Origin of the sequence: Pseudarthrobacter phenanthrenivorans (assembly GCF_036455295.1) — a bacterium.
In the GTDB taxonomy this organism is placed as follows: Bacteria; Actinomycetota; Actinomycetes; order Actinomycetales; family Micrococcaceae; genus Arthrobacter; species Arthrobacter phenanthrenivorans_C.
This window is the reverse complement of sequence record NZ_JAYXNX010000003.1, coordinates 283,802-340,741: the sequence shown is the minus strand read 5'-3', so window position 1 is coordinate 340,741 and position 56,940 is coordinate 283,802. Positions and strand designations below refer to the sequence as shown.

51 protein-coding genes (1 of these 51 running past the window's edge) are annotated in these 56,940 nt (G+C 66.7%); 22 read left to right on the top strand and 29 right to left on the bottom strand.

Annotation, left to right across the window (positions count from 1 at the left end; genetic code table 11):
• The 5 genes from VXJ37_RS05790 to VXJ37_RS05770 all read right to left on the bottom strand — a co-directional run.
• A protein-coding gene (locus tag VXJ37_RS05790; protein WP_331322105.1) for an ABC-F family ATP-binding cassette domain-containing protein crosses the window boundary here: on the bottom strand, positions 1 to 530 show its start. Its footprint begins 1,303 nt before the window's first position; the window shows 530 of its 1,833 coding nt (coding positions 1–530); it begins with the start codon at positions 528 to 530; its stop codon lies off the left edge, out of view.
• Positions 531 to 563: 33 nt separating this feature from the next.
• Positions 564 to 1,541: a 4-(cytidine 5'-diphospho)-2-C-methyl-D-erythritol kinase gene (locus VXJ37_RS05785; protein WP_331322104.1), complete on the bottom strand. Its 978-nt coding sequence runs from the start codon at positions 1,539 to 1,541 to the stop codon at positions 564 to 566.
• Positions 1,538 to 2,410: a 16S rRNA (adenine(1518)-N(6)/adenine(1519)-N(6))-dimethyltransferase RsmA gene (rsmA, locus tag VXJ37_RS05780; protein WP_331322103.1), complete on the bottom strand. Its 873-nt coding sequence runs from the start codon at positions 2,408 to 2,410 to the stop codon at positions 1,538 to 1,540. The genes VXJ37_RS05785 and rsmA overlap by 4 nt, the downstream gene beginning before the upstream one ends.
• Before the next feature lie 112 nt (positions 2,411 to 2,522).
• Positions 2,523 to 3,716, bottom strand: a complete 1,194-nt coding sequence (locus VXJ37_RS05775) for a ubiquitin-like domain-containing protein (protein WP_331322102.1) — start codon at positions 3,714 to 3,716, stop codon at positions 2,523 to 2,525.
• Between the two features lie 258 nt (positions 3,717 to 3,974).
• On the bottom strand, positions 3,975 to 4,880 hold the full coding sequence (locus VXJ37_RS05770; RefSeq protein ID WP_331322101.1) for a TatD family hydrolase: 906 nt from the start codon (positions 4,878 to 4,880) through the stop codon (positions 3,975 to 3,977).
• 162 nt (positions 4,881 to 5,042) lie between these two features.
• Between VXJ37_RS05770 and VXJ37_RS05765 the strand changes: the two genes are divergently transcribed.
• Genes VXJ37_RS05765 through VXJ37_RS05755 form a run of 3 tightly spaced genes read left to right on the top strand, consistent with a single transcriptional unit; the run spans position 5,043 to position 10,093 of the window.
• A complete protein-coding gene (locus VXJ37_RS05765) occupies positions 5,043 to 6,134 on the top strand; it encodes an AAA family ATPase (RefSeq protein ID WP_331322100.1) in 1,092 nt (363 codons plus the stop codon).
• A gap of 9 nt (positions 6,135 to 6,143) precedes the next feature.
• Entirely contained in the window at positions 6,144 to 7,607 is a 1,464-nt protein-coding gene (locus VXJ37_RS05760) for a DUF58 domain-containing protein (protein WP_331322099.1), read from the top strand.
• On the top strand, positions 7,604 to 10,093 hold the full coding sequence (locus VXJ37_RS05755; protein ID WP_331322098.1) for a DUF3488 and transglutaminase-like domain-containing protein: 2,490 nt from the start codon (positions 7,604 to 7,606) through the stop codon (positions 10,091 to 10,093). Before VXJ37_RS05760 ends, VXJ37_RS05755 begins: the two co-directional genes overlap by 4 nt.
• A 67-nt stretch (positions 10,094 to 10,160) precedes the next feature.
• Here VXJ37_RS05755 and VXJ37_RS05750 read toward each other — a convergent pair whose 3' ends face one another.
• Both VXJ37_RS05750 and rsmI read right to left on the bottom strand, forming a co-directional pair.
• Entirely contained in the window at positions 10,161 to 11,660 is a 1,500-nt protein-coding gene (locus tag VXJ37_RS05750; RefSeq protein WP_331322097.1) for an NAD-dependent succinate-semialdehyde dehydrogenase, read from the bottom strand.
• 179 nt (positions 11,661 to 11,839) lie between these two features.
• Positions 11,840 to 12,715 carry a 16S rRNA (cytidine(1402)-2'-O)-methyltransferase gene (gene rsmI, locus VXJ37_RS05745; RefSeq protein ID WP_331322096.1) on the bottom strand — a complete coding sequence of 292 codons (876 nt, stop codon included), beginning with the start codon at positions 12,713 to 12,715 and terminating at the stop codon, positions 11,840 to 11,842.
• 45 nt (positions 12,716 to 12,760) lie between these two features.
• Between rsmI and VXJ37_RS05740 the strand changes: the two genes are divergently transcribed.
• A complete protein-coding gene (locus tag VXJ37_RS05740; RefSeq protein ID WP_331322095.1) occupies positions 12,761 to 14,482 on the top strand; it encodes a dolichyl-phosphate-mannose--protein mannosyltransferase in 1,722 nt (573 codons plus the stop codon).
• Positions 14,483 to 14,549: 67 nt separating this feature from the next.
• Complete coding sequence (locus tag VXJ37_RS05735; protein WP_331322094.1) at positions 14,550 to 16,379, top strand: AMP-dependent synthetase/ligase; 1,830 nt, start codon at positions 14,550 to 14,552, stop codon at positions 16,377 to 16,379.
• Here the strand turns inward: VXJ37_RS05735 and VXJ37_RS05730 are convergent.
• Together VXJ37_RS05730 and VXJ37_RS05725 are read right to left on the bottom strand one after the other, a co-directional pair.
• The gene (locus VXJ37_RS05730) at positions 16,370 to 17,542 is read right to left on the bottom strand and encodes a TIGR01906 family membrane protein (protein ID WP_331322093.1); all 1,173 of its coding nucleotides are present in this window, start codon (positions 17,540 to 17,542) and stop codon (positions 16,370 to 16,372) included. The genes VXJ37_RS05735 and VXJ37_RS05730 overlap by 10 nt on opposite strands.
• Before the next feature lie 123 nt (positions 17,543 to 17,665).
• On the bottom strand, positions 17,666 to 18,658 hold the full coding sequence (locus tag VXJ37_RS05725; protein WP_331322092.1) for a stage II sporulation protein M: 993 nt from the start codon (positions 18,656 to 18,658) through the stop codon (positions 17,666 to 17,668).
• An 88-nt stretch (positions 18,659 to 18,746) separates the two neighbouring features.
• On the opposite strand from VXJ37_RS05725, the gene VXJ37_RS05720 reads away from it, so the two are divergent.
• Complete coding sequence (locus tag VXJ37_RS05720; RefSeq protein WP_331322156.1) at positions 18,747 to 19,547, top strand: RDD family protein; 801 nt, start codon at positions 18,747 to 18,749, stop codon at positions 19,545 to 19,547.
• A gap of 1 nt (position 19,548) precedes the next feature.
• On the opposite strand, the gene VXJ37_RS05715 is transcribed toward VXJ37_RS05720, so the two are convergent.
• The 4 genes from VXJ37_RS05715 to VXJ37_RS05700 all read right to left on the bottom strand — a co-directional run bounded on the left by VXJ37_RS05715 (position 19,549) and on the right by VXJ37_RS05700 (position 23,083).
• Positions 19,549 to 20,787 (bottom strand): L,D-transpeptidase, encoded by a 1,239-nt coding sequence (locus tag VXJ37_RS05715; RefSeq protein ID WP_331322091.1) that lies wholly within the window; start codon positions 20,785 to 20,787, stop codon positions 19,549 to 19,551.
• A 64-nt stretch (positions 20,788 to 20,851) separates the two neighbouring features.
• Positions 20,852 to 22,318, bottom strand: a complete 1,467-nt coding sequence (gene ahcY / locus VXJ37_RS05710) for an adenosylhomocysteinase (protein ID WP_331322090.1) — start codon at positions 22,316 to 22,318, stop codon at positions 20,852 to 20,854.
• A gap of 72 nt (positions 22,319 to 22,390) precedes the next feature.
• Positions 22,391 to 22,618: a Trm112 family protein gene (locus VXJ37_RS05705; protein WP_331322089.1), complete on the bottom strand. Its 228-nt coding sequence runs from the start codon at positions 22,616 to 22,618 to the stop codon at positions 22,391 to 22,393.
• A gap of 78 nt (positions 22,619 to 22,696) precedes the next feature.
• On the bottom strand, positions 22,697 to 23,083 hold the full coding sequence (locus VXJ37_RS05700; RefSeq protein WP_331322088.1) for a DUF3499 domain-containing protein: 387 nt from the start codon (positions 23,081 to 23,083) through the stop codon (positions 22,697 to 22,699).
• A 118-nt stretch (positions 23,084 to 23,201) separates the two neighbouring features.
• On the opposite strand from VXJ37_RS05700, the gene VXJ37_RS05695 reads away from it, so the two are divergent.
• Positions 23,202 to 23,714: a metallopeptidase family protein gene (locus tag VXJ37_RS05695; protein WP_331322087.1), complete on the top strand. Its 513-nt coding sequence runs from the start codon at positions 23,202 to 23,204 to the stop codon at positions 23,712 to 23,714.
• A 27-nt stretch (positions 23,715 to 23,741) separates the two neighbouring features.
• Here VXJ37_RS05695 and VXJ37_RS05690 read toward each other — a convergent pair whose 3' ends face one another.
• The 3 genes from VXJ37_RS05690 to VXJ37_RS05680 are packed head-to-tail and all read right to left on the bottom strand — an operon-like array spanning position 23,742 to position 29,375.
• Entirely contained in the window at positions 23,742 to 25,445 is a 1,704-nt protein-coding gene (locus tag VXJ37_RS05690; protein WP_440589776.1) for a DUF5719 family protein, read from the bottom strand.
• Positions 25,438 to 28,812 carry a glycosyltransferase gene (locus VXJ37_RS05685; RefSeq protein WP_440589779.1) on the bottom strand — a complete coding sequence of 1,125 codons (3,375 nt, stop codon included), beginning with the start codon at positions 28,810 to 28,812 and terminating at the stop codon, positions 25,438 to 25,440. Before VXJ37_RS05685 ends, VXJ37_RS05690 begins: the two co-directional genes overlap by 8 nt.
• A 29-nt stretch (positions 28,813 to 28,841) precedes the next feature.
• A complete protein-coding gene (locus tag VXJ37_RS05680) occupies positions 28,842 to 29,375 on the bottom strand; it encodes a WhiB family transcriptional regulator (protein ID WP_331322085.1) in 534 nt (177 codons plus the stop codon).
• A gap of 388 nt (positions 29,376 to 29,763) precedes the next feature.
• On the opposite strand from VXJ37_RS05680, the gene VXJ37_RS05675 reads away from it, so the two are divergent.
• A complete protein-coding gene (locus tag VXJ37_RS05675) occupies positions 29,764 to 30,465 on the top strand; it encodes a TIGR03089 family protein (RefSeq protein ID WP_331322084.1) in 702 nt (233 codons plus the stop codon).
• Positions 30,466 to 30,476: 11 nt separating this feature from the next.
• Here the strand turns inward: VXJ37_RS05675 and VXJ37_RS05670 are convergent, their stop codons facing one another.
• Positions 30,477 to 31,046 (bottom strand): GtrA family protein, encoded by a 570-nt coding sequence (locus VXJ37_RS05670; RefSeq protein ID WP_331322083.1) that lies wholly within the window; start codon positions 31,044 to 31,046, stop codon positions 30,477 to 30,479.
• Positions 31,047 to 31,221: 175 nt separating this feature from the next.
• On the opposite strand from VXJ37_RS05670, the gene VXJ37_RS05665 reads away from it, so the two are divergent.
• The 4 genes from VXJ37_RS05665 to manA are packed head-to-tail and all read left to right on the top strand — an operon-like array spanning position 31,222 to position 35,967.
• Positions 31,222 to 32,418: a 5-(carboxyamino)imidazole ribonucleotide synthase gene (locus tag VXJ37_RS05665; RefSeq protein WP_331322082.1), complete on the top strand. Its 1,197-nt coding sequence runs from the start codon at positions 31,222 to 31,224 to the stop codon at positions 32,416 to 32,418.
• A complete protein-coding gene (gene purE, locus VXJ37_RS05660) occupies positions 32,415 to 32,999 on the top strand; it encodes a 5-(carboxyamino)imidazole ribonucleotide mutase (RefSeq protein ID WP_331322081.1) in 585 nt (194 codons plus the stop codon). The genes VXJ37_RS05665 and purE overlap by 4 nt, the downstream gene beginning before the upstream one ends.
• 10 nt (positions 33,000 to 33,009) lie before the next feature.
• On the top strand, positions 33,010 to 34,662 hold the full coding sequence (locus VXJ37_RS05655; RefSeq protein WP_331322080.1) for an LCP family protein: 1,653 nt from the start codon (positions 33,010 to 33,012) through the stop codon (positions 34,660 to 34,662).
• A 60-nt stretch (positions 34,663 to 34,722) separates the two neighbouring features.
• Entirely contained in the window at positions 34,723 to 35,967 is a 1,245-nt protein-coding gene (gene manA / locus VXJ37_RS05650) for a mannose-6-phosphate isomerase, class I (RefSeq protein ID WP_331322079.1), read from the top strand.
• A 78-nt stretch (positions 35,968 to 36,045) separates the two neighbouring features.
• Here manA and VXJ37_RS05645 read toward each other — a convergent pair whose 3' ends face one another.
• Both VXJ37_RS05645 and glpX read right to left on the bottom strand, forming a co-directional pair.
• Positions 36,046 to 37,101, bottom strand: coding sequence for a lipid II:glycine glycyltransferase FemX (locus VXJ37_RS05645; RefSeq protein WP_331322078.1), 1,056 nt, complete (start codon positions 37,099 to 37,101; stop codon positions 36,046 to 36,048).
• Between the two features lie 87 nt (positions 37,102 to 37,188).
• Complete coding sequence (gene glpX, locus VXJ37_RS05640) at positions 37,189 to 38,211, bottom strand: class II fructose-bisphosphatase (RefSeq protein WP_331322154.1); 1,023 nt, start codon at positions 38,209 to 38,211, stop codon at positions 37,189 to 37,191.
• A 199-nt stretch (positions 38,212 to 38,410) separates the two neighbouring features.
• On the opposite strand from glpX, the gene VXJ37_RS05635 reads away from it, so the two are divergent.
• The 3 genes from VXJ37_RS05635 to VXJ37_RS05625 all read left to right on the top strand — a co-directional run bounded on the left by VXJ37_RS05635 (position 38,411) and on the right by VXJ37_RS05625 (position 41,257).
• Positions 38,411 to 39,118, top strand: a complete 708-nt coding sequence (locus VXJ37_RS05635; protein WP_331322077.1) for a DUF4245 domain-containing protein — start codon at positions 38,411 to 38,413, stop codon at positions 39,116 to 39,118.
• 10 nt (positions 39,119 to 39,128) lie between these two features.
• Positions 39,129 to 39,743 (top strand): carbonic anhydrase, encoded by a 615-nt coding sequence (locus VXJ37_RS05630; RefSeq protein WP_331322076.1) that lies wholly within the window; start codon positions 39,129 to 39,131, stop codon positions 39,741 to 39,743.
• A gap of 86 nt (positions 39,744 to 39,829) precedes the next feature.
• Positions 39,830 to 41,257, top strand: coding sequence for a class II fumarate hydratase (locus VXJ37_RS05625; protein WP_141940587.1), 1,428 nt, complete (start codon positions 39,830 to 39,832; stop codon positions 41,255 to 41,257).
• 112 nt (positions 41,258 to 41,369) lie between these two features.
• On the opposite strand, the gene VXJ37_RS05620 is transcribed toward VXJ37_RS05625, so the two are convergent.
• Positions 41,370 to 41,840 (bottom strand): NUDIX hydrolase, encoded by a 471-nt coding sequence (locus tag VXJ37_RS05620; RefSeq protein ID WP_331322075.1) that lies wholly within the window; start codon positions 41,838 to 41,840, stop codon positions 41,370 to 41,372.
• 50 nt (positions 41,841 to 41,890) lie between these two features.
• Positions 41,891 to 42,436 carry an A24 family peptidase gene (locus VXJ37_RS05615; RefSeq protein WP_331322074.1) on the bottom strand — a complete coding sequence of 182 codons (546 nt, stop codon included), beginning with the start codon at positions 42,434 to 42,436 and terminating at the stop codon, positions 41,891 to 41,893.
• 60 nt (positions 42,437 to 42,496) lie between these two features.
• Here VXJ37_RS05615 and VXJ37_RS05610 point away from each other — a divergent pair, with 60 nt between their 5' ends.
• The gene (locus tag VXJ37_RS05610; protein ID WP_331322073.1) at positions 42,497 to 43,291 is read left to right on the top strand and encodes a hypothetical protein; all 795 of its coding nucleotides are present in this window, start codon (positions 42,497 to 42,499) and stop codon (positions 43,289 to 43,291) included.
• 41 nt (positions 43,292 to 43,332) lie between these two features.
• Positions 43,333 to 43,980, top strand: coding sequence for a GNAT family N-acetyltransferase (locus VXJ37_RS05605; RefSeq protein WP_331322072.1), 648 nt, complete (start codon positions 43,333 to 43,335; stop codon positions 43,978 to 43,980).
• A 226-nt stretch (positions 43,981 to 44,206) separates the two neighbouring features.
• On the opposite strand, the gene VXJ37_RS05600 is transcribed toward VXJ37_RS05605, so the two are convergent.
• Positions 44,207 to 45,625: a PhoH family protein gene (locus VXJ37_RS05600; protein ID WP_331322071.1), complete on the bottom strand. Its 1,419-nt coding sequence runs from the start codon at positions 45,623 to 45,625 to the stop codon at positions 44,207 to 44,209.
• A 239-nt stretch (positions 45,626 to 45,864) separates the two neighbouring features.
• Positions 45,865 to 46,626 carry an isoprenyl transferase gene (locus tag VXJ37_RS05595; RefSeq protein WP_141946184.1) on the bottom strand — a complete coding sequence of 254 codons (762 nt, stop codon included), beginning with the start codon at positions 46,624 to 46,626 and terminating at the stop codon, positions 45,865 to 45,867.
• 146 nt (positions 46,627 to 46,772) lie between these two features.
• On the opposite strand from VXJ37_RS05595, the gene trhA reads away from it, so the two are divergent.
• Positions 46,773 to 47,516 (top strand): PAQR family membrane homeostasis protein TrhA, encoded by a 744-nt coding sequence (trhA, locus tag VXJ37_RS05590; protein ID WP_440589775.1) that lies wholly within the window; start codon positions 46,773 to 46,775, stop codon positions 47,514 to 47,516.
• Between the two features lie 37 nt (positions 47,517 to 47,553).
• On the opposite strand, the gene VXJ37_RS05585 is transcribed toward trhA, so the two are convergent.
• Together VXJ37_RS05585 and mca are read right to left on the bottom strand one after the other, a co-directional pair.
• A complete protein-coding gene (locus tag VXJ37_RS05585) occupies positions 47,554 to 47,895 on the bottom strand; it encodes a hypothetical protein (RefSeq protein WP_331322070.1) in 342 nt (113 codons plus the stop codon).
• A 93-nt stretch (positions 47,896 to 47,988) separates the two neighbouring features.
• A complete protein-coding gene (gene mca / locus VXJ37_RS05580; RefSeq protein ID WP_331322069.1) occupies positions 47,989 to 48,894 on the bottom strand; it encodes a mycothiol conjugate amidase Mca in 906 nt (301 codons plus the stop codon).
• 127 nt (positions 48,895 to 49,021) lie between these two features.
• Between mca and VXJ37_RS05575 the strand changes: the two genes are divergently transcribed.
• Positions 49,022 to 49,480 carry a DUF4307 domain-containing protein gene (locus VXJ37_RS05575; protein WP_331322068.1) on the top strand — a complete coding sequence of 153 codons (459 nt, stop codon included), beginning with the start codon at positions 49,022 to 49,024 and terminating at the stop codon, positions 49,478 to 49,480.
• A gap of 151 nt (positions 49,481 to 49,631) precedes the next feature.
• Positions 49,632 to 50,126 (top strand): transcription elongation factor GreA, encoded by a 495-nt coding sequence (greA, locus tag VXJ37_RS05570; RefSeq protein WP_141940578.1) that lies wholly within the window; start codon positions 49,632 to 49,634, stop codon positions 50,124 to 50,126.
• A 106-nt stretch (positions 50,127 to 50,232) separates the two neighbouring features.
• On the opposite strand, the gene VXJ37_RS05565 is transcribed toward greA, so the two are convergent.
• The 4 genes from VXJ37_RS05565 to VXJ37_RS05550 are packed head-to-tail and all read right to left on the bottom strand — an operon-like array spanning position 50,233 to position 54,457.
• Positions 50,233 to 50,862 carry a rhomboid family intramembrane serine protease gene (locus VXJ37_RS05565; RefSeq protein WP_331322067.1) on the bottom strand — a complete coding sequence of 210 codons (630 nt, stop codon included), beginning with the start codon at positions 50,860 to 50,862 and terminating at the stop codon, positions 50,233 to 50,235.
• A gap of 8 nt (positions 50,863 to 50,870) precedes the next feature.
• Complete coding sequence (gene ilvA / locus VXJ37_RS05560; RefSeq protein WP_331322066.1) at positions 50,871 to 52,109, bottom strand: threonine ammonia-lyase; 1,239 nt, start codon at positions 52,107 to 52,109, stop codon at positions 50,871 to 50,873.
• Positions 52,110 to 52,112: 3 nt separating this feature from the next.
• A complete protein-coding gene (locus tag VXJ37_RS05555) occupies positions 52,113 to 53,459 on the bottom strand; it encodes an AI-2E family transporter (RefSeq protein ID WP_331322065.1) in 1,347 nt (448 codons plus the stop codon).
• Between the two features lie 35 nt (positions 53,460 to 53,494).
• Positions 53,495 to 54,457: an aldose 1-epimerase family protein gene (locus VXJ37_RS05550; protein ID WP_331322064.1), complete on the bottom strand. Its 963-nt coding sequence runs from the start codon at positions 54,455 to 54,457 to the stop codon at positions 53,495 to 53,497.
• A gap of 101 nt (positions 54,458 to 54,558) precedes the next feature.
• Between VXJ37_RS05550 and galT the strand changes: the two genes are divergently transcribed.
• Positions 54,559 to 55,713 (top strand): galactose-1-phosphate uridylyltransferase, encoded by a 1,155-nt coding sequence (gene galT, locus VXJ37_RS05545; RefSeq protein WP_331322063.1) that lies wholly within the window; start codon positions 54,559 to 54,561, stop codon positions 55,711 to 55,713.
• Positions 55,714 to 55,739: 26 nt separating this feature from the next.
• Positions 55,740 to 56,897 carry a galactokinase gene (gene galK / locus VXJ37_RS05540; RefSeq protein ID WP_331322152.1) on the top strand — a complete coding sequence of 386 codons (1,158 nt, stop codon included), beginning with the start codon at positions 55,740 to 55,742 and terminating at the stop codon, positions 56,895 to 56,897.
• Positions 56,898 to 56,940: the final 43 nt, after the last annotated feature.

Sequence of the window (56,940 nt, the reverse complement as noted above, 5' to 3'; positions counted from 1 at the left end):
AGGAAGGCGCCCTGGTTGGCCCGCCAGCGCGTCTTCAGGTGCCGGGCGAGCCACGCCACGCCCTCGACGTCCAGGTGGTTGGTGGGCTCGTCCAGCATGATGACGTCGTGGTCCTCGATGAGGAGCTTGGCCAGCGCCACCCGCCGCTTCTGCCCGCCGGAGAGCGCATGGACGTTGGCGTGCCAATCGACGTCGGACACCAGGCCGCCCATGATCTCGCGGATGCGGGGGTTCCGCGCCCATTCGTAATCGGCTTGGTCCCCCACGATCGCGGCACCCACCGTCAGGTCGCCGTCGAGCACGTCGCTCTGGTCCAGGTATCCCACGTTGACGTCGCCGCGTTTGGTGACGCGTCCGGAATCCGGGGTGGAGCGCAGCGCCAGCAGGCGCATCAGGGTGGACTTGCCGTCACCGTTGCGGCCCACCATGCCAATGCGGTCCCCCTCCTCCAAACCCAGGGTGATGCCGTCAAGGACGGTACGGGTCGCGTAGGAAACCGTGAGGTTCTCGCCGCCAAGAAGGTGTGCCAAAGGGAACTGCTTTCTGCTGCCGGACTGGAAGTACTAAAGGAGGGTGTCGGAGATGATGCGCGCACCCGGGACGGGCCCGTGGACCGGGAGGGCTGTCAGGCCATGGTGCCGAAGATCCTCAGCCAGCGCCTCCGCCGCAACGGAATCATCGGCCAGTAGAGCCACGGTGGGGCCGGAGCCGGAAACCAGCCCGGCGATGGCGCCGTGGGACTCTCCGATGCCCAGCGTATCGCGCAGTGACGGGGCCAGTTCAATGGACGCCCGCTGCAGGTCGTTGACCAGGACCCGGCCCAGCGATTCGGCATCGCCGCCGCGCAGCGCCGCCAAAACCTGCGGATCAACGCCAGTGGGTTCAGGGGCGTCTACCCCCTCCGCACCGCGCAAGCGGTCAAGTGTCCGGTACACCTCGGGCGTGGACAGGCCGTAGTCGGCCACCACCAGGACCCAGTGGGTCTGCGCCTTCGCCAGTGCAGGCGACAGTTTGTCGCCAAGGCCAAGACCGACGGCGGTGCCGCCCAGCAGCGAGAAGGGGACGTCGGCGCCCAATTCGGCTGCAAGATGGGCCAGTTCCTCGCGGGACAGTCCGCTGTTCCACAGAGCGTCGCAGGCCAGGAGCGTGGCGGCGGCATCGGCCGATCCCCCGCCCATTCCACCGGCCACCGGGACCCGCTTGGTGATTTCCAGGTGCACGCCGGTGGCGTGCTCGGACACATCGGCCATGATGGCGGCGGCCTTGTAGGCCAGGTTGCTGCTGTCCAGGGGGATGTCGACGTCGTCCAGGTCCAGGGTGCTCTCCGGACTGAGGCTGATGGTGATGCCCGGCGCTGCCGTGCTGGTGGCTGCCACCTCCTCGTAGAGGGACACCGCAAGGTAGACGCTGGCCACGGAGTGGTACCCGTCCGGCCGGAGCGGACCCACGGCCAGGGAGACGTTGACCTTTCCGGGCGCCTTGACCCGCACCGTCCTGGCGGCGAACCGCCCTGTGCCCGCCCTCTCAAGTCCCGCGCTCACGGGCGGTTTTCCCTGGCTTCGGCAATCCTGGCGAACGCGGCAATGTCAATGACCTCGCCACGCGCCGTGGGGTCCACACCTGCAGCCAGCAGGCAGCGTTCCGCTTCCGGGGCTCCGCCGGCCCAGCCGGCAAGCGCGGCACGAAGTGTTTTCCTGCGCTGGGCGAACGCAGCGTCCACCACTGCGAACACCTGTTCGCGTGAGGCGGTAGTGGCAGGCGGTTCGCGCCGGGTGAAGGCCACAAGCCCGGAGTGGATTTTGGGTGCTGGCCAGAAGACGTTCATGCCGATGACACCGGCCTTGCGCATCTGGCTGTACCAGGCGGCCTTGACGGACGGTACGCCGTAGGTTTTGGAGCCGGGGCCGGCCGCCAGCCGGTCCGCGACCTCATCCTGCACCATCACCAGCCCGTGCTGCAGGCTGGGAAAGTGCTGCAGGAGGTGCAGCACAACGGGGACCGCCACGTTGTACGGCAGGTTGGCCACCAGGGCCGTGGGTTCCACCGGCAGTTCGGTCACCTTCATGGCGTCGGCCTGGACCAGGTGGAAGGATCCTGCCGCGGAGGGCCGCCATTCCTTCACCGTTTCCGGCAGCTTTGCGGCAAGGACAGGATCGATCTCGACGGCGACAACCGCCGCGGCCGCATCCAGCAGGCCCAGGGTGAGCGACCCGAGCCCCGGCCCAACTTCGAGCACTGTCTCTTCGGGTCCCACCCCTGCTGCGGCGACGATCCGGCGGATGGTGTTTCCATCGATGACGAAGTTCTGGCCCAGGGTCTTGGTGGGCCTGACCCCGATTTCCTCTGCCATCCGGCGTATGTCGGAGGCACCGAACAACGGTGCGGGCGCGGCGGGAGTCGGTTCAGTCACCTAGGTATCCTATCCCGCCCCGCGGATTGGCCCTGCCCGGGTTAACGGCAGTGGCCGGGCCCGGAGTACCCGGCCCGGCCACGATGTTTCCTGTGCTTTCAGGAACTGGGGATCAGCTGCTGGCAGCCCAACCGCAGCCCCAGGGCGACAGGCCACGCTGCGCGTATACGCGGTTGGCGATGTCGATCTGCTGCGCTTTGGTGGCCAGGCTCGCGTTGGGGGCGTAGGCGCCGCCGCCGGAGCCGATCCAGGTGCGGATGTCGAACTGGAGGCCGCCGTAGTAGCCGTTGCCGCTGTTGATGCTCCAGTTGCCGCTGGACTCACACTGGGCAATCTTGTCCCACATGGCCTCGTTCATCATGGCCGGTGCGGCTGCGCCGGTGTTGGCGCCCGCGGCGGGGGCCGGGGCGGCCTGGGCTACCGGCTTGTCCTTTGTACCCACGGTGACCTGTTCGTTTACAGGCTGGACTGCGACGTTCTCCGACACGAGCGTGCGGGAGGCTTCCCGTCCGTCCACGAGGACCAGCTTGAAGGTGCGCTCCAGCTTTCCGGCCACGCCGGCCTGGGTTACCTGCTTCTCACCCTTCAGCATGTCCGCGCTTTCGGCGGTGACAGTCTGGAACGGCACGTCCTCGCTCGTGGTTGTGGTCTGGCCGGTGTCCACGCGGGAGACCTTGATGACCATGTTGTTCACCACATTGGCGTTGGCAGGCTGGGAGGTACGGTCATTGGCGCCAAGGGTCACGCCGGAGTCCTTGAGGACCTTGCCGACGGTGGGGGCGGTGGTAGTGGTGGTGTTCACCTTGCCATCGGCCACGATGCTGACGGTCTTGGGGGTGGAGATGGAGACATAGGAGCCAGCCAGCGAGAGGGTGGCGTCCTTGGGCGCCGAAACCTCGGATGCACTGGCAACGCCAAGCTCGGTCACCAGGTCTTCAACGTCCTGGGCCGTGGTGTTCACGGTCTTCTCGGCACCGTCAAGGCTGACCTTGACTTCCTTTGCCTGGTTGATGTTGATGACCGTGCCGTTCTGCACGGTTGCATCAACCGAAGGCGAAACGCGGTCGCCGGGCTTCAGTTCCAGGTTGGCGCTCCTGACCACCTGGGCGACTGTTCCACCAAAGGACTGCACGGACGACGTCTTGCCGTCCACGTTGAGCGTGATTGTTTTGTTATTGCCCACGAAGGCTACGAGGCCTGCGACCAGGCCGCAAAGCACCAGCAGCTGGGCGCCAACCTTTATAAAGCTGAACTTGCCGTCCGATGTGAAGAACTTGATCACGATTGCCCGTAACTCTCGGTCCATCCGGGCACGGGGAAACGCGCAGAAAAATGCCCGGAACAGACCAGAAAAGGACAGTCCGGGCAACGATGCGCCGCCACACTCCACGCAGAGGCAAGGCTGGCTCAAGTCCAGGCCGGGCCGGCTGCGTAAGGAGTGAAATTACCCGTTGGCCTTCCCCGACCCCGGCTAATAGTTTCCCACTGTAACCGTAGCGTTATAAAGCAACCAACATTTTTGCATACCAGATATGCATTTACCATCAGGAGGAGGATCCCCGGATCAGGCCCAGGATCCGTATGCCCGCACGGTATTTTCGCTGATTGCGGCGCACAGGCCGGAGAGGTCGGAGCCTGTCAATTCTGCCATGGCGCGCACGGTGTACGGGACCATGTAACTGGCATTGGGACGCCCCCGGTGCGGGTGCGGGGTGAGGAACGGGGCGTCGGTCTCCACCATGATCAGATCCCGCTCTGCCACTGCGAGCGCGGCCCGCAGGTTTGCGGCGTTCCGGAAGGTCAGTGTGCCGGCAAACGACATCCACCAGCCATGTTCGTTGCAGGTCCGGGCCAGTTCCTCGTCACCGGAGAAGCAGTGGAAAACCACCCTGTCCGGCGCCCCTTCTTCATTCAGCACACGCACAACATCGGCGTGCGCGTCGCGATCGTGGATCTGGAGCGTAAGGTCCAGCCGTTTGGCGATGTCAATGTGCCGGCGGAACGAGTATTCCTGGTGGCGCAGTCCCTCGCCTTCCGTGCGGAAGAAGTCCAGGCCCGTTTCGCCGATGGCCCGGATCCGGGGATGCGCGGCCAGGTGCTCGATCTCGGCGAGCGCGGCTTCAAGTTCATCGCGGGCAGCATAGTGCGGAGCATCGTTGGGATGCAGGGCCACCGCTCCCAGGAGCCGCGGGTCCTGGTCCACCGCAGCCACCGTGAACCGTGAGGATTCGAGGTCGCAACCCACCTGCACGGCCCCCTGGACGCCCACCGCCTCTGCTGCGTCGAGGGCGGCCTTGATTCCCACAGGACCCTCCCCTTCCGGAAAGTCCAGGTGGGTGTGGTTGTCCATGACCGGTACGGGCAGGGGTTGCGGCGCAGGCGGGAAGTTCTTCCGGCGGGCGGCTTCCGGCCCGGTGGTCCCGTCAGCGGCAGGCGCCCTGTAGGCAGCAGGGATCGACGAATCGCACATGTGCCCAGCCTATCGGCCGCGGGCCTCCCCAAATTTGCCGGAACTCTCTGTCAGGCATGGCAGTTGTGTTAGTAGTCTGGAACGAGTACACGCGCACGCCCAACGCGGGGCGAAGGCAGGCTCGCTGTCCCGTCCACGTGAACCCGGGCTGAAAGGTTGCCGATGGAACCCCACCGACGCACTGCCGCCAATGGAAGCGCGCCCAACCTCAACCTGGCAGGCGTCTCCGACCCCGTCAGCCACCTGAACGGACACCGTCCGGTGGCTATGGACCCTGGGGCTTTCCATGCGGCGGCGCAGCGCATCCTCAGCACTGTCAACACCGTCATCGACGGCAAATCCGACGCGGCCAAGCTGGCGCTCACTGTCCTCCTCGCCCAGGGCCACCTGTTGGTTGAGGACGTGCCCGGCGTCGGGAAAACCCTGTTGGCGAAAACCCTTGCCCGGACCATTGACTGCACTGTCAACCGCATCCAGTTCACCCCGGACCTCCTGCCCTCCGACGTCACCGGGGTGTCGATCTACAACCAGGCCTCCAGGCTCTTTGAATTCCGTCCGGGCGCGGTGTTCGCAAACATCGTCATTGGCGATGAGATCAACCGTGCTTCGGCCAAGACGCAGTCTGCCCTCCTGGAATGCATGGAGGAGCACCAGGTCACGGTGGACGGCAACACCTACAGGCTCGATGAACCATTCATGGTGGTGGCCACGCAGAACCCCATCGAAATGGAGGGGACCTATCCCCTGCCCGAGGCCCAGAGGGACCGCTTCATGGCCCGGATTTCGATGGGATACCCGGATATGGATGCCGAAATCGAGATGTTGGAAACGCACCAGGCCGTCTCCCCGCTGGCCAACGTCTCCCCCGTTGTCACAGCAGCGGATGTCGCCGCCATGACCGCCACTGTGCAGAAGGTCTTTGTCTCCGGGCCCGTCAAGGAATACACGGTCTCGGTAGGCAGGGCCACCCGGGAAAGCCCCATGCTGCGCCTGGGCGCCAGCCCCCGCTCCATGCTCCAGCTGCTGCGCGCCGCCAAGGCCACTGCCGCCCTGGACGGACGCGACTTCGTCCTGCCGGACGACGTGGCGGACGTGGCCCAGGCGGTCCTGGCGCACCGAATCATCCTGGACCGCAAGGCCGCGGGTGCAGGTGAAACGCCGCACAGCGTCCTGCGGAACATCCTGTCCCGGCTGCCCGTGCCCCAGGCCCAGCCCGGCCGGGCTGCTGCCGGCACACCCGGCAGGAACCGCTAGGCAGGCAGCATGGGCCTGCTGGAAAAGCTTCCTCGCCACCTTTTTACCAGGCGCGGCTGGGGCATGCTTGCAGCCGGTGCCTTCACGCTTGCGGCGGCCCAGGTGATGGGACGCCGGGACCTCCTGACGCTGGCCCTGCTGCTGCTGGTACTTCCCGTCAGTTCCCTTGCCGGCATCCGCCTGGTCAAGCCCCGGTTCCGGGTCTACCGTGAGTTCAATCCTGCCCCCGTGGAAACCTCGGCCCCTGCCGCCGTGCATCTGGCAGTAGCCAGAACGGACCCCGGGAGCGGCCGGGTGGCCATGGAGGAACGGCTGCCCCCGCAGTTCGGGCACGCTCCGGCATTCCGGTTTCCGTCCCGGTCCGCAACCGGCGGAGTCAGCCGCTACGAGTACCGCCTCACCTCCAGGCACCGGGGCCAGTTCAGGATCGGGCCCGTGACCGCCGAGTTCACCGACCCCTTTGGCCTGTCGCTGCACCGCCAGGCGATCGACGACGGCGACGTCCTCACGGTGACGCCTGCCGCCGTCGTCCTCCCTGCCACCGGACTGGCTGGAGCGCGCGGCCATGACGGTGTCACCGCCACCCGGGTGCGGGCAAACCCGAGTGATGACGACGTCATGACCCGCGAGTACCGCCACGGCGATCCCATGCGGAGGGTGCACTGGGCGGCCACGGCCAGGCACGGGGCACTGATGGTGCGGCAGGAGGAATCCGTCACCACGCCCGAAGCAACCATCATCCTCGACCACCGCCCGGGTGCTTTTGGCGGCCCCGGAGCGGCAACGGCCGGGATGCTGGGCCAGGACGGCCACGCAAGGGCCACCAGCGAAACTTTTGAATGGTGCGTTGTTGCCGTGATGTCCATCAGCGCGCACCTGGCTGAGCGCAATTACAGCCTCCGCCTGCTGGATACCGGCGGGGATCCGGCATTCCTGCACTCCCCTTCCTCGCCGGAACCGGCAGCTGAAGAGTACGCCGGGACGTCCGGCCTGCAGTCCATCGCGGAAAGCCTCGCTGCAATCCAGCTGTCCGGAAGCCCGCATCCGCGCCGCGACGGTGCGCGACGGAGCGCTGCCGGCAGAGCGTCCCAGTCCCACGGAGCCACGGCCATCCGCATTCCAGCAGATACCACCCATGAGCCAGCGGCATTCGATGACCGTCTGATGGACAAGCTGTCCGCGCACCGGATGCGGGGGCCTGTGATAGCCGTCCTGGGCCGCATTACCGCTGAGGAAGCCGTGGCCCTGGCACCGGCTGCCGCATACGCCACCAATGCGCTCGCCATCGTGGCGGTGGAGCGGCCGGCTGAGTCCCGGAGCGTCCTGGAAGTGCTGCGCCAGGGCGGCTGGCAGGCCGTGGCCGTGGATCCAAAAACTCAGCTTGCCGGGGCCTGGGCCCAGTTCGACCAGGATCCCGCCCTGCCGTCGGCTCCGGCGTCAGAGGTCCGGCGGGGAGCGGGGTTGACCAGATGACTGTGGCACCGGCCCGGCCAACAGGCGGGGAGCAAAAGGCGGCACGCCAACCGGACCGGCCGGGCCGGACGCGCGCGGGCGCCTACCCCTGGGCCATGGCGGCCGCCGTCATGGTGGCTGTCTCCGGGGCGGCACTGTCCCTCAACGGCGTCCTGCGCGGCTGGAACTGGTATTGGCCGGCCATCACCACGGTCCTGGTGGTGGGGTTCACCCTCGCCGCGTTGCGTTCGCTCCGAGCCCAGCCCCTCCTGGTCACCGCAGGAGGATTCATCGCGCTGGGTGGCGTGCTGACGCTGACCTTCTTCCGCAGTTCCAGCTTCCTCTGGGTCGTTCCCACCGCTGGCACCCTGCCGGACCTGGACCGGCTTATCGGGCGGGCCAGCGAAACGGTCCTGGGCGAAACAGCCCCCGTGGCGCCCAACGCCGGGATCGTGCTGGTCTCCTGCGCCGTGCTCGGCCTGGCCGTCATCCTCGTTGACGCGCTGGCCGTACCCCTGGCCATGCCGGCCGCCTCCGGGATAGGCCTGCTGGCTTTGCTGGTGGTTCCCGCCATGATCAAGCCTCAAAGCGTGGGCGCCTGGAGTTTCCTTGCCACCGCGGCGGGCTACCTGCTGATCCTTGCCTGCAGCCAGTGGTTTGCGCCGGACGGCAGGGTGGAGCCCGGGCCGGGCCGGAGTCCGGGGGTGGTGCGGCGCGCAGCGCTGACCGGCGCCGTGGCCCTGGCTGCAACCCTGGTACTGCCACTGGCCATCCCCGGCTTCGACAGGGGTACTTTTCCCCAAGGATCCCGGCTCAATCCGTGGGGCGCCTCCAACAGCCTAAACCCGATGATCACACTGGGTAACAGCCTTCGCGCTCCTGATGGCAGCGGCAGGATCACCTATGCCACCAATTCCACGGCACCGCTCTACCTGCGCTCGGTAACCGTTGACAACTTCGACGGCGATTCCTGGGGACCGGATGACCGCTCCGCTTCCCGGGTACCCCTGGATGGCCGGATCGACCCCGGCTATGCAATCCTGGCGGACGAGCAGGTACAGCAGGTGACCGCCATCGACGCCGGATCCTTCAACAGCCCCTACCTGCCTGTCCCCTATGCCCCCGAAACCATCAGCGGCCTCGGCGGCCAGTGGACGTGGGACCCGGCCACGCTGACCATCAAGGGGACGGACACCACCACACGAAGGCAGGAGTACCTGGTCACGTCCGCAGTACCCAAACTCTCCGCAGCACTGCTGGCCCAGTCGTCGGGGCAGGCGCGGGACATTCCGGACGTCTTCACCCGGATACCGGCCAACGTTCCGCAGATCGTCAAAACCACGGCCCAAACCGTCGCGGGAGCCGCGGGGGCCCCGTACCAGAAGGCCATGGCCATCCAGAAGTACCTGCGGTCGTCTGAGTTCACGTATTCGCTGCAGTCTCCCGTGCAGGGCGGTTACGACGGCAACGGCCTCTCCGTCCTGGCGGACTTCCTGCAACAGAAGAGCGGTTACTGCATCCATTTCGCCTCCGCCATGGCGGTAATGGCCAGGCTGGAAGGCATTCCAAGCAGGATTGCCGTGGGCTATGCGCCCGGCAGGCTGACCGGTGCAACGGTCACCGTGGCCGGGCAGGGCGCCCTCCCGGAGTACGAAGCCGATGCGCGCGACGCCCACGCGTGGCCGGAGCTCTACTTCCAGGGCCTGGGATGGGTCCCGTTCGAACCGACGCCGTCCCGGGGAGTGGTACCGGACTACGCCGTTGACGGACCAGCCCCATCGGCCCCGGATACCCTGGGGAACAATGACGGGCTGGTCCCCGACGCCGCCCCCGTTCCCACCACACAGCCCAGTGCCACAGCCCAGGCCACACTGGGCGCCGGGAGCGGCAGCACCGGCGGCACGGAGCTCATGCCGTGGCTCCTCGGTGGTGGTGCTGTGGCAGGCTTTGTCCTCCTGGCCGCCGCCCCGCACCTTGTCCGCGCTGGAACACGGTCGCGGCGGCTGCAGCCCAAGCGGGCGGACCGCGCCGTCCCGCTGGCATGGAGCGAGGTCATGGACCTTGGCACCGATTACGGCCTTCCTGCGGAGCGAAGCGAAACACCGCGGGCTTATTCGGCGCGCTTCCGGGAGGCACTGCTGGGTGAGCCGGGGGGCATGGACCGGGACGCGCATGCCGCCATGGCCACCCTCACCTCGGCCATTGAGCATTACCGCTACGGCCGCCCGGATCAGGGCGGTTCTCCTGACAGCGGCCTTGTGAACGGCAGTGCAGCAGAGGAGATCGCCGCCGTCGCAGCGTCCCTGCGGGCGAACGCCACGCTGCCCAGGCGATTGGGCGCGGCATGGCTGCCGCGGTCCGTCACCAGACGCCTGGGTCAGCTTGCCGGGGCTCCGTTCAGCGCGGCCAGCAGGGCATTCCGCGCCGCAGCTGCTGCCATGGCCCGCCTGTGGCACGGAAGCCCGGGCCGTGCGCACGACGCCGGGCGCAGGGCCGGCGGAGGCTGAACCGAAAGTGCCGGCCGGGCTAGCCCGGCCGGCACTTGTTTTGTTTCAGGCGGCGGGCCGCCTGCTACTAGCCCGCGTAGGGGTCGGCGATGCCGATGTACTGGGTGTAGAGGTATTCCTCGATGCCCTCCAGGCCACCTTCGCGGCCCAGGCCGGACTGCTTGACGCCGCCGAAAGGTGCGGCGGCGTTGGAAATGACGCCGGCGTTCAGGCCGAGCATGCCGGTTTCGAGCTTTTCGCCCATCCGGATACCGCGGTTGATGTCCTTGGTGAATACGTACGCCACCAGCCCGTACTCGGTGTTGTTGGCCAGCCGCACAGCCTCGTCCTCACTGCTGAAGGTGATGATCGGGGCAACAGGACCGAAGATCTCCTCGGACAGGATGCGGCTTCCCTCGGAGACGCCGGACAGGATCGTGGGCTGGTAGAAGTACCCCGGCCCCTCCACGGGTGCGCCGCCCAAGACCGCCTTGGCACCCGATGCAACAGCGTCGGACACCAGCTCGTGGACTTTGTCACGGCTCTTTGCATCGATCAGCGGGCCAACCTTGGACTCCGGCTCGGTACCGCGGGCCGTAGTCATTTCCTTCATCTTCGCGGCGAACTTCTCCGCGAACTCACCGGCCACGGACTCGTGGACGATGAACCGGTTGGCAGCGGTGCAGGCCTCTCCCATGTTCCGCAGCTTGGCGGCCATGGCGCCGGTGACTGCGGCGTCGAGGTCCGCATCCTCGAACACCAGGAAGGGGGCATTGCCGCCCAGCTCCATGGAGGTCCGGAGTACGTTTTCGGACGCATCGGCGAGCAGTCGGCGTCCCACTTCGGTGGAGCCGGTGAAGGACAGCTTGCGCAGCCGGGAGTCCTTGACCAGGGGTCCGGTGGTGGCGCCTGCCGTTGAGGTGGGAATGACGTTGAGGACGCCGGCGGGCAGCCCTGCTTCCTGCATGACGGCTGCGAACAGCTGGGACGTCAGGGGTGTCAGGTTTGCCGACTTCAGGACCATGGTGCAGCCGGCGGCTACGGCCGGGGCGATCTTGCGGGTGGCCATGGCCAGCGGGAAGTTCCAGGGGGTGATCAGCAGGCAGGGGCCCACCGGCTTCTTGGTCACGAGGAGGCGGGACTTGCCGTCCGGCGAGACGGAGTAGCGGCCGAAGGCCCGGACTGCTTCCTCCGAGAACCAGCGCAGGAATTCGGCGCCGTACGTCACTTCGCCGCGGGCTTCGGCCAGCGGCTTGCCCATTTCCAGGGTCATCAGCAGGGCGAAGTCTTCCGCCCGTTCGGTCACCAGGTCGAAGGCGCGGCGGAGGATCTCCCCGCGTTCGCGCGGCGGCACCTTAGCCCAGGAGTCCTGGGCAGCGGCGGCAGCGTCCAGGGCTGCCGCGCCGTCCTCGGGGCCGGCGTCGGCAATGCTCAGCAGCACCTTCCCGGTGGCGGGATCCTCGACGTCGAACGTCTTGCCGGAGGTGGCATCGCGCCACTCACCATTGATGAGCAGCCCGGTGGGAACGGAGGCCAAAAGCCGGGTTTCGCGCTCGGCGGTAACGGCCGGCTGTGCAGTGACAGTCACGATGACTCCCTCGTCAGTAGGGTTGTGGCAGCCCGTGGCCGCGGCCGGAGTGACCGGGATCATGGGGCTGATTAACAGCCAGACTACTGCGGGCCACCCGCACGGTCTACGCCGTTGCGCACTGCGGAATTGCAGCTTCGCTGTGCAGCTGCACTAAAGCCCGAGGCGTGGCCTGCGGCTTAGCGGGCGGCGAGGACTGCCGAGTACAGCTCCCGCTTGCTGACCCGCGCATCGTCGGCGACGGCGGCAACTGCCTCCTTCAGTCGGATGCCCTGTGCCACCAGCTCGTTGACCGCCGCAACGTGGTCTTCCGGCGTTCCGGCTGCCTGCTCGGGAGCACCCCCGACCACCACGGCGATCTCGCCGCGGACCTCGTTGTCCTCGGCCCATGTGAGGAGTTCGCCCACAGTGCCACGGATCACTTCCTCATAGGTCTTGGTCAGTTCCCGGCATACGGCGATGGGGCGGTCCGGGCCGAACCTCTCGCGCAGGGCGCGCAGCATGGCTTCCAGCCGGTGCGGCGCCTCGAAGAACACCATGGTGCGCCGCTCCCCCGCGAGGTCGGCCAGGCGCGAGGCCCTTTCACCGGCCTTGCGCGGAAGGAATCCCTCGAAGCAAAACCGGTCTGTGGGCAGTCCGGACAGGGCCAGCGCGGTGAGGACGGCGGAGGGGCCGGGAACCGCCGTCACGGGAAGTCCGGCGGCGATGGCCCCTTCCACCAGCCGGAAACCGGGGTCCGAGACTGCAGGCATTCCTGCGTCCGTGACCATCAGGAGCGTGCTGCCGGCACGCACCTGGTCCAGGAGCTCTGCCGTCCGGGTGGCCTCGTTGTGTTCGTGGTAACTGATGATGCGGCCGGCCACGGCCACGCCCAGGCTCTGCACCAGGCGGTGGAGGCGGCGCGTGTCTTCGGCGGCCACAATGTCCGCCGTGGCCAGCAGTTCCACGAGCCGGGCGGAGGCGTCTCCGGTGTTCCCGATGGGAGTGGCGGCAAGGACGATACGTCCCGCCGCCGAGGGGCCGGGCTCGGGAAGGGTGCTGGGGTTCGGGTCCACCCACCCAGCCTACTGCTGCCGGGGTCACCAGCCGCAAAAGGTAGCATGGGGCTCGTGACGCACACCTCGACGCGGCCCGCCGGGGCCTGGAAAAACAGCCCGGAGTCCCCCTCAGGAGCCGGCGCCACAACCGCGCCAGGCAGGAAGGCCGGGCGGGGCTGGATCAGCCGCCCGGACCAGGCGTATACCGCAGAGGCACTCCGGGAACGGCTTATCGGCGCCGGCCTGCGGTGGCGGGACTATCCGCCGTCGCTGCGGCTTTGGTTCATCCTGGTTCCGGTCCTGACGGCCGTCATTGGCGGGATCCTCCGTTTCGTCCGCCTCGAGGTGCCCCACAAGCTGGTGTTCGATGAGACGTATTACGTCAAGGATGCCTACTCCTACCTCATCAGCGGCTATGAACGCAGCTGGCCTGACAAGGCCAATGATTCCTTCAACGCAGGGAATCCCGACGTCCTGCTGAACACGCCCGAGTATGTGGTCCACCCGCCGGTGGGCAAGTGGATGATCGCGGCCGGCATGTGGCTGTTCGGGCCGGAAAATCCTTTCGGCTGGCGCTTTGCCGCCGCCCTCACCGGCACCCTTACCGTCCTGCTCATCTCCCTGATCGCACTGAAACTGTTCCGCTCGCTTCCGCTGGCGGGCGCCGCCGGGCTGCTCCTCGCCATCGACGGCCACCACCTGGTCATGTCCCGCACGTCACTGCTGGACATCTTCCTGACGTTTTGGGTCCTTGCCGCCTTTGGCGCCCTGCTGATGGACCGCGACGACGGGCGCCGCCGGCTGGCGGACCGTCTGGCCCGTGCCGCTGCGGCCAACGGTGGACAGCCTCCGGCGGGGGTGCTGCTGTCCGGGCCGTGGCTGGGCGTGCGGTGGTGGCGTGTTGCCGCCGGAGTGTGCATGGGCCTGGCCGTGGGGACAAAGTGGTCCGGGCTCTTCTTCCTCGCCGGCTTTGGCCTCCTCACGGTGCTGTGGGACCTCAGCGCACGGCGCGTGGCAGGCATCCGTGGCTGGATCAGCGGTGGCCTGATCCGGGACGGGATTCCCGCGTTCCTCGGCATGGTCCCCGTGGCAGCAATCGTCTACTCCGCCACCTGGACAGGCTGGTTCCTCTCGGACAACGCGTACTTCCGCCACTGGGCGGAAAGCAACCCCTCGGCGGAATGGGGCTGGCTTCCCGACGCCGTCCGCTCCCTGGTCCACTACCACCTGGAAGCCTACAACTTCCACCAGGGCCTCAGTTCCGAGCACCCGTACCAGGCCAGTGCCTGGAGCTGGCTGGTGATGGGACGGCCAACATCCTTCTTTTATGAGTCCCCGCCCCAGGGGACGCCCGGCTGCGACGTGGAGAAATGCACCTCCGCCATCCTGTCCGTCGGAAATCCGCTGATCTGGTGGGCGGCCGCCATTTCCCTGGTGGTCCTGCTGTTCTGGTGGGCGGGGCGCCGGGACTGGCGGGCCGGGGCCGTCCTGGCCGGCGTTGCCGCGGGCTACCTGCCGTGGTTCATGTACCCGCAGCGCACCATGTTCTACTTCTATGCGGTGTCGTTCGAGCCGTTCCTGGTCCTGGCGCTGGTGTACTGCATGGGGCTGGTCCTGGGCAAGGCGACGGACCCGCCGCAGCGCCGCCGCGCCGGGCTGTACCTGGTAGTCCTGTTCCTTGTGGCCGCCCTCATGCTGTCCGCGTTCTTCTACCCCATTTGGACTGGAGAGGTCATCCCGTACGTCGACTGGAGGGCCCGGATGTGGATGCCGTCCTGGATCTAGGGCAGGATGGCAAGAAAGCCCTGAAGGAGCCGCTGCCGCGGCGTGCCAGCGGAAACGGAGACCTGCTGTGAGAGAAGCGAGCACGGAACTGCTGGTTGAGCTGGACGCCAACAGCAACGTGACGGACCTGCTGCTGGAGCAGCACGCCGACAACCCGGCGCGTGCCCTGTACCGGCGGAAGGGCCCCAACGGCTGGGCGGACGTTCCCGTGCAGAAGTTTCTCCAGGACGTTATTGCCCTGGCCAAGGGCCTTATCGCCGGGGGCCTGGAACCCGGGGACACCGTGGCCGTCATGTCCCGCACCTCGTACGAGTGGACGCTGGTGGACTTCGCCATCTGGTTCGCAGGCGGCGTCACCGTGCCCATCTACGAAACATCCTCGGCCAGCCAGGTGGAGTGGATCATCCGTGATGCAGGGGTCCGGCGGGTCTTTGCCGGCGACCGCGCCATGGTGCAGCTGGTCACCGGCGTGGTGGCAGGTTCGGCCGAGCTCAGCGACCGCCTGGTCAACGTAGTGCGGATGGATTACGACGGCGAGGCACCGGACCTCGCCAGCCTCGCCGCTGCCGGCACCGGAGTCAGCGACTCCGAGCTGGAGCGGCAACGCAGCCACGCCGGGCTGGCAGACCTCGCGTCGCTGGTCTACACGTCCGGCACCACGGGCAAGCCCAAAGGATGCGAGATCACCCACGGGAACTTCGCCCTGGTTGCCAAGAACATCGTTGCGTTCCTGCCGGAAATCCTGCTGAATGACCAGGCCCGCACCCTGATGTTCCTGCCGTTGGCGCACGTCCTGGCGCGGGCCGTCCAGGTGGTCTGCGTGAGTGCCGGTGCCACCGTGGGCCACACGCCGGGGGCCGCGCAGCTGCTGGATGATCTGGGGACGTTCCGGCCCACCTTCCTCCTGGTGGTGCCGCGCATCTTCGAAAAGGTCAGGGCAACGGCCGCGCACAAAGCGGCCCTGGCAGGCAAAGGCAGGCTCTTCGATGCCGCCTCAGCGGCTGCCATCCAATACTCGCGTGAACAGGACCGGCAGAGCCGGGGTGAAGGACCGGGGCCCGGGCTGCTGAGCCGGGTCCGGCACGCAGTGTACGACCGTATCGTCTATCCCCGGCTGCGCCAGGCACTGGGCGGGGACGTGGGGTACACCGTCTCCGGCGCCAGTCCGCTGGCCTCGGAGGACGCCCATTTCTTCCGGGGTGCGGGAATTCCCGTACTCGAGGGCTACGGGCTGACGGAGACCACGGCGCCCTGCACCGCCAACACTCCGTCCCGCACCAAGGTGGGAACCGTAGGCATCCCCATACCGGGGACAACCATCCGCGTGGCCGAAGACGGCGAGATCCTGGTCAAGGGAATCGGTGTCTTCAGGGGCTACCACGCCAACCCTGCCGCGAATGCCGAAGCGTTCGTGGACGGCTTCTTCCGCACCGGTGACCTCGGTGAGCTGGACAAGGACGGCTTCCTCACCGTCACGGGCCGGAAAAAGGACCTCCTGGTCACGGCGGGCGGGAAGAACGTGGCGCCCGGCCCGCTGGAGGAGAAGATCCGCACCCACCAGTTGGTGGGCCACGCCGTGGTGGTGGGTGACGGCAAGCCTTTCATCTCAGCCCTGCTGACCCTGGATCCTGAGGGCCTTGCCTACTGGTGCGCCGAGCGTGGTTTACCTGCGCTTCCCCTCAGCGAGGCGGCAACGGACCCCCAGGTCCTGGCCGCCCTCCAGGAGGCAGTCGACCTGGCCAACCAGACGGTGTCCAAGGCCGAATCGGTGCGCACCTTCCGGCTGATCGACGCCGACTTCTCGGTGGAATCCGGTCACCTGACGCCGTCCCTGAAGCTGAAACGGTCCGCCGTCGTCAAGGAATTCCAGGCGGAGATCGCCAAGATCTACGGCTGAACGGTTTTTTCCTGCCCGCCGCCGGCAGGCTTGTCCTCCCGGGGAACACCCCGGCGCCTGCGCGTGGGCCAGGTGAGCACCAGTGTCACGATCGATGCCAGAAGCACCATGGCCCCGATGGCGATGCCGGCGTCCATCCAGAACTGGCTGGGGAACAGCCGGATCAGGGTGTCGTCCAGGCTGAAGGTCCACGAGCCGTCGGCAAAGAAGATCCGGTGGAAGTCGGTGAAGAACTGCTGCCAGCCCAGCGCCGCCAGTGTGCCAAGGCCAAGGATCAGGACCAGCGTGATGATGGACCCGGCGAAGAGCCCGCGCCGTACCCCGCCGGTGCTGCGCCGGCGCAGGTACAGAATGGCAATCAACGCAAGGAGGAGCAACCCGGCGCCAGCGCCAAAGGTGGACAGGATGACGGTCTTGACGTCAGCCATATGGCTTACTTCGCCGTCCTTGAAGAGCTTGTCGCCTCCGCGTTGCACCAGGTCACCCAGGTAGCGGGGCCCGGCCCAGTTACTGAGGTAGTCCACGGCGTAGGAACCGTAGGTCATCCTGTCGTCGGTGTTGAACCCGTACCCATCGCCCGGGAAGCCGGGACGGTTGTACTCCACCCAGAGAAACAGCGGACTGGCCACGGCCCTGACGGCCAGGATCAGGAGGATGAAGGGGTAAATGATGGCCAGCAGGACCTGCATGACGCGCGGCGCCACGGGCTTGGCGTTAGCAGCGCTCTCACGCTGGGCATTCCGGCGCTCCACTTCCTCCTGGGGCGGCCGGACGTGCAGTGCCGAGGTGGGAAGGGGTTCCTTGAAGACCGGCGAACCGTCGCTGCCGGCCGGCTCCCTTTCCGGGGATCCGGCCGCATGGTTTCCAGGCGCGGAAGATCCGACGGCGGCTTCGGCCGCTTTGCGGTCGGCCCGGCTTTCGGGCTGCACGGCTTTGTCAGCGTCGGCTGGTGCGTTCCGGACGGGTTCTTCCTTGCCGGGGCCTGCCCCGGCGGATTCGTCCCGGTCAGCCGCGCTCCCGCTCCCTTTCCGCCCGGTGGATGCGTCCCCTCCGTCGGCTGTCATCCAGGAGAACGCGGGCTCGTCGGAATCCCCGGACGTGTCCAGGAAAGGTTCCGGCTGCGGCACGGCGCTTTTGGCGCGGACCGGTGTTTCGTCATTCACAGCAGCGTCACTTCCGTTGGGTTCCGTGCCGGGCCCAGTCAGCCGGCGCGATTATTCTGCTGACGAGCCTACCGTCCGGAACTTCGACTGGGCGAGGAACCACCCCGGCAGGATTACAACGATTCAGGCAGCGATTTCCGTGTAGCCGGCATCTTCGCCGCGGAGGTCGCCGCGTTCGCCGGCCAGGAAGGCCCGCCTGCCCAGCACCAGGACGTACGTCCAGTACGCTGCGAGGACAGCGGCCCCGATACCGATCCGGGCCCAGGCCGGCAGCGGGCTCGGCGTAACGAAGCCTTCCACCAGACCCGAGACGAACAGGACGAGGACGAGTCCCAGCGCCACCGTTATCAGTGACCGGCCTTCCCGGGCCACTGCCCGGGCACGGGTGCGTGGCCCGGGTGAGACCATGGCCCAAAAGATACGCAGGCCGGCGGCCGAGGCAACAAAGACCGCCGTGAGTTCCATCAGTCCGTGCGGCAGGATGTAGCTGTAAAAGACGTCGGATTTGCCGGCCGATGCGAAGATCCCGGCGGCGATGCCCACTCCCTGGGCATTGCCGAACAGGATCATGGGCACCCACACACCGGTAATTCCCAAGGCTACGGCCTGTGCACTGATCCAGGCGTTGTTGGTCCAGACAGCGCCGGCAAAGGACGCCGCCGGATTCTCGGAGTAGTAATTGACGAAATCCTCGTTCACGTACTGGGCTGCAGCCGTCTCGGACGCGACGGCCTTCAGCGCTTCAGGGGACGTCCCGATCCATACCGCATAGGCAGCAGCAATGAGGACGAACGCGGTGCCGCACGCGAGGGTGAGCCGGGTCAGCCGGTACAGCGCCGCGGGCAGGGCCACCACGAAAAACCTTGCGAGGTCGGCCATGGCGTTGGACCTGGCGCCGGTGAAGCGCGTCCTCGCCAGGGCCAGCGTCGCGGAGAGGGAGGACGACAGCGCGCTTTCCGGCGCCACGGAACGCACGAGGGAAAGGTGGCCGGACGTGGACTGGTAGAGCGTCAGCAGCTCGTCAGCCTCGGCGCCGCCCAGCCGGCCTTTGCCGGCCAGCTCCTGCAGCCGCGCCCATGTGTCTGCGTTAACGGCGGCGAAGGCATCCATGTCCACGGCAACAGCCTAGCGCCCGGCATTAGACTTTGAGCGTCCGCACCAACCGATCATGCGCAACATCAGCTGCGAAGGGCAGGGACGCAGTGTGAGTCCGATCATCACCGGCGAGGCAGTGGTCCTGGAGCTTCGGCCCGCCAGCTTTGCCGCCCGGGCCCTGGGCCTGGCCATCGACATCGTCGTCCACTTGGTACTGCTTGTGCTGATCATGATTGGCCTGGCAGCTGCCGGCTCGGACCTGGATGGCGCCGCCGCCCGGGCCCTTGCACTGGCCGCCGTCGTCTTTTGCCTCGTGGTGGTGCCGGTGGCCGTGGAGACCCTGAGCCGCGGCAAGTCGCTGGGAAAGCTCGCCACGGGCCTGCGGGTGGTGCGCGAGGACGGCGGCGCCATCCGGTTCCGGCACGCCGTGATCCGGGGGCTGACCGGATTCCTCGAGATTTACCTGACGTTTGGCGGCGTTGCCCTTGCCGTGGCGCTCTTCAACGACAAATCCCGCCGGCTGGGCGACCTGCTCGCCGGCACCTACGCCGTACGAAGCCGGGTACCGGCCGAGCAGGTGATCAGGGTTTTCGTGCCGCCGCACCTGCAATCGTGGGCTGCAGCGGCGGACATCGGGCGCATCCCCGACGCCACCGGACGCCGGGCGGCACAGTTCATCCGCCAGGCGGGCCGGATGGCGCCGCTTTCCCAAGCAGGTATGGCGGCCACGATCGCGGCCGAGTTGTCGGCCCACGTGGCACCGGCCCCGCCGCCGGGGACCGTCCCTGCCGACTATCTGGCCGCCGTCGTCGCTGAACGGCGCAACAGGGAGTTCGGCAGGCTGTCGCAGTCACGCCGCCGGTACATGCAGACGGGGCAACGGCTGCAGCGCCTGCCGTTCGGCGACTGACTCAGTTGGCGTACTCGCTCCAGGGGATGTTCCAGTCCCCGAACCCGTCGGTGTTCGCAGCGTAGTCGCCCTCGGTATTGATGATCTGGACCACGTCGCCGGTGCCCATGTTGTCGAACACCCAGGCTGCACCGTCCGGCAGGAAACCGATGCAGCCATGGGACACGTTGGTGTTCCCGATATAGGGGAATGCGGAATCGAGTGCCTGGTGGATGTAGGCGCCGCTCAGCGTAAGGCGGATGGTGTATTCCACGTCCGCTTCACCGTAATAGGCGGGGTCACCGGGCTTCAAGCCGATGCTTGCCGCCCTGAAGTGGTCAAAACGGTTCTTTTCCATCAGCACCGCATACCCCTTCGCGGAGGGGAAGCGCTTGTCCCCCATGCTGACGGGCAGGGTCTTCACGGGCTGGTCGTTGACGCTCAGAGTAAAGGTGTGTGCCGTGGCATCTGCGACGGCCACCTTTTTGTCTCCGATCGATACGTTGACCTTCTTGTTGAAGTTGGCAATCTGGCCGTTGCCCAGGTCAACGCCGAAGAGCTGCATGTCCATGGTGACGGTCGAGTTGGCTGCCCAAAAGTTCTCCGGGCGGTAGCGCACCATGGTGTCGCTGTACCAGTGGAACGCCCCCGTCTGCCCTGCCGAGGTGCTGATCTTGATGGCCTTTTCCACCGCCGCACGGTTGGTCACGGGCTCGCTGAAGATGACTTGCAGTGGCTGGCCTACGCCAACCTTCATACCGTTCAGCGGATAGACGGCGGCGTCGGCCTCGTGCGAGCTGGACACGGTGTTAAAGGACTGCGTGGTGCTGGTCTCGCGTCCAGCTGAGTCCTTGACCACATAGGTGTAGCTGTACTCGGTGTTGAACTCGAGGGGCGCCGTGGCGGACCATGACGTCCCGCCCGGGTCGATGCTGCCGTCAATGGTCTTCCCGGCAGTGCTGGCCAGGGTGACACGCTGGATGATCCCGTTGCCCACTTTCAAGGACACCGGGGCGGCTGGATTCACCTGCTTGGCACCGTTGGCGGGCACTGCGTCAAGCTTGACCGGCGGCACAACAGGCGCTGCAATACCCGGCGACGTCCGCAGCGCGGAGCCTGCTTCCGATTCGAGGGGTCCGCCCGCAAGGCCTGGAGCGACGGCGGCGAAAACCCCGCCCACGGCGGCCAGGATACAGACGGCGGCCACGGCAAGGACTTTCTTGGCGGTCCCCCTGCGACGGGGCTTTACATCAGGCTCCATGTTTTTGATCCTACGTGCAGGACATAACGGCCCGGGCGCTTGGCTGCGCCCGGGCCCTCACGTCTCAGTAACGATAGTGCTCCGGCTTGTAGGGGCCGGCAACATCAATGTCCAGGTATTCCGCCTGGTCCTTGGTCAGTTCGGTGAGCTCGACGCCCAGTGCGTCCAGGTGCAGCCGGGCCACCTTCTCGTCCAGGACCTTGGGCAGGACGTAGACCTTGTTGTCGTATTCGTCCTGGTCCCGCTTGGTCCACAGCTCGATCTGCGCAATGGTCTGGTTGGCGAACGAGTTGCTCATGACGAAGGACGGGTGGCCGGTCGCGTTGCCGAGGTTGAGCAGCCGGCCCTCGGACAGGACGATAATCGAGCGTTCCCCATCGGTGCCTTCATCGAAAACCCACTCGTGGACCTGGGGCTTGATTTCAACCTTCTTGACACCGGGAACCCGGGCCAGGCCGGCAATGTCGATCTCGTTGTCGAAATGGCCAATGTTGCCGACGATGGCCTTGTTCTTCATCCCGGCCATGTGCTCGGCCATGATGACGTCTTTGTTGCCGGTGGTGGTGATGAAGATGTCGCCCTGCGGCAGGACCGACTCCAGCTTGGCTACCTGGTAGCCGTCCATGGCGGCCTGCAGGGCACAGATGGGGTCGATTTCCGTGACGATGACACGCGAGCCCTGTCCGCGCAGGGCCTCGGCCGCGCCCTTTCCGACGTCGCCGTAACCGCAGACCACGGCAACCTTGCCGCCCATCAGGACGTCCGTGGCCCGGTTGATGCCGTCGGGGAGGGAGTGGCGGATGCCGTACTTGTTGTCGAACTTGCTCTTGGTCACGGAGTCGTTGACGTTGATGGCCGGGAAGAGCAGCTTGCCCTGGTCCGCGAGCTGGTACAGGCGGTGGACTCCGGTGGTGGTTTCCTCGCTGACGCCCTTGATCGTGGCGGCCGTCCGGGTCCACTTCTGCGGGTCTGCGGCAAGGGAGCGGCGGAGCACCTCGAGGAAAATGCCGTATTCCTCGGAATCCTCCGGCGCGGCGGAGGGGACGGTGCCCACGGCTTCGAACTCGACGCCCTTGTGGACCAGCATGGTGGCGTCGCCGCCGTCGTCGAGGATCATGTTGGGGCCCAGCTCGGGGTTGGTGTCGGCACCGGGCCAGGTGAGGATCTGCTCGGCGGTCCACCAGTACTCTTCAAGCGTCTCGCCCTTCCAGGCGAAAACGGGCACGCCCTGGGGGTCTTCGACGGTGCCCTTGCCAACCACGACGGCTGCAGCGGCCTCGTCCTGCGTGGAGAAGATGTTGCAGGAGGCCCAGCGGACCTCGGCGCCCAGTGCAGTGAGGGTCTCGATCAGCACGGCCGTCTGCACCGTCATGTGCAGCGATCCGGCGATCCGTGCGCCCTTGAGGGGCTGGTCGGGGCCGAACTCCTTGCGGAGCGACATCAGGCCGGGCATCTCGTGCTCCGCAAGGCGGATCTGGTGGCGGCCGGCCTCCGCCAGGGAGATGTCGGCAACTTTGTACTCAAAAGTCATGGGTGGTCCTTTGCTTGGTCCGGGTACTGGTCCAGTCCCGTTCTGCTCTGTCTGTGCTGGCGATGGGGCGTACTAGTGGCCGGCCGTGGCGGGATCGTGCTGATCTGAACCCGCCGATGCTGCTGCGGCAAGCAGTTCCGGAGGCAGCAGCAAAGGGATCCCGTCCTCGATGGCGTACCGGTTCCTCACCCCGGTTTCCCCTGCGGCGGTGGCGACCAGCTCCTCCCCCTCCTGAATCAGGGGAGAGCCGGTGACGGGGCAACGCAGGACGGACAACAGCTCGGGGCTGATCTTTGGCATTTGGTCATGCTCCCTGGCGGGCGCGCTCGCGCCGGTAGCGGAAAAGATGTGCAGCTCCAGCGTACCGCCAGATAGTGGTCAGGAAGGTTCCCGGAGGACACGCAGGTGTCCCCGGCGTGCCCCTTCGGTAGCCGCGGGTGCTTCCAAGGCGGAATGGTGGCTCCGCTGCGCGGGAGCCTGGGCTTCCGCGGGAAGCGCCGCCGCGTCCCGCACGGCGTTGGCCAGCGCCAACAGGTCATCGGGTCCGGGCTGCTGGGGGGTGGAAGGCATTGCCAGCCGAAGCACTTCCCAGCCGCGGGGAACCGTCAGCGAATCGGCGTGCTGCTCGCAGAGGTCGTAGCAGTGGGGCTCCGCGTAGGTGGCGAGCGGGCCCAGGACAGCAGTGGAGTCTGCGTAAACGTACGTCAGGGTGGCTACCGCCGACTGGCGGCAGGCAGACCTTGAACATTGACGTATAGCTCCCACGACATCACAGACTACCCCTTCGGGGACCAAAAGCCGCGCATTGCGGCCACTGTCCGGCGCGCGCGGGAAGCCAGGGTGATGTATCGCGTAAATGCTCCCCCGGGTTTAGAGTCGATATATGCAGTCATCGAACCATGAATCAGGTTTTTCGGTCCGGTTGGCTGACCCTGATGCTCACGTGGCTCAGGGTGGGGATACCAACGGCAGAAGCTTCTTCAGGCGGCGCCGGAACCGCCATGGCCGCGGCCTTCGCGGCGAGGTGATGTTGCCCACCCACCCCGGATACCGGACCCGCGGCGACCGGTTCGACGACATGGTGCTGGATTCCGCGCAGCGGCTGCACGACATCTGGGGCAAAACGCTGGACGGCGTCAGATTCGGGGTGGACGAGATCCCCCCGGACCTTGAGCAGCTGGCCGCGACTGGATCCCCGGCACCCATGGGCGCCTACATTCCCGCCGCCGGTGACGACGGACCCACCATTACCGTGTACCGGCGGGTGGTTGAGCAGGCATGCTCCAGCGCGGACGAACTGCAGGACCTGGTCCATGATGTGGTGGTTGAGCACACGGCAGAGATGCTGGGCGTGGCGCCGGAGACCCTGGACCCGGTATACCGGCGGCGCTACTGAGCCAGGACTGCCGGCGACGAACGGCTCCTAGTAGCCGAGTCTTACCGGGACGGTCTCCTGGCCGGCAGCGGCCGCGAGGAAAGCAAGGGATGAAACGTCATTCCGTCCGTCCTGTCCCACCAGCACGGCTCCATATGCTGCGTCACCCGACGCGGACACTGCGTAACCTACGATGTCCGACCCTTCGGCCTGATCCGGAATACTGATGGAGGCGGTAGTGCCTCCGGCAATATCGGCCGTGGCGGGTGCACGAACTTTCCCGTCGGCAGTGATGGGCGCGTAGGTGATGGTGGCCCTGGCGTCCAGGGCCCCGAATACCAGTTGCCGGAGGCCGCCTTTGGGGACGGGAACAATGTGCTGGCTGCCAAGCCGCACCGCGGAGGAAACCCAGGCCACGTCCGACGGTTGTCCCGCCTGGAGTCCGCGGCTGATGCGGGCGGCGGCAACAAAGGAGACATCGGATGAAGCCGAGACGGTGTACTGCCCGGCAGGTACACCGGCCAGGGATACCTCCGTGGTCGAACCTGCTTTGGCGGTAATGACACCGCCGGAGGGAAGCGCATGCTGGCCGTCCCGTCCGTACAACTTGACCTCCACCACCGCGTCCGAGGCACCGGGAACGGTCAGCTCAAGCGTCGGCCCGGCATCCTTGTAAGCGGCCTGGGCCGTCAGTGCGGCAACTCCTGCGGGGTCCTGGATGTCCACTCCGGTCATCACCTGGCGTATGGCAGGGGCAGTCCCGGGGGTGATGAAATCCACCCCGCCCGGAGTGAGGCCGCGAAGGACACTCTGCTGGATGGAGGCAGCTACGGGGCCACCGGCGCTGCGCACGTGCACGCCGAGCCGGGACTCATTGGGGGCCAGGCCGGCAAGGACCACACTCCGCGTCGTGCCGGGCGCGACCAGCAGTCCCCGGCTGCCCGGGGCCTGGATCTGGCCGCCTGCCCCAAACAGTTCCAGGCTCACGGTGGCCGGGGTGCTGGAGGCATTGGTCAGCGCCAGCACTGAAGTGCGGCCGACAGTGGTCGCAGCCCCCACAAGCCATTGGTCGTTCGAGGGCTGCCCGCACGTGGCCGCGGCGCTGCCCCGGAGGTCGCCGTCGCTGGCTGTGTATTTCATGGCCCCGGCAGCTGAGGCATTCTGGTTTGCCACCGGGTTGGCGCTGAGGACGCTCACCTGGTCCACGGTCCGGTCGGCCAGGACGCCGGCAAGGAGCTGCTGTGGGGCTCCCGGAGTCGGGGCGGGACCAGGATCCTTGGAAATATCGACGGCGGCCGTTCCGTCCAGGTGCGCCAGCCGGCTTCCCGGGAGCACGCCTCCCGCGCTGAGGACGGCGGCAGTGACCTTGGTTGCGGCGGACGCGGATTCAGGCCGGAACTGCGCGTCGGTTCCGGCCTCCGTACCCTCCAGCAGCCGGGCGGGCCCGGGGCAGACACCTACGCTGGCTCCCGCCGGAACAGCGGCTTCGGCCGCCGGCACGGTGCGGCTGGCGGAAGGAGCGGGCATTAGTGATCCTGCCGCCACCACTGCTCCGGCGCCGGCAACGATGAGGACACCCGCGGCAACACCGGCTACGGACGCCACCCGCCCTTTACCGCCCGGCACACGGCTGGCGCCACGTGCGGAGGCCTTCCTGCCGTGCTTCGTCCCGGTCGGCGCCAAGGTTCCGGGCATGTCTTGCTGCTCGGCCCCAACCGGAAGGGTGGTGTCCGGCGTAGTGTGCTCATGCATGTTGGTGTTCCTTACGCAGGGAGCCCTCGTCACGCGAGAGGCCGGTCCGCGGCCGTCGTGCCGGCATGGGGATTGCCAGGATGATGGTCAACGCAATGATCGCGATCTGGGCGGCGGCAGCCCAGAATGACCATGGGTTCTCGTAGCGGATGGTCAGCTGGCCGGCCGATGCAGGAAGTGTGAAGGCCTGGGACCAGCCGTTGGTGGTGGAGGTGAGCTTCCGGCCGTCCAGCCACGCGCTCCAGCCGGGGTCCGCCCGCTCGGCAAGGACTACCAGCCGGCCTTCCGGTCCTGCCGGGACTGCAGCGTCCACGTCGTCAGTACCGGACGCGACCAGGGTGGTGGCAGTCCCACTGGAATCGACAATCCGGACCCGGTGGGCGACATCAGCTGCCTGGAGGACCGGCTGGTTCAGCGGACTGACGCGCCAGAGCCAGCCGACGTCGGTCTGGCCCACTGCGACGAGGCCGGGGACTGCATCCATCCGGCTGGCGGTGAGCTGGGCTGCCGTATCAGCGGAACGGAGCACGACAAATCCAACGCCGAGCTGTTCGAGGTCGGGGCGCGGGTCTACACCCTGGCCGGCAACGAGGGTAGCCACGACGCGCCGCAGAGCTGCGCTGACGTCGTCGTCACCGCGGACTTCTTCGGCGCCTGGTGCGCCGATGATGCTCCGTGCGGAGGCGATGGCGGAGAGGCTGTCCAGCGTAGTGCCGGACCCGCGCATCAGCGACGCGCTGAAGGTGCCGTCATCTCCGGTACTCAGCAGGAGGGTGCGCGTCTGTTCGGGACCGGTCCCCCGGTCGATGGCAGTGGCCGGAAGGGACCGGCCGGGAGCGGCTTCCACGAGTCGCGCAGCGCCCAGCGCCCCCTCGGTTCCTGAAGCGTTCGGGGCCGTGGAGAGGGTTGTCTCCCGGGCTGCCGTCGGCTGCTTACCCGCTGCGCCGGCCGGACGCAGCAGGTTCTGCGCGGACCAGGCGGTCATGCCCGCAAGCGGTCCCGCCAGCAGCACGACCAGTCCCAGCGCAAGCGCGGCGCGCGCCACCGTCCCGGTCTTGGCTCCGTTCCCGGCAGCCTTGTCCGCGGCGGACAGCAGTTGCTCGGCGCCCAGGATGGCTGCTGCAAGAAGGGCGAAGGACGCGGCCGACACTGCCGGTCCGGAGAAGGGCGCCACCAGGAGGCCTGCGTTCAGTCCCGTCACTACGTGGCTGCAGAGCCAGCCACTGGCCAGTGCGATGACCGCGGCAATCCAGAACCATCTGGCGGTCCCTGCCCGCTGTCCTCGGGAAAAGACTCCCACGATGGCGAGGAGCAGCACGGGCGCCGCGATAAGCAGGGCGAGCAGCAGGGCCCACGGCACGGGGCCGCCGGTGAAGGCTGCCAGTCCCTGGAGGCCGGCGCCGGGGTCGAATGAGAGCGGCTGGCCCAGTACCTGCTGCCACAGCGGTGCGGCGTCGAACCCAAGCGGAAGCCCAGGATCGGCAAGGAGTGCCCGGGGCCTGTCGAGCGTTGACAGCGCGAAGGGGATGAACAGGGCGGCGGTGGGCAGCAGCGCCCACCACACCGTCCGCCCGCGGCGGCGCAGCAGCAAACCGCAGAGGACGATGACCACCGTGGCCGGGATGACCAGGGACGGCGCCGACGCCGTGGTGACCGCCAATGCCAGGCCCGCTGCAGCGGAAGCGGTCCACGAGGGCGTGCCATTGACTCCCGGCTTGGCGGGGACCTGTTCGCCGGCAGCGTCAACGGATGGCGAATCGGTGTTGAACCTGCCGTGTCCTACTGCCGAGCCGGTGGCCCGCAGCAGGCCAAGGACCACCAGCGGCAGCAAGATGTGTGCAACCAGCGCGCCGGCCCGGCCCTGGTTCAAGGCAACCTGGAGTGCCGGTGCAGCCGCCCAGAAAAGGGCCGCAACCAGGCGCAGCCGGCGGCGTACTGTCAGGCCGCCTGCCGCAAACCAGGCGGTGAGGCCGGACAGTGGGGCTCCAAGCAGAAGCAGCCAGGCCATGGCCGGGTTGGCGTCGCCACCGCCGAGGACTCCGATGAGCCACAGGACGTAGTCAAAGGGGTCGCCGTGCCCGGGAAGCCCGGCTCCAAGGCTGATCCACCACGTGGAGGCGTTGTGCCAGATGTCCCCGAGCCCTGAAGAAACAGGAATAAGGGCGCCGCCGGCCACCGCGCCGGCCCGGAACAATCCGGTCAAAGCCAGGAGTGAGGCCACGGAGGCGGTGATGACGGCGGCCAGGGCACCGTTGCCCACCCATCCGCGTTTGCTGGTGGCCAGGGCGGCAAAGTCATCGGCGGCGTCACCCGTGGGCTGGTGCGCCAGGGGATCCTGGACAAGGTCGTCAGTGCCTGATCCGTCTGATCCCAGCGCCTCCATCAGCGACCGCCGGTGGCTCCAGACCTCCCGGCGGGGCGTCTGGAGCTTGCGGATGACGGACCGGCGGATACGTCGCGTGCGTTTGGCGGTCCGGCGGCCCTTCGCCAGGGCCCGGGGCCTGGCCAGTGCGGCGCAGGTGGCAAGGAGCTGGGAAATGCCGTGGCCGGGATCCTTGACCACGATGCTCAGGACGAGTTTGAAGAGGCTGCCGAGCAGGGCGCCGATGCCATGGACGGGCACCATCCACAGGGGGCTGTGTTTGAGCCGGAGGTGGACCTGGGCCTTGCGGGCAGCGGCCGGGTTCCCAAGGGCATGCGGCCGGTGGGACACGTGGAACATGCGGGCGGCAGGGACCACCACGACGCGATGGCCAGCCAGGCGGTTGCGCCAGCAGAAATCGACATCGTCACCGCTGCCGGGCAGCGCGGGGTCGAAGCCGCCCAGCTGCTCCCACACATCGCGGCGTACCAGCATGCCGGCGGAATTGACGGCGAAGGTATCAGACCTGCCGTCATACTGGCCCTGGTCCATTTCATCGGCGTCGATCAGGGTAAGCCGCTCCGCCCAGCGGCTCGTGGAGAGCCCGACGTCAATGAGCCTGCGCGGCGAGTGCCAGTCCAGTTGCTTGCAGCCTGCAACGGTGACCGAAGGCGCGCGTTCCACGGCGCCGAGAAGTTCGGCGAGGGCCTCAGGCGCCGGCGCTGCGTCGTCATGCAGCAGCCAGATCCACTCCACCGGGGCACCCTCGGGGGAATCCGTGAGCGGCGCCAGCTCCGCCAGGGCAGCGGAGACGGCGGCGCCCATGCCGCCCTTGGCCCGGGCATGGCTGACAACACTGGCCTCCCCAAGCGCTTCACTGAGGAGGCGGAAGGAGTCATCGCCGGATCCGGTGTCCACGCCGATGGCGCGGTCCACGGGACGGCTCTGGGCTGCCAGCGCTGAAAGGGTTCTGGGCAGATAGGCACTGCCGTTGTGGGCAACCACAACGGCAGTGACGTGCACATCCTGAAGAATTAGATTGCTCGCTTCCTTAGCCGCCGGCGTTCACGCTCGGAAAGGCCTCCCCAGATGCCGAACCGTTCGTCGTTGGCCAGCGCGTACTCCAGGCACTGCGACCGTACGTTGCAGGCCCCGCAGACTTTCTTGGCATCGCGGGTGGAACCGCCCTTTTCGGGAAAGAAGGCTTCCGGATCCGTCTGGGCGCACAGGGCGTCCGTTTGCCAGCCCAACTCCCCCTCGTCGTCGAAGTCCTGCTGAAGCGGCAAACCGATCCATACCGGCTGGACACTGCCGGCGGCAGCGAGTTCCATTGGGGGGTCGAGGTCATCTTCGGACTCAGTACCCCCTTCGAGAAGGGCCTGATGCGCCGCGAGGAACGCCGTGGCCTGGTCCTCCAGGATAGTAGTGGAATCCCTGTTGTACCGCTCCGCAGCATCAGGATCGGCGGGATCCACGTACCAATCACTCGGCACCCCCCGCGCACGGTATTTTGCCGTTGCCTGACCGGCCACGACGGCATCTTCCTGGATACGCTCTGCTTGCCCCACGGCGACCCTCCTGATGTTTTCAGCCACTGCCTGGATACGTGGACACTCGGTTGGGTGCCGGTATTTACGCAATTGCTTTAGTTACCTAATTACACGTGTGTAACTAGGGCGAGTCAAGCCGTTGCCGGGATAATAGACACTTGCCGCGGCGATGCTTGCGCACGCCACGCCCGGGATTTTTCTACACCCGGGCGTGGCGGAGCGGCCAGGGCCACCTGCAGGCTCAAAAAAGCGGGCCAAACCGCGTGCTGGCGGGGAAAATACCCGCTTCCGGGAAAAATAGCAAGCATCCTTAGCAATGATGGTGATTAACATCACATTACGTGTGCACCTCTGCGAGCTGCGTCCGCCGCAATTTCCGGCAGGCCGTGAGTGGGAGGATGAAGCCATGACGACAATCCCCGCCATCGGCCTCATGCACAGCCTCCGCTCCGGCAACTCCACCGCCCCAAGACTCACCTGGTACGGGCCCGACTCCGAGCGCGTGGAACTGTCGGGCCGCGTCCTGGACAACTGGGTGGCCAAGACCAGCAACCTCCTGCAGGACGAACTCGACGCGGAGCCGGGCATGCGGCTGCGGCTCGCGCTCCCCGCCCACTGGAAGGCCCTGGTTTGGGCGCTGGCCGGCTGGCAGCTTGGCCTGGAAACGGTGCTCGACGGCGGTCCCGCCGATTTCCTGGTGACGGACAGTCCCGGCGGGCAGGAGGGCCAGTACGACGCCGTGATTGCCGTTGCACTGCCGGCACTCGCCATGCGCTGGGCGGGCGACCTCCCCGCCGGCTGCGTGGACTACGCGGCGGAGGTGCGGTCCCACGGGGACGTGTTCATGCCCCATACCGACCCGGACCCGTCAGGCCGCGCCGTCCTTACCGGTCAGGGAACGTCAGTCCTGCACGGGGAACTGCTCAGTGGTTTTGCGGCGCCGCATACGGACGGCGCCAGGCTGCATGTCCCGGCCGGGGCCGGACTTGAGAACGCCTTGGCGCATGCACTGGGGGCCTGGCAGCATGACGGCTCCATAGTATTGACGCACTCCGAGGTGGCCCTCACCGACAAACTGCTGGCGGCCGAACGAATCCATGGGAGTTAGCAGCGCGCGCCTCAGACCTGCGGGCCGCCATCGGCAGGAGTGGGGGCCGGGCGATCGGCGGCACGCGCGGGCTCGCGGTGCTCGCGGTGGGGGTGCGCCTCGATGATTTCGTGGTCGTGGGAGAACTCGGGTTCCTGGTCCAGTTCCTGGTTGAAGACCAGGAAGCGGTAGGCAAAGAAGCGCACTACCGTGGCCACGAGGATGCCGACGACGCCGGCCAGGAACAGCAGGTTCTTGTCATCGATGCCCATGCCGTACTTGGCCAGGGCGGTCAACCCGGTGGAGATGCCAATGCCGATGCCGTTGATGATGACGAACATGACAAACTCACGGACCACGTTGGCCTGGCGTCGGTGCCGGAAGGTCCAAAATCGGTTCGCGACCCATGAGAAGACGGTGGCGACCGTGGCGCCCACGAACCGCGCTTTCGCTTCGCTGTCAGACATGGGTCCGTGCATCAGGTAATAGGTCAGCCCGTTATCGATGACGAACGCCACACCGCCCACCGCTCCAAACTTGGCCACCTCACGCCAGAAGAGCGAGGCGAGCCCCCGGATACGATCTGCAAGTGCGTTAAACATGACCCTCCATGGCCGCGACGAACTGTGGGCCACTCGGCCAAGGGTCCATTTTAGCCCCCAAAGCTTTGAAAGGCCCCCCGCCGGCAGATGCCCGTTGCGCAGTCCGGGGAGAAACTGTTCTTCCCGCAGACCGTTAAAACCGCCGATCCTTTCCGTTTTCGGTAGGCTGGCACATGTGACTTTTCCAGTGATAGGCGTGGTTGGCGGCGGCCAGCTCGCGCGAATGATGGCCCCTGCCGCTACTGCACTCGGCTTCGAACTCCGCGTCCTCGCCGAGGGCGACGACGTTTCCGCAGTGTCTGCCGTACCCGCCACACCAGTGGGCGATTACAAGGACCTGCAGACGCTCCTGGAGTTCTCCAAGGGCCTGGACGTGATGACGTTCGACCACGAGCACGTGCCCACGGACCACCTCCGCGCCCTGCAGGAGGCCGGCGTCAATGTCCAGCCCGGACCTGATGCGCTGGTCCATGCGCAGGACAAACTGGTGATGCGTGCCGCCGTCGACCGCCTGGAACTGCCGAACCCCGCTTGGGCGTCCGTAGCGGACGTTGACGCGCTGGTTGAATTCGGTGACCGGACGGGCTGGCCCGTCGTCCTGAAAACACCCCGCGGCGGATATGACGGAAAGGGCGTCCGGATCGTCGCCTCAGCCGATGAAGCCGCAGAAGCCGCCGACTGGTTCGCCGCCATGAGTCCGCTGCTGGCCGAGGCGAAGGTCGAATTCACGCGGGAGCTCTCCGCACTGGTGGCACGTAACCCCGACGGCGAGGCCCGGGCGTGGCCGGTGGTCCACACCATCCAGGTGGACGGTGTTTGCGATGAGGTAATTGCCCCCGCACTGGATATTCCGCTGGAGGTCGCTGCCGCGGCCGAGGACGCCGCCTTGCGCATCGCCGCGGAGCTGGACGTGACCGGCGTCCTGGCGGTGGAGCTCTTCGAAACCCCCGGCACCGGAGCCGGGTTCCTGATCAACGAACTGGCAATGCGGCCGCACAACACCGGCCACTGGACCCAGGACGGCTCCATCACCAGCCAGTTCGAACAGCATCTGCGTGCCGTCCTGAACCTGCCCCTGGGTGCCACCGATGCGCTGGCACCGGTGACTGTGATGAAGAACTTCCTGGGCGGGGACAACCAGGATCTGTTTTCCGCATACCCCATGGCCCTTGCCTCCGAGCCCGCCGCGAAGGTCCACTGCTACGGCAAGTCCGTACGGCGCGGCCGCAAGATCGGCCACGTCAATCTCGTGGGCAGTTCCACCGCAGAGGTGGACTCCGTCCGGCGCCGTGCCGCGGCCGTGGCCGGCATCATCCGGGACGGCCGGGCTGCCGCCGAAGAACCATCCGCACTTTTCGAGGAGAACGCATGAGCGCTGAAGCCAACCCCGCTGCCGCTGCCGGCCCCAGTCCCCTGGTCGGCCTGGTCATGGGCTCCGACTCGGACTGGCCAGTGATGGAGGCGGCGGCAGAGGCCCTGGCCGAATTCGGCATCCCCTTTGAGGCGGACGTCGTCTCCGCCCACCGCATGCCCACCGAAATGATCCGGTACGGCCAGACAGCCCACGAACGCGGGTTGCGTGTCATCATCGCCGGCGCCGGCGGCGCGGCCCACCTGCCGGGCATGCTCGCCAGCGTCACGCCCTTGCCCGTCATCGGCGTGCCGGTGCCGCTGAAGACCCTGGACGGGATGGACTCCCTGCTGTCCATCGTCCAGATGCCGGCCGGCGTGCCGGTGGCCACAGTATCCATCGCGGGGGCCCGGAACGCCGGCCTGCTGGCCGTCCGGATGCTGGCGTCCGGCACCGACGAGCTTGCCGCTTCACTGCGCGCGGATCTCCTGGACTTCGCCGCCGACCTCAATGCTGTGGCCTCGCGCAAGGGTGCCAGCCTGCGGCAAAAGGTCAGCGAAGTCTTTCCTGAGGGTTCCAGCGCTCTTCGGGGCAGCCGTTAGGGCGGCGGGCATGGCCACCAGCAGCAGTGTGCCCCACACTGGTTCCGGCCCGTCCCTCATGGACCCGGTCCGCTACCCGGTCAGCGCTTCCTCCCCGGTGCGCACCAAGCGCGCCTTCGTGCTGATCCTGCTGACGCTCCTGCTGCCGGGCAGCGCCCAGCTCGTTGCTGGCGACAGGAAACTGGGACGGACGGCCCTGCGCGTAACGCTCTGTGCGTGGGCGGTCCTGCTGCTGGCAGTACTCCTGCTCCTGCTCGACCGAAGCCTGGTCATCAGCGTTGTCACCAACCCTGTCACGTCCCTGCTGCTGGTGGTCCTGCTCGGGGCGCTGGCCCTCGGCTGGTCGTTCCTTTTCCTGAACACACTGCGCCTCATCCGCCCGGTCCTGCTGGCACCCCGGGCGCGTCCCGCCGTCGGGATTGCCCTGGTGCTGGCGCTGGTCCTCGGCAGCGGATCAGTGGGCTACGCCGCCTACCTCCTGAACGTGGGCCGCAACGCCATCGGCAACATCTTCTCGTCCGGCCCGGCAATCGAGGCCGTGGAAGGACGCTACAACTTCCTCCTGATGGGCGGCGACGCCGGCAGCGACCGCACGGGGCGCCGGCCGGACAGCCTTTCCGTCCTGAGCGTGGACGCCGGAACCGGTCAGACCGCCATTATTTCGGTCCCCCGGAACTTCCAGAACGCCCAATTCAGCGCAGGCTCCCCCATGCGCTCCCTCTACCCTGACGGCTACAACTGTGGCGACGAATGCCTGATCAATGCCATCAACACCGAGGTCACCAACGAGCATGCAGACCTCTACCCGGGGGTCGCCGATCCCGGTGCCCAGGCGACCATGGAGGCCGTCTCCGGAACACTGGGCATGCAGATCCAGGCCTACGTCCTTGTTGACATGGACGGCTTCTCCAAGCTCATCGACGCCATGGGTGGCATCCGGATCAAGGCCGGCGGCTGGGTCCCCATCAGCGGCGAGACCATTGACGAAGCCAACGGAATCCACGGGATGCCCCTCGGCTGGATCCCCGCCGGCGAGAACACGCTGGATGGCTTCCACGCCCTCTGGTACGGGCGCTCCCGCGAGTTCGTGGACGACTATGCCCGGATCGCCCGCCAGCAGTGCGTGCAGCAGGCCATGCTGAAACAGCTGGATCCCGCCACCTTGCTGTCCAAGTTCGAGGACATCGCCAACGCGGGAACCAAGGTAGTGGACTCCAACATCTCCGCCACCCAGCTGGGAAGCTTCCTGGACCTCGCCATCAAAGCCAGGGGCAAGGACGTCAAGAGGCTCACCATCGGCCCGCCCGACTTCGACCCGTCGTTCTCCACCAATCCGGACTTTGACCAGATCCACCAGCGGGTGGACCAGGTGCTGGCGTCCGCATCTGCCAAGGGTGCACAGTCCGCAGGAATTCCCGACGGCGGCGCCGCCGTTCCACAGGCAGGCGCCGGACATGTCCAGGCGGCAGGGGCTGTCCCGGCCGCGCTGCCGGAAGCGGCCAAGTCGGGGCAGCAGCCCCCGCCGTCGGACTTCACCCCGGTGACCACAACGCCGGATGGCGAACCGATCACCGAAGCAATGCTTAACGACCTGAAGCGCCAAGGCGATGAAGAGGCTATCCGCCAGCTCGTGGCCACCAACGGACAGTGCGCCCCGCTGTAGCGCACGGCCATTGGCGGCCAACCACTCATCAGTGCCCATACCCGAAGGAACGGAACCGTTTTGTACGAGATTGAGAACGTCCTCAGGGACTACGCCTGGGGTTCGACGACAGCCATCGCCTCGCTGCTGGGCCGTCCCGAATCCGGGCGTCCCGAGGCGGAACTGTGGATCGGCGCGCACCCGGATTCGCCGTCGGTGGCCCACGTCCCGGAGGACCGGACCACGAGCCCGCTCGATGCACTGGTCTCTTCCGACCCCGAACATTTCCTGGGCGCGGAATCCGTTGCCGCTTTTGGCCCGCGGCTGCCGTTCCTGGCCAAGATCCTTGCGGCCGCGCAGCCGCTCTCCCTCCAGGTCCACCCAAGCCTTGAACAGGCACGGGAAGGCTTCGCCCGGGAAAACGGTGCCGGACTCGATCCGCATGCTCCAGACCGGAACTACAAGGATGACAACCACAAGCCGGAGATGATCTTCGCGCTCACTCCGTTCGAGGCGCTGTGTGGATTCCGCCCGGCGGCTGAGACACACCGGATCCTGCAGCACATTGCCGGGATGTTCCCGGGCCGCGAACAGACCCCTGCGCTGGTCAACGCCCTCCTCGACGATCTCGCTGCCGGGGATGAAGGCGCAGGGCTGCGCCAGGCCTTTGAGCGGTTGATCACCGGGGGCCAGTCCGTGGCAGGGGAAACGGCCCTGGTGGTGGAAGCGCTGCTCTCCGGCGGCTCGCTTGAGCCGTTCCAGGCAGAGCTTGGCACGGTCATCAGCCTCAACGAAAAGTACCCGGGTGACCCGGGCGTCCTGATCTCGCTCCTGCTGAACAGGATCTCGCTGAAGCCCGGCGAGGCGGTGTACCTTCCCGCCGGGAACGTGCACGCGTACCTGCACGGCCTGGGCGTGGAAGTCATGGCGTCCTCCGATAACGTCCTCCGGGGCGGCCTGACGCCCAAGCACGTGGACGTCCCGGAACTCCTGCGCACCATCGACTTCCACCCCGTGGCCGTACCAATGCTGGCTGCGGAACGGACGGTGATGGACCAGGAACTGTTCCGTCCGCCGTTCCGCGAGTTCCAGCTGCAGCGTATCGAGCTCGGGCCGGGCTCCGGGCCGGTTCCGCTGGCCCAGTCAGGCGCAGCGGTAGTGATCGTGGTAGCCGGTTCCGTGTACCTCGACTCTCCCAAAGGCGACCTTGAGCTGTCCCGGGGCGGCAGCGCATTCATCGCCGCGGCGGAAGCTCCGGTCAACGTGCACACTGTGGCCGGGAGCACCGAGCCGGCACTGGCATTTGCCGTCACCACCGGCCTCTAAGCCCGCTCCGCCACAGCAACGACAAAGGGCGACGGCGGCACCCTGGAGGGTGCCGCCGTCGCCCTTTGCTGTGGCGGATTAGTTGCCCGGCCGCAGCTTCCGTATCAGGGGGCGGATCTGCCCGGCTGCGGTCTTGAGCAGCCGGCGCCCCTGCTGGAGGCCCTTGCGGGCCATGGGCATGGCCTTGGAATAGGCGGGATAGAACGGGGACAGCGGCTTTTCCCAGGTGCCCAGGAGCATGTCTTCGTGCCGCGCGAACTGCTTCTTGAAGTCTGAGATGCCGTCGTTGAGCAGGCCGTTGAAGTCGTAGCGGGTGCAGCCGTCCTCGCGCATGGATGTCAGGGCCGCCCACTTCACGCCATAGTTCACGCGCTGCTTTTGGCCTTCGGCCGACACCCCGCCATAGAGTTCAAACGCGGTGGCACCACTGCGCGACAGCCACGTGAAGGCCAGCAGCTGTTCGCCGTCGAACGCGCCGACAATCGGGGACGCGTCACCGAGGTTGCGGAAGATGTCCCGGTAGTACTGGTCTTCGTGGATACCGAAGCCCGCCCGCTCTGCGGTCTGGTGGTAGATGGCCAGGACCTGTTCCAGCTCGGATTCGTTCTTGACCTTGCGGAACTCCACGTCGCTGCGCATCGCCTTGCGGATGTTGGCCCGGGTGGACTTGGACATCTCCGCCATCAGCTCGTCGTCGGTCCGTGTGAGGTCCAGGATGAGCGTGCGGGGAATGAGGACGGTGTTGGTCGACTCCCGGAAACCGGCAGCAGCCACGGCACCAGCAAAAGCGGAGTCCCGGTCCCAGTCCGGCTCGATGCTGAGGGCCACAGCCTGGTGGCGGAGTGCGGCGTGTTCGGCCAGGCGGTTGAGGACCTCCTGGGCGTGTTCCAGGGAACACATAGGGCCTCGCGGGATGTAGGCGAGTGCCCGGAAAGGGAAGGGAAGGCGCCGGACCAGCAGCTGGGCGCAGCCGATCGTTTCGTCCCCCGCCTTGACCAGGACCCGGTCCACGGACCAGCCATGCATCGCTTTGGTCTCGCCCCAGCCCCACAGCTGTTGCGGGTGTCCCTGGAACTTGTCGACATTTTCGTCCCAGAGGGCGCGGTCAGTACAGGGCACAACAGCAGGAATCATGGCTTAAACCCTATACCAAGGCACTAACGGCAAAACCCCGGCACGCACGCGGCGTCCCGGGGCCTGACATCCTGCAGTGGCCGTGGATCAGCTCTTGCGGGCGTAGCCTTCCCACTTGTCGGCGCGGTGCTCGCCGTCGACGAAACGGATGGTGCCGGACTTGGAGCGCATGACGATGGACTGGGTGAGGACCTTGTCCTTGGAGTAGCGGACACCCTTGAGAAGGTCGCCGTCCGTAATGCCGGTGGCGGCGAAGTAGCAGTTGTCGCTGGAGACGAGGTCGTTCGTGGAAAGCACCCGGTCGAGATCGTGGCCGGCGTCGATGGCCTTCTGCTTTTCTTCGTCGCTGGTGGGCCAGAGACGGCCCTGGATGACGCCGCCCAGGGACTTGATGGCGCAGGCGGCCACGATGCCTTCGGGCGTTCCGCCAATGCCCATGAGCGCGTCCACGCCGGTGCCCGAGCGGGCCGCGGCGATGGCGCCGGCGACGTCGCCGTCCATGATGAACTTGGTGCGCGCGCCGGCTTCCCGGATTTCCTCCACCAGCGGCTTGTGGCGGTCGCGGTCAAGGATCATCACGTTGAGCTGGTTGACCTTCACACCCTTGGCCTTGGCGATCAGGTGCAGGTTCTGCTTCACCGGCAGGCGAAGGTCCACCATATCCGCGGCCTCAGGGCCGGTGACGAGCTTTTCCATGTAGAACACGGCTGAGGGATCGAACATGGAGCCCCGCTCGGCGACAGCCAGGACGGCCAGCGCATTGTTGATGCCCAGGGCGGTCAGGCGTGTCCCGTCGATCGGGTCAACGGCAACGTCCACCTCGGGGCCCGTGCCGTCGCCAACGCGCTCCCCGTTGAACAGCATGGGGGCTTCGTCCTTTTCGCCTTCGCCGATCACCACGACGCCATTGAAGTGGACGGTCTGCAGGAAGGAACGCATGGCGTCCACGGCTGCACCGTCGGCGGTGTTCTTGTCTCCGAAACCAACCCAGTGGCCGCCGGCGATGGCAGCGGCTTCGGTGACCCGGACGAGTTCAAGGGCAAGGTTGCGGTCCGGCTCGTCGTGGCCCACAGCAAGGGACGGTGAAATCGTGGAGTACTTCTGGGTCATGGACGCTGGTGACACGTGAACCTCTTCTTCGAGTGGCGATCATTGAACCCGCCTGCCGGTGCAGCAGAACGGTGATTCCTCTGGTATCGATCATAGTCGCGGCGCCGCGCCGCGGGCGGCCCCGTGACGCGCCTCCGCAATGTACGCCGGACGCTGCCGGCCGCTCCCGGCCGGGCCCGAATGGAAGTCCGGTTCAGGGATGGGCGACTATAGAGGGGTGAATGACATCCAGGAAGCCACCAGTCCCAGCCCGGAAGGGGCGCAGCCCGAAGGCCTTCCGGCCCCGGCGGGCGGCAGTGCGGATACCCCCATCAGGCCCGTGATTCCGGCGGCGGCTGCCAAACGCGCCAATGCGTCGGTGATCGGCATGATCATCGCCCTGGTCCTCAGCATCGCCGCGTTCCTGCCCGTTGTCCTCATGAACCCGCAGCCGAAAAGTGAGGGGTACCGGCCGGACATCGACGTCGCCTCCGTGGCGAAGAACGCGGCGGACGTGGCAGGATTCACACCGGTTGCTCCGGACACGGGCAACGCCTTCCGTGCGAACTATGCCCGGTGGGAGGCAGGGACAGCCAGTGGTGTCCCCACCTGGGAAGTGGGATACCTCACCCCCAAGACCTCCTTCATCGCCCTGGTGCAGACCACCAGCGCCAACCCCACCTGGTTGCTCCAACAGACCAAGAACGCTCCTGTCACCGGGACCCGGAATGCAGGCGGCCAGGACTGGGAACTGCGGGACACCGGCAAGGGCGAAAAGTCCATGATCCTGAACTACCGCGGCAGCACCGTGATCCTCTCCGGCGCCGCGCAACTGGACGAACTGGCCACCCTGGCGGCCGCCGTCGTCCGGTCCCTCGAAACCAACCCGGCCGTCACGGTTTCCCCGTCCGCCGCCCCCACCCCGTAAAGTTGGGGCCGTGACGACTAACCTGACCCCTGCACTGGCCTGGCGCCGCCTGCGCGAAGGCAACGAACGTTTCGTAAACGGCGAATCCTCGCACCCCAACCAGAACGCTTCACGGCGCTCCTCACTGGTGGACACGCAAAATCCCTTCGCCGTCATCTTCGGCTGCTCCGACTCCCGCCTTGCGGCAGAGATCATTTTCGACGTCGGCCTCGGTGACGTCTTCGTGGTCCGCACGGCAGGACAGGTGATTGACGACGCCGTCCTGGGCTCGCTCGAATACAGCGTCGCGGTGCTGGGGGTGCCGCTGATCGTGGTGCTCGGGCACGACAGCTGCGGAGCGGTCACGGCCACCCGGGACGCCGTCGAAACCGGTGAGATGCCCGCAGGCTTCATCCGCGACCTCGTGGAGCGCATCACGCCCTCCGTCCTGACGTCCCTGCGCAACAACCAGACCGAGGTCAACGACATGGTGGTGGAAAACGTCAAGCAGATGTCCCAGCGCCTTGCCGACAGTTCGCGTGTGATTTCCGACGCAATCGAGGACGGCCGGACCGCGGTGATCGGCCTCTCCTACCGGCTGGCGGAGGGCCGCGCCGACCTTGTTTCCGGAATCGGCGAGCTTTAACAGCGCCCGGCGGCGGTCCTTCGGGCCGCCGCCAACGCTGCCTTAACGGTTTTCGATGGGGCGCCCGATCGCCATAAGCTAGCCCCATGACTTCCACTGAAGAGTTCCGCATTGAACATGACACGATGGGCGAAGTCCGCGTCCCCGTGAACGCACTGTACCGCGCGCAGACGCAGCGGGCAGTGGAGAACTTCCCTATTTCCGGCAAGACCCTGGAGCGCACCCACATCGAGGCGCTGGCACGGGTCAAGAAGGCTGCCGCCCAGGCCAACGCAGAACTGGGCGTGCTCGACGGCGAGCTGGCCAAGGCGATTGCTGACGCTGCCGACGAGGTGGCTGCCGGCAAGTACGACGGCGACTTCCCCATCGACGTCTTCCAGACCGGTTCCGGCACCTCGTCGAACATGAACACCAACGAGGTCATCGCCGAGCTGGCGACCCGCGCGCTGAAGGCCGCCGGCAGCGACAAGGTGGTCCACCCCAACGACCACGTCAACGCCTCGCAGTCCTCCAACGACGTGTTCCCCACCTCCGTGCACGTTGCCGCGACCTCCGCGCTGATCAACGACCTCATCCCCGCCCTGGGTTACCTGGCCGAATCGCTGGAACGCAAGGCAGCCGAGTTCAAGGACGTCGTCAAGTCCGGCCGTACCCACCTCATGGACGCCACCCCGGTGACCCTGGGCCAGGAGTTCGGCGGCTATGCCGCGCAGGTCCGCTACGGCATTGAGCGCATCAACGCTTCGCTCCCCCGCGTTTCCGAGGTTCCGCTGGGCGGCACTGCCGTTGGCACCGGCATCAACACCCCTGCCGGCTTCCCTGAGCGCGTCATCGAACTGCTCGCCACGGACACCGGACTGCCGCTGACCGAGGCCCGCGACCACTTCGAGGCCCAGGCCAACCGCGACGGCCTCATTGAAGCCTCCAGCCAGCTGCGTAACATCGCCATCTCCTTCATGAAGATCAACAACGATCTCCGCTGGATGGGCTCCGGCCCCAACACCGGCCTGGGCGAAATCGCCCTCCCGGACCTGCAGCCCGGCTCCTCGATCATGCCCGGCAAGGTCAACCCGGTCATCTGCGAGGCTTCCATCATGGTTGCCGCCCAGGTCATCGGCAACGACACCGCCATCGCCTGGTCCGGCACCAACGGCGCCTTCGAGCTCAACGTGGGCATCCCGGTCATGGCCGCCAACCTGCTCGAGTCCATCCGCCTGCTGGCCAACACCAGCCGCGTCATGGCGGACAAGATGATCGACGGCATCACCGCCAACGTTGAGCGCGCCCGCTTCCTGGCCGAGGCTTCCCCGTCCATCGTCACGCCGCTGAACAAGTACATCGGCTACGAGAACGCCGCCAAGATCGCCAAGACGGCCGTCAAGGAGGGCCTGACCATCCGCCAGGCCACCGAGAAGCTGGGCTTCGTCGGTGAAGGCGACGGCAAGGTTTCCGAGGCTGATCTCGACAAGGCCCTGGACGTTACCACCATGACGGCCCCGGCCCACAAGGCCTAGCAGCGCCCGTTCCACGAGCTTAAGTACGACGGCGGCCGGCACCTTCCACACGGAAGGTACCGGCCGCCGTCGTACTTAAGCGTGGCAACCGGAAAGTGCCACGCTGCAGCCTTTAGGGCTCGAAGTGGACGGCGCCGGAAGGGGAAAGGGCCTGGCGGATGCTGGTGAGGTGCCCCGGCATGAGTTGCGGAAGTTCGTCCAGGCCGAACCAGCCGACAGCCAGGGATTCGTCGTCATTGACCCTTGCCTCGCCGGAGACGTAGCGGCACAGGAACACTACATCCAGGAACTCGCAGACGTCTCCGTTGGGGTAGGTGACCGGACCGACGGCGCCCACGGAGACCACGCGTTCGGCCTCCGCCACCACCGCGGTCTCCTCGAAGATTTCCCGCACCAGGCCCCGGGCGGGCTGCTCCCCCGGATCCAGCATGCCGCTGATGAGCGCCCACTGCCGGTTGTCCGCGCGCTGGGCCAGGAGGATCCGGCCGGCGTCGTCGACCACCACGCCCCGTACCCCCGGAACCCAGAGGGGATCGTTGCCGATTTTCTTGCGCAGCTTCAGGACGTATTCGGGTGCAGGCATACTGCCAGCCTACCGAACAGCCCCTGGTTTCCGCGGGCACCTGGAGTGGTTCACGCGGGCAGCAGCATGGCGGCAGCGGCGCCGGCGAGCATGAACGGACCGAACGGTATGGCGGATTTAAGGGTCCCCCGCCGTGCCACCAGGATTACCAGGGACCACAGGCCGCCCAGCAGGAACGCCAGGAAGGTACCGGCGAACAAGTGCCCCCAGCTGAGGTAGCCAAGGTACATTCCCAGCACGCCGGCGAGCTTGACGTCCCCGAATCCCATACCCGGCGGGTAAACGAAGCGCAATATGAAGTAGAAAAGCCAGAGGACGGCAGCCCCGGCAACCACGCGGACCAAAGGCGTGGCCAGAACCCCGTTGACCGTCCCCAGGCCCGGAGCGGGGCCGGTCCAGGCCACGGCGGCCGCCAGCAGGAGAAGCGCACCGGCCACGGCATAGGACGGGAAGACGATCCTGTTGGGCAGGAGGTGGTGCCGGACATCGATAATGGTGAGCCTGACCGCCATCACGGCAAAGTAGAGGCACGCCGCGAGTACCAGCCAGAAGGCAAGCGGTGTGTGCTGCCAGAGTTCGCCGAGTCGTCCGATCACCCCTCGGATGCTACTGGATCCCCCCGTTCCGGCCGTAGCACCGCCGCGTAAAATGTGGATATGTCCACCTGGGACTCCCGGCGCCGGCCGCCTCCGGATACTCCTGCGGCCCCCACGGACCTGGCTGCCACGTTTCGGAACCTGTGCCGCTCTTCGCCATGGAAATGGCAGTCTTTGCGGTTTGAGTACTGGGACCAGCCCTTTGCCTCTGCGCCTGCCCCGGGAGCTCCCTTCGTCCGCGCCTGGCTGCGCCGTCCAGGGGCCCTGCGGCTGGAAAGTCCGGAGGGACTGGTCCTGCACAGCACCACCGGGATCAACGACTCCAGGGACGTCTTCTACGTGAGCGCCACGCGCAAGTCCTGGCTCCTCCCCCCGCACCTGGTTACCCCCGTCTACGACGACGCCGGCCTGGTCCGCCGCAGGCCCGAGGCCGCCTACGGCGAGCCGGGCTTCGGCAACGGCCGTTTCTCCGCCGCGCTTGACCCGGTGGAGCTCGCGGGCAACGCACCGGTACCCATCGAATTCCCCGGCAGCAACGCCTTGGACATCGAGGATGTTGGGGAGGCAGACCATGAAGGCCGCCCTGTCCTAGAGGCGGAGGTGGTACCGAACGCTGCCTACCGGCCCGCTGATCCGTCAGCACCGCTCTGCCTTCCCGGCAGGTCCCGGCTCCGCGTGGACGTGGGTACAGGCATCTGTGTGTCCAGCCGGTCCCTGCAGCCCGACAAGGACGAATATGGACATTGGATCCGCATCATCGCCGTGGACGAGTACATGCTCGATGACCTCTTCCTGGCCGAGTCCATGAACCTGACCGACGTCCGCCGGCACATCAGCTGGGACGTGCCCGCCTGAGGATGGCAAATCCCGGGCGTGGCATCGGCTAGGCTTCGCGGATGACGACGATGAGCACCATCTGGCCCTTGTTCGACCTCAAGCTGAGGACACCGCGCCTGGAGCTCCGTCCCATCACCGACCAGGACGTCCCGGCGGCTGTCGACGCCGCCCGCAGCGGCATCCATGAACCGGGCAGGAATCCCTTCAGCACGCCCTGGTCTGAGCTGCCGGACGATGAACTCGGTCCCAATATGGCCCGCTGGTACTGGCGGTGCAGGGCTGAGTGCACACCGGAGAACTGGACTCTGCTCCTGGGCATCTGGCACAAGGGCCAGTTCGTCGGATGCCAGGACGTCGGCGCTAAGGAGTTCGCGGCGCTCAAGACCGTCAGCACCGGATCGTGGCTCAAGCAGTCCGTGCAGGGCGTTGGCCTGGGCAAGGAGATGCGCGCCGCCGTCGTCCTCTGGGCCTTTTACTGGCTGGGCGCCGAAGTTGCCGAATCCGAGGCCGCCCAGTGGAACACCGCTTCCCTGGGCGTCTCCCGCTCCCTCGGCTACGAACCCAACGGCATTACCCGCAAGGCCTGGGGCAGCAACGTCCAAACAGTCCTGCACGTCCGCGTCACCCCGGACACGTTCAAACGCCCCGACTGGACCTTGCAGGTCGAGGGCCACGAGGCGGCGGCGAAGTTCCTCGGCGTGCGGTGAGTGCCTGTCCGTGGCTGGGTACGCCGGGCCACGGTCCTTCTCCGTCGCTTAGACACAGCGCAAAGGGCCACCTTCGGTCGCTGGGCCTACGTCGGCCGATGCGCCGCGATGCGCTCCTACGAGAAGGCCCGTAACCCGGCTTGGGAGTGGGGCAGCCTTCCGGCAGCGTGCGTCAAAGGCGAGGAACGAGCCAGCACGCAGAGGAAGGGTGCCCCACGCACCCCCGTTAGCCCTCCAGGAGCTCTGTCACAAGGGCTGCGATCGGTGAGCGTTCGGAGCGGGTGAGGGTGACATGGCCGAAGAGCGGGTGTCCTTTCAGGGTTTCGACGACGGCGGCAATCCCATCGTGGCGGCCGACGCGGAGGTTGTCCCGCTGGGCGACGTCGTGGGTGAGCACGATCTTGGAGTTCTGGCCCATGCGGCTCATGACGGTGAGGAGGACGTTCTTTTCGAGCGACTGGGCCTCATCGACGATCACGAAAGCATCGTGAAGGGAACGTCCGCGGATGTGGGTGAGGGGCATGACCTCGAGCATGCCCCGGTCCATGACTTCCTCGACGACTTCCTGGCTCACTAACGCGCCGAGCGTGTCGAAGACTGCCTGCGCCCAGGGATTCATCTTCTCGGACTCGGAACCGGGCAGGTAGCCCAGTTCCTGGCCACCCACGGCATAGAGCGGCCGGAAGACGATGACCTTGCGGTGTTCGCGGCGTTCCAGCACGGCTTCCAACCCGGCACAGAGAGCCAGCGCCGACTTGCCGGTGCCGGCGCGGCCTCCAATGGACACGATTCCGACGGCGGGATCCATCAGCATGTCGATGGCCAGTCGCTGCTCGGCCGAGCGGCCGTGGAGGCCGAACACGTCGCGGTCGCCCTTTACCAGGCGCACCTGCTTGTCTGCACCCACCCGGCCGAGGGCGGAACCGCGGTTGGAGAGCAGGACAAGCCCGGTGTTGACGGGAAGTTCGGCTGCGGCGGGGATGAAGACGGGCTCGTGGCCGTACAGTGTTGCGATGTCCTGCTCGTCGGCCTCGATTTCGGCAACGCCGGTCCAACCGGAGTCCTTGACCAGTTCGTTGCGGTACTCGTCTGCGGTGAGCCCCATGGCAGAGGCCTTGACCCGCATTGGCAGGTCCTTGGAGACCACGGTGACGTCGCGCCCCTCGTTGGCCAGGTTCTTGGCCACCGCGAGGATTCGGCTGTCGTTGTCGCCGCTGCGGAAACCCAGCGGCAGTACCTCCGCCGAGATGTGGTTCAGTTCCACCATGAGGGTGCCGCCCTCATCGCCAATGGGAAGGGGCTGGTTCAGGCCGCCATGCTTAATCCGAAGGTCGTCAAGGAGCCTTAGCGCCTTCCGGGCGAAGTAGCCGAGTTCGGGATCGTGCCGCTTGGATTCCAGTTCGGTAATGACCACGACGGGAACCACCACCTCGTGTTCGGCAAACCGCAGGAGCGCATGGGGATCGGAGAGCAGGACAGAGGTGTCGATGACGAACGTGTGGATGTCGGCTTCCCTTCCGGAGACAGCAAAACCGGCCGCAGCATCAGTTGCCGCACCGGTTTCAGGGGTGGCTCGCTCGGCGCGAGAGGTAGCTTTCCCGCCCTGTCCAACCAGGACCTCGGGCAGTTGTTCAGAAGTAGCCACATCGACTCCAGCCCCGGGCGCAAGCCCGGAATTGTTATTGGTGAGGCGGCTCGGCCAGGAGGCCGGGTCCGGCCTCCCATACAACCGGTGCGATGTTTCGCTCCATGTACTGGCCTCCCCGATCAGCCGGCGGTTTTGCCTGCTGATGGTTATAACGTAAATCCACCACGGGTGATTTCCGCAACCATTTGGCCGCGATTTCTCTGGCGGATGTATGAACTCGTTATGAACCGGGGGTTTCAGGCGCCAAAGCGGCGCTGGCGGCCTGCGTAGTCCCGCAGGGCACGGAGGAAGTCCACCTTCCGGAACGCGGGCCAGAGGGCCTCGCAAAAGTAGAACTCGCTGTAGGCGCTTTGCCACATCAGGAAGCCGGAAAGACGCTGCTCCCCCGACGTCCTGATAACCAGGTCCGGGTCCGGCTGGCCGCGCGTGTAGAGGTAGCGGGAGATGTCGTCCACGCACAGGTCGTCGGCGAGCTTGGAGATGTCCATGCCCTTGGCCACGGCGTCGTGCAGCAGTTCACGCACTGCATCCACGATCTCCCTGCGACCGCCGTACCCTACAGCCACATTCACGTGGATCTTCTCCCGCACCGGGGTCCTGGTCGTGAGCTTGTTGAGCCGTTCGGCCAGGTAGTCCGGCAGCAGTTCCGGGGCACCCATGGCGTGCACGGAGATGTTCGCGTCTTCATCCAGCCGGTCCAGCGTGTTGGCGATGATGCCCATCAGGAGATCCAGCTCCTCGCTGGAGCGGTTCATGTTGTCCGTGGACAGCATGTACAGGGTCACCACTTTGACGCCCAGCTCCTGGCACCAGCCCAGGAATTCGTGGATCTTGTCGGCACCGGCCTGGTGGCCCTGGCTGGTGGGGGCGTTGAACTGCTTGGCCCAGCGCCGGTTGCCATCCACCATGACGCCGATATGCCGCGGAATGCGGTCGCGCGGGAGATCCTTGAGGAGCCGGCGCTCGTAATAGCCATAGAGGAACCCGGGCAACTCCACGCGTCCACTCACCTGACTTTCCTGCCGAACGTACATCCACATCCTAGGCTACCGCCCGTGGCAGCCTGGACCGGCAGCACGGAAATGCGGCACCAGAGTCATGTTACTCATCGGTAACTTACCGGACCGTAGGTTATTCTGGTCTCATGAACAGCCACTCCCCCGAGGCTTCGGCGGCGCCCCCGCCGGAGGACCGGACTCCCGGCCCGCAACCGGAAGCCAGCGCCGTGGACGATGCCGCGGTCCGCCTGGCTGAGCTGCTGATGATCAAGCCGAAGTGGCGCGGATGGATCCACACGGTCACCGCTCCCCTCGCCCTGGTCGCCGGCGTCATCCTCGTCGCCCTTGCCCCCACGCCGGACCGCAAAGTCACGTCCGCCGTCTACGCCGCCACCGGCGTCCTGCTGTTCGGGGTCAGCGCGGTCTACCACCGCGGCAACTGGTCACCGCGCGTCAAGCTCGTCCTGAAGCGGCTGGACCACACCAACATCATGCTGGTGATCGCGGGCACCTACACCCCGCTGGCCTGGACGCTCCTGGAACGGGGACAGGCGGTGGTGCTCCTGTGGGTAATCTGGGCCGGAGCCATCCTCGGCGTCGCTTTCCGGCTGTTGTGGACTGACGCGCCCCGCTGGCTCTACGTGCCCATCTACATCGCACTGGGCTGCGGCGCGCTATTCTACCTGCCGCAGTTCTTCCAGGCCAGCGTCCCGGCGGCCGTGCTGGTTTGCGTGGGTGGCGTCCTGTACATCGCCGGCGCCATCTTCTACGCGCTGAAGAAGCCCAATTTCAGCTACTACCACTTTGGCTTCCACGAACTGTTCCACGCATTCACCGTATTTGCATTCGCCGCCCATTTTGGGGCAATCGCCCTGGCGGTCCTTTCCTAACGGAAGGCGCCCCAGGAGACAGCCTTCCCGGGCCAGCCTACTCGCGGGGCCGGGAAAGCCCGTTGGACGACCCGTCTTCCCTGGAGTCCCTGGACGGCCGGTGCGCACCGTCGTCGAGCCCGTCCTGGCCTTCCGCAGCTTCCACGTCCGCCGCAGCGGCGGCTGCCATGCGCTCTTCCTCCACCTGGGCCCGGTACCGCACCCGGCGGATGCGCCGCACCATATCGACAATGAGCAGGGCGGTCGCCACGACGAAGAAGGCCGTCATGATGAATCCCAGCAGGCCCGGGGTCACCTGGTCCTCGGAGATGCCGTCCCTGAGTGTTGGGGTGGGCAGCGGGGTGGGCGTGGTGGCCAGGCGGAGGAGCAGAGAATGCACGGTTGAAACCTTCTGGTGGAACGGATGCAGCAGGAGGCGGACGGGGTGTCGCCGCGGCTATCTTCTACGCAAGATAGAAATTGCCTGCCCTGTCTATCTTAGCCCCGCAAACAGGTCCTTTTCGGGGAGCTCCGAGTGCACCCGTGAATGAATCAGCGAATAGTCCTCCCAGGGCCAGACCCGGCGCTGCATCTCCGGCGAAACGGCGAAGAAGAACCCAAGGGGGTCCACCTGGGTCCGGTGGGCGCGCAGCGCGTCGTCGCGCATCTCGAAGAAGTCTCCGCAATCCACCTGAGTGGTGGTGGCATGCGTGGCCGGCGGCGGGGTGTGTCCCTCGGCGTCGGACTCCAGCCAGGCGGCCAGCCGCTCGGCATATGGGGACTGCAGCCCGGCCTCTTCAAGGGCGAAATGAAGCGCCCGGAAACGCTCGGGGCTGAATGCCCGGTCGTAGTAGAGCTTGCTCGGCTCCCACGGATCCCCCGCCCCAGGGTAGCGTTCCGCATCGCCCGCCGCTTCAAAGGCTTCCACAGCCACCCGGTGGGCCATGATGTGGTCCGGATGCGGGTAGCCGCCGTTCTCGTCGTAACTGAGCATCACGTGGGGCCTGAAAGACCGGACCAGCCGCACCAGGGGCGCTGCGGCCTGGTGCAGCGGCAAAGTGGCGAAGGATCCCGCCGGGAGGGGCGGAAGCGGGTCTCCTTCCGGAAGGCCCGAGTCGACAAACCCCAGCCAGCGCTGGCGGATGCCGAGGATGGTGGCGGCGCGCTGCATCTCCAGCCTGCGTGCGCCGGCCATGTCCCGCTTGGGATGCGGCTCGCCCTCCACCGCGGGGTTCTGGATGTCCCCCCGCGATCCGTCCGTGCAGGTTGCCACCAGGACATCCACGCCGGCAGCCGCGTACATGGCCATGGTGGCAGCGCCCTTGCTGGACTCGTCATCCGGGTGGGCGTGGACCGCGAGCAGCCGGAGCGGCACCGGGGAGTTGCTGGACGCTGTCATGGAAGGGACGGCTCCTTATTCTTCTTTCGCGGCATGATGGCAGCTGTCGGATGATGTGGGGGCGCCCCGCCCTGCGGCGGCCACGGCCAACGCAAGGAGCATGTGGAAAGGGCACTAAACTGGTCTGGTGACTTACCCGGACCAGCCGGCCCAACCCGCGCCCGCAGACACTAGCCTAGCCAATCGGTATGGTGCTAAAAAGCGCCGGCTCTCCCCCAAGGCTGCCCGGGTTGTGATCGGAGTGGCATTGGCTGGGGGAATCGCCTTCCTGGCTTGGGCCACCACGTCCAGCTCACTGTCCGGTGTGACGTTCAAGGACGTTGGCTACAGCACCACCGATTCAACGCTGGCCGAAGTGGACTTCCAGGTCACACGGGAACCTGCCAAGCCCGTCAAGTGCGCCGTGAAGGCACTCGATTCGAAGTTTGCGGTAGTGGGCTGGAAAGTGGTGGACATTCCGCCATCGGCGGGTGACGGCACGGCCGACGGCGGCAGGACAGTGGCCCAGAGCGTCACCTTGCGTACGGAGTCCGCATCCGTCTCCGGCGTGGTGGACAGCTGCTGGATCCCGGGTGGGGAGTCATAAGGCGTGTGACCTGCGACGCTTCGGTGTTGGGTTATCTCCAGCGGATTGACTACAATGGAGAGATACCTTTACCCCGCTGAGCTGGTTACTGTTCCACAAGTGGCCACCGTGGCGGGGTCTTTTGCATGTAGGACCACTAGAGGAGAAGTCCGTGTCTACCACCAACAGCGCATCTGCAGCCTGGCTCACCCAGGAAGCTTTTGACCGCCTGAAGGCAGAGCTGGACCACCTTTCCGGCGCAGGCCGGGCGGAGATCGTCCAGAAGATTGAAGCAGCGCGGCAAGAGGGGGACCTCAAGGAAAACGGGGGCTACCACGCGGCCAAGGAGGAACAGGGCAAGATCGAAGCCCGTATCCGCCAGCTGACGGTGCTGCTCCGTGATGCCCATGTGGGTGAAGCGCCTGCCGATGACGGCATCGTTGAACCCGGCATGATTGTGGTCGCCAGGATCGCCGGTGACGAGGAGACCTTCCTGCTGGGTTCGCGCGAGATCGCTGGCGACTCAGACCTGGATGTCTTCAGTGAAAAGTCGCCCCTTGGTGCAGCCATCCTGGGCCATAAGGAAGGCGAAACCCTCAGCTACGTTGCGCCCAACGGCAAGGACATCAAGGTGGAGATCCTTTCCGCCAAGCCGTACGCCGCCTAGCGTAAACCATCAGGCGCAGACAACCGGCGGCCGCCCCCACGGGGGGCGGCCGCCGGTTCGCTTTAACGCTCCCGGGCCGATCCGGCTGCCTTGGCACGGACCCGGATCAGACCTGCCGCGGAACGGCGGGCATGCGCGGACGCAGCAGCAGGGCGGCCACCACCCCGCCGGCGGCGCCGCCCAGGTGTGCCTGCCAGCTGACGTATCCGGCCACGAACGGCAAGGCCCCCAGCAGGATGCTTCCGTAGCCCATGAAGAGGACCGCTGCGAGCAGGATCTGCCGCCAGCTGCGGTTGAAGAATCCGCGTACAAGGAGGAACGCGAAGAGCCCGAAGACCAAACCCGAGGCCCCCACGGTGACGCCGTCGCCAATAAGCCAGACCGTGAGGCCGCTGCCGAGCCAGCTGAAAGCCAGCGCGGTGAGGAACACCCGCAGCCCTGAAAGGAACACCAGGAAACCGAAGATGACCAGGGGAAGGCTGTTGGACAGCAGGTGGTTCAGGTTGGCGTGCAGGAGCGGAAAGGTCAGGATGTCCAGCAGCCCGTCGGGGCTCCTCGGCCTCAGGCCAAAGGTCCGGTTAAGTGCTCCCATCATCAGTGTGTTGAGCACTTCGATGGCGAACAGCAGCGCCACGAACCCGCCAAGGACCGCCAGTCCGGCCCTTGCGCGGGAGGCAATGGTGTGGCGCTCCGGATCCCGCCCGTCACCCGTGGGTCCGCTGACCGGTCCCGCCATCGCCGTTCCTAATGCACCACGATTGGCTGGAAGCCCTCGGCGCGGAGGGCGCTGAGTACCTGTTCCCCGTGCTGGTGGCCTTTGGTTTCCAGGTTTACGGTGATGGAGACGTCGCCCATGCTGATGGAGCCGCCAACCCGGGTGTGGTCCAGGCCGGTAACATTGGCGTCGTTTTCGGCGATGATGCGCGCGATCGTTGCCAGCGAACCAGGGCGGTCATCCAGCATCATCCGCACCGTCATGTAACGGCCTGCAGCGGAGAGGCCGCGCTGGATCACCTTAAGCATCAGCATGGGGTCGATGTTGCCGCCTGACAGGACGGCCACGGTGGTTCCGGGGTTCTCGATCTTGCCGTCCATGAGGGCAGCCACGCCCACGGCGCCTGCTGGTTCCACCACCATCTTGGCCCGTTCCAGCAGGAAGATCAGGGCGCGGGCCAGCGAGTCTTCACTGACGGTGACCACATCATCAACCAGTTCCCGGATGATGCTGAAGGGCAACTGCCCCGGGCGGCCCACCGCGATGCCGTCGGCCATGGTGGACACCTTCTTGAGCGGCACCAGGGCGTCGGCGGCAAGCGAAGGCGGGTACGCTGCGGCGTTTTCCGCCTGGACACCGATGATCCGGATCTCCCGGCCGAGTTCCCGGGCGCGCGCCTTGATGGCGACCGCGACCCCTGCCAGCAGTCCCCCGCCGCCCACGCCCATGAGGACGGTATCCACGTTGGGGACCTGCTCCAGGATTTCCAGGCCCACGGTCCCCTGGCCTGCCACCACGTCCACGTTGTCGAAGGGGTGGACGAAGACCATGCCTGTTTCATTGCTGTAGCGCTGGGCCTCGGCGAGCGCCTCGTCCACGTTGTGTCCATGCAGCACCACTTCGGCGCCGTGGCTCCGGGTGGCGGCAAGCTTGGGCAGTGCTACGCCGAGGGGCATGTAGATGCGGGCCTTGATGCCAAGGCTCTTGGCGGCGACGGCAACGCCCTGCGCGTGGTTGCCGGCCGATGCCGCCACCACCCCCCGCTTTTTCTCGTCCGGGGAAAGCCGGGCCATCCGAACGTAAGCGCCGCGCACCTTGAACGAGCCGGCACGCTGGAGGTTCTCGCACTTGAAGTACACATCGCCGTTCACCATGCCGCCAAGGGCCCGCGACGATTCCACAGGAGTGCGCGCAATAATCCCGTCAAGCAGCTTCTGCGCCTCAAGGACATCGTCCAGTGTGACGGGAAGGGTTTCAAGGATCTTCACGGACTACTCTCCTCTGGGTTCCGCCCGGCTGCCATCCGGCGAGGAGGCACGGGCATCACGGTGTTCGGCTGGGGTGCCTGCCGCGGCGTCCCCCACGTCATCGGATGCAGTCCGGGGTTCAACATCCTGGATGGTGTTGTCCCCGCCCGCTCCGGCCGTGATGGGCTTCCCGGCAATTACCGGCACCTGTTCATGGTCCCACGTTCTGGCGGCGATGTAGCGAACGGCCGAGTTTGCTACGGCCAGGATGGGTACGGAGAACAAGGCTCCGGGGATGCCGGCGAGGTAGGAACCGGCCGCAACGCTAAGGATCACGGCTACCGGGTGCAGCGATACCGCCTTGCCCATGACCAGGGGTTGCAGGATGTGGCCTTCCAACTGCTGGACCAACAGGACGATGGCCAGCATGACCAGGGCGTTTACGGGGCCGTTGGCCACCAGGGCCAGAAGGACGGCGACGACGCCAGTCACCAGGGCGCCGACCACCGGAATGAAGGATCCAAGGAAGACCAGCACGCCCAGGGGAAGCGCCAGCGGGACGCCAATAATCGCCGCGCCCACGCCGATGCCAAGTGCATCGACGGCCGCCACGAACATCTGGATGCGTGCGTAGCTGACCATGGACGCCCAGCCCCTATGGCCGGCCCCGAAGGTGGCGGCACGGGCTTTGCGGGGAAGCATCCTGACCAGGAACGCCCAGATCCGGTCACCTTCCAGGAGGAAGAAGATGAGGATGAAGAGCGAGAGGAGCATCCCGGCCGCGAAGTGTCCGGCGGTGCTGCCAAAGGACAGGGCGCCGCTGACAATGCTGCTGCTGTTGTTCTGGAGCGCGTCCGTGGCTTCCTTGACATACTGGTCGATCTGGGTGGCGGTGAGGTGCAGGGGGCCGGCGGAAAGCCAGTCCTGGACCTGCCGGACGCCCTCAAGCGCCTGGGAGTAGAGCTCGCCAAATCCGACCGCAAGCTGCCTGCCCACCAGGGCCAACGCACCGGCGATGACGCCGATGAAGCCAAGGACAGTCACGGCGACGGCGAGTCCTGCCGGCAGTCCCCGCCGCTTCAGCCAGGCCGTGACGGGGCTGAGCAGTCCGGCGAGGAGGGCCGCCACCATGATCGGGATGATCAGGAGGGTGATGTGGCTGAGGAGCCAAACCAGGGTCCCCACCATCAGGAGGATCAGGCCGAGGCGCCACGACCAGGAAGCGGCGATGCGGATGCCGTACGGTATGTCCTTGTCCAGTTCTCGGTCAGTCAGCACCCGGAGGGGCACAGCGGCGCCGGCCGGCGCCGCTGGAGCCGTATTGGCTGGAGCTGGGTGGGCCAGGGTAACGTCGTCCTCTTTTGGCGTCATATCCCCATACTTCCGCAGCCCCAGCCCAAAGCAAACTAGCGGGCCGACGCGCCGGGCCGGTAGTCGATGCCCCACTCCATGCTGAAGGACTCTCCGGGCTCAAGCCAACGGAGTCCCTCCCCTGAGTTGAACGCATTCGCGGGCCCGGTCATCGGCTCTACGGCCACAGCGCGTTCCCGCCCCGGATACACCGTGCTCACGTAGACGTGGACATACCGGCAGGTGTCATCCTGCCAGAGGGAGACCTCGCTGCCGTCGGCTGCAGCCAGGGTGTGGCGGGCCCGGCCGTCCTGGTAATGGAGGTCCGTCAGGGCAACATCCACGGCCAGGTCAGCAACGCGCCGCCCGGAACGGAAGTCAACATCGCCGTCAACAGGAGCCGAATTGCGGGGAATCAGGCGCTCGTCGGTCACCAGCCGGGTATCGGCGGCAACCGTCAGCCGCAGTTCCTGAGCCGGCGTGTCACCGACCCGGAGATAGGGATGCGCCCCCAGCACGAAGGGCGCCTTGGACAAGGTGTCATTGGTGAGGGTTTGCCGGACGTGGAGCCCAAGGTCATCCGAAAGCCGGTATTCCACGCGGTGGCGCACCAGGAATGGGTAGCCGTGCTGCGGGAAGACGGTCGCCTCCAGTGCCACGCCAAACCGGGACTCCTCCAGCAGCGCGTAGCCGGTATTCCGCAGCAACCCGTGGCTGGCGTTATTGCGGGAAACCTCGGTGATGTCCAGCTGCTGCTTCCGGCCATCGAGGAACCATTGCCCGTCCTCCACCCTGTTGGCCCAAGGCGCCAGGGTAATGCCGGAACCGCCGGGGGAAATCTCGTCATCACCGTACGTTTCGGTCAGCAGGACGCCGCCCCGGGTGAAGGAGCGCAGCCCGGCGGCGAGTTCGGTCACCACGGCCACGGCATCACCCCGGCGCAGCTCGTACTGGCGTCCCGTTGCGCAGGACCGGATGGACGACGGTTGCGTGGTTCCTTGTTCTGAAGAGGCTGTCATGGGCATTACCGTACAACGGCGGGGCGCAGTCCCCGATATCCGACCCTGTTACTTTTTGTTGGAAACTATTCATTATTGAGCGTTTGTGCGAAAATTCTTCCATGACCGGGATTACCAGCACCAGACTCTCCGACGGGCGGGAGCTGATCTACTTCGACGACGCGGGCACCAGCGACTCACGCGCCGCACACCTCACCGCCGATCACCGGGGGCTACCGCCGCGCGGCGAACCGGGCGAGGTCCGCTTCGATGCCCTGACGGGTGAATGGGTGGCCATCGCCGCCCACCGCCAGGCCCGCACCCACCTGCCGCCGGCAGACCAATGCCCCATCTGCCCCACCACTCCCGGCAACGCGTCAGAAATTCCGGCGGCCGACTATGACGTGGTGGTCTTCGAGAACCGGTTCCCTTCCCTTGGGCCGGCGCTGGGCCCCGTCCCGCAGAACGCCGCCTGGGGAACGAAAGGCCCCGCCTACGGGCGGTGCGAGGTGGTCTCCTTTACTCCCGAGCACACAGGATCCTTCAGCGGCCTGAGCCCGGAGCGGTCCCGCACGGTGATCGAAGCATGGTCGCAGCGCACCGCCGCACTGAGCGCCCTGGACGGCATTAAGCAGGTCTTCCCGTTCGAGAACCGCGGTGCGGACATCGGGGTGACGCTGCACCACCCGCACGGACAAATCTACGCTTACCCGTACGTCACGCCCCGCGCCGGCGTGCTGGGCAGTGCCGCACGGAAGTACTACGACGCACACGACGGGCGGGACACCCTGACCGGATCCCTCCTGCGTGCCGAGCGGGAAGACGGCAGCAGGATGGTCCTGGAGGGGACGCATTTCAGCGCCTATGTGCCCTTCGCAGCCCGATGGCCCTTGGAGATCCACCTGGTCCCCCACCGCCACGTCCCGGACCTGGCAGGCCTCAACGGGGCGGAAAAGGACGAGCTGGCACAGGTCTACCTGGACCTGCTCAAGCGGGTGGACGCCCTCTATCCCACCCCCACTCCATACATCTCCGCCTGGCACCAGGCCCCGCTGGATGACCTCCTCAGGCCGGCCGGTTACCTCCACCTCCAACTGACCTCTCCGCGCCGCGCCGCCGACAAACTGAAGTACCTGGCAGGGTCGGAGGCGGCCATGGGCGCGTTCATCAACGACACCACACCCGAAAAGGTGGCAGAACGGCTGCGCGCCGTCGCTCTCCCGCCGTCCACGACCGTCCCCGCAGCGGCGGCCACCCCGGAAGGAGCATCGGCGTGAGCAGCCGGAACCAGGACCACGGCCGGATGGCACCTACCGGATCCCCGGACCTCAGCGCCCGGTTCGAGCAGGAATTCGGCGGCGCTCCAGATGGCGTCTGGCAGGCGCCCGGCCGCGTGAACCTCATCGGTGAGCACACCGACTACAACGAGGGCTTCGTCCTGCCCTTTGCCATCGACCGGACGGCCCGCGTGGCGGTTGCCGCCCGAACCGATACCACTGTCCGGCTGCTGTCCACGTACGGCGACCAGGGCGTCGTCAGCACTACGCTTGACGCGCTGCAGCCCGGGACAGGGAAAGGCTGGACGAAGTATCCCCTGGGCGTGATGTGGGCGCTCAGGGAGCGGGGCATCGCCGTTCCGGGGGTGGACCTGCTCCTGGACTCCAACGTGCCGCTGGGTGCCGGCCTGTCGTCGTCGCACGCCATTGAATGCGCCGTCATCACCGCCCTCAACGACATTACGGGCGCCGGCCTGGAGGCGCAGGAGATGGTCCTGGCCACACAGCGGGCGGAAAACGACTTTGTCGGGGCCCCCACGGGCATCATGGACCAGTCCGCTTCGCTGCGCGGCTCGAAAGGACACGCCGTCTTTTTGGACTGCCGGGACCAGACAGCAAGCCTGGTTCCCTTCGAGACCGAACCCGCCGGCCTGGTGCTCCTGGTCATCGACACCAAAGTCTCACACTCGCACGCGGACGGCGGCTACGCGTCCCGACGGGCGTCCTGTGAGCTGGGTGCCGAGGTGCTGGGAGTCAGGGCCCTGCGCGACGTCGAGGTGGCTGACCTTGCCGAAGCCGGCGGCCTGCTGGACGAGGTCACCTTCCGGCGGGTGCGGCACGTGGTCACCGAGAATGACAGGGTGCTCCAGACCGTGGAACTCCTGGGAGGCCCCGGCCCGGCTGCCATTGGCCCCCTGCTGGACGCAAGCCACGCCTCCATGCGTGACGACTTCGAGATTTCGTGCCCCGAACTGGACCTGGCAGTGGATACGTCCCGGGCCAACGGCGCCATCGGCGCCAGGATGACCGGCGGCGGGTTCGGCGGGGCGGCGATTGCGCTGACCCCGGCGGACGCTGAGCAAAAGGTGCGTGACGCCGTCGCCAAGGCTTTCGCCGAAGCCGGCTTCAGGGCGCCGGAAATCTTCACCGTCTCCCCTGCCGCCGGCGCCATGCGGATCGCCTAGCCGTACGCCGCTGCACGGGCGCAGCCCGTTAACGGCCGTGGGG

Excerpts from the sequence above, each read along its gene's own strand:
- VXJ37_RS05635 (WP_331322077.1), top strand. The coding sequence starts at position 38,411 with ATGGGCGACTATAGAGGGGTGAATGACATCCAGGAAGCCACCAGTCCC.
- VXJ37_RS05645 (WP_331322078.1), bottom strand. The coding sequence starts at position 37,101 with ATGATTCCTGCTGTTGTGCCCTGTACTGACCGCGCCCTCTGGGACGAA.
- VXJ37_RS05655 (WP_331322080.1), top strand. The coding sequence starts at position 33,010 with ATGGCCACCAGCAGCAGTGTGCCCCACACTGGTTCCGGCCCGTCCCTC.
- VXJ37_RS05705 (WP_331322089.1), bottom strand. The coding sequence starts at position 22,618 with ATGCCAAAGATCAGCCCCGAGCTGTTGTCCGTCCTGCGTTGCCCCGTC.
- galK (WP_331322152.1), top strand. The coding sequence starts at position 55,740 with ATGGCACCTACCGGATCCCCGGACCTCAGCGCCCGGTTCGAGCAGGAA.
- VXJ37_RS05670 (WP_331322083.1), bottom strand. The coding sequence starts at position 31,046 with ATGTTTAACGCACTTGCAGATCGTATCCGGGGGCTCGCCTCGCTCTTC.
- ahcY (WP_331322090.1), bottom strand. The coding sequence starts at position 22,318 with ATGACTTTTGAGTACAAAGTTGCCGACATCTCCCTGGCGGAGGCCGGC.
- VXJ37_RS05690 (WP_440589776.1), bottom strand. The coding sequence starts at position 25,445 with ATGCATGAGCACACTACGCCGGACACCACCCTTCCGGTTGGGGCCGAG.
- purE (WP_331322081.1), top strand. The coding sequence starts at position 32,415 with ATGAGCGCTGAAGCCAACCCCGCTGCCGCTGCCGGCCCCAGTCCCCTG.
- VXJ37_RS05695 (WP_331322087.1), top strand. The coding sequence starts at position 23,202 with ATGCAGTCATCGAACCATGAATCAGGTTTTTCGGTCCGGTTGGCTGAC.
- VXJ37_RS05620 (WP_331322075.1), bottom strand. The coding sequence starts at position 41,840 with ATGCCTGCACCCGAATACGTCCTGAAGCTGCGCAAGAAAATCGGCAAC.
- VXJ37_RS05775 (WP_331322102.1), bottom strand. The coding sequence starts at position 3,716 with ATGGACCGAGAGTTACGGGCAATCGTGATCAAGTTCTTCACATCGGAC.
- VXJ37_RS05605 (WP_331322072.1), top strand. The coding sequence starts at position 43,333 with ATGACGACGATGAGCACCATCTGGCCCTTGTTCGACCTCAAGCTGAGG.
- VXJ37_RS05550 (WP_331322064.1), bottom strand. The coding sequence starts at position 54,457 with ATGACAGCCTCTTCAGAACAAGGAACCACGCAACCGTCGTCCATCCGG.
- VXJ37_RS05715 (WP_331322091.1), bottom strand. The coding sequence starts at position 20,787 with ATGGAGCCTGATGTAAAGCCCCGTCGCAGGGGGACCGCCAAGAAAGTC.
- VXJ37_RS05770 (WP_331322101.1), bottom strand. The coding sequence starts at position 4,880 with ATGTGCGATTCGTCGATCCCTGCTGCCTACAGGGCGCCTGCCGCTGAC.
- trhA (WP_440589775.1), top strand. The coding sequence starts at position 46,773 with ATGAACAGCCACTCCCCCGAGGCTTCGGCGGCGCCCCCGCCGGAGGAC.
- VXJ37_RS05625 (WP_141940587.1), top strand. The coding sequence starts at position 39,830 with ATGACTTCCACTGAAGAGTTCCGCATTGAACATGACACGATGGGCGAA.
- mca (WP_331322069.1), bottom strand. The coding sequence starts at position 48,894 with ATGACAGCGTCCAGCAACTCCCCGGTGCCGCTCCGGCTGCTCGCGGTC.
- VXJ37_RS05555 (WP_331322065.1), bottom strand. The coding sequence starts at position 53,459 with ATGACGCCAAAAGAGGACGACGTTACCCTGGCCCACCCAGCTCCAGCC.
- VXJ37_RS05565 (WP_331322067.1), bottom strand. The coding sequence starts at position 50,862 with ATGGCGGGACCGGTCAGCGGACCCACGGGTGACGGGCGGGATCCGGAG.
- VXJ37_RS05610 (WP_331322073.1), top strand. The coding sequence starts at position 42,497 with ATGTCCACCTGGGACTCCCGGCGCCGGCCGCCTCCGGATACTCCTGCG.
- galT (WP_331322063.1), top strand. The coding sequence starts at position 54,559 with ATGACCGGGATTACCAGCACCAGACTCTCCGACGGGCGGGAGCTGATC.
- VXJ37_RS05760 (WP_331322099.1), top strand. The coding sequence starts at position 6,144 with ATGGGCCTGCTGGAAAAGCTTCCTCGCCACCTTTTTACCAGGCGCGGC.
- VXJ37_RS05675 (WP_331322084.1), top strand. The coding sequence starts at position 29,764 with ATGACGACAATCCCCGCCATCGGCCTCATGCACAGCCTCCGCTCCGGC.
- VXJ37_RS05765 (WP_331322100.1), top strand. The coding sequence starts at position 5,043 with ATGGAACCCCACCGACGCACTGCCGCCAATGGAAGCGCGCCCAACCTC.
- glpX (WP_331322154.1), bottom strand. The coding sequence starts at position 38,211 with ATGACCCAGAAGTACTCCACGATTTCACCGTCCCTTGCTGTGGGCCAC.
- VXJ37_RS05755 (WP_331322098.1), top strand. The coding sequence starts at position 7,604 with ATGACTGTGGCACCGGCCCGGCCAACAGGCGGGGAGCAAAAGGCGGCA.
- VXJ37_RS05740 (WP_331322095.1), top strand. The coding sequence starts at position 12,761 with ATGGGGCTCGTGACGCACACCTCGACGCGGCCCGCCGGGGCCTGGAAA.